The sequence below is a fragment of the Streptomyces sp. NPDC005402 genome (assembly GCF_040606575.1).
GTDB lineage: Bacteria > Actinomycetota > Actinomycetes > Streptomycetales > Streptomycetaceae > Streptomyces.
Genome location: NZ_JBEXFB010000016.1, coordinates 170,731 through 221,725, shown reverse-complemented (window position 1 = coordinate 221,725; position 50,995 = coordinate 170,731). Strand labels below are relative to the sequence as shown.

Sequence of the window (50,995 nt, the reverse complement as noted above, 5' to 3'; positions counted from 1 at the left end):
CGATGTAGAGGAGGTCGGGCTCGCCCTCGGCGCGCCGGACGACATGGTCGTCCCAGACCTTCTCCGCGAGTGTCCTACCCATCGCTTTCCCTCCGTGCGTATCGGTATTCGAGACGGATATCCCGCCTTGTGGGCAAGGCTAGGGCACCTAGGGCGGATGAGCAGGGCTGACTTTGTGGCATAAAATTCTTGAGTTAGGACATACGTGCCAATTTGTGCTTTCACTGTTTCTTTAGTCCCCTCTTAATGAAGCCGACCTACAGAGAACTCCTGCCCTTCTGAAAGGATGGGTCAGGCATGCATCCCGACCTGAGGGGTCCTAGGTTGCCTTCTTCGTGCAGGCATTGGGATTGCGCGCGTCGACAGCACCATGAATGCAGAGGCGAATCTTGTGACGCAGCAGAGTCAGATCTATTTGGTGGACACGTATCGGTACGGAATCGACACAGAGATCATCGGTGTCGATACGTCCACCGAGTGCACGCGAATCGCTCTTGCTGAGAACGTTTTCCACCCCCAGGGGGGTGGGCAGCCCGATGATCGGGGCACTGTGGCCGACGTAAGGGTCCTACCGACCAAGGATGCCGAATCCGGGTGGGTGTGGCTGACCTTGTTGTCTGAAACTGACGAACCTGTGCCGCTGTTCACCGAGAGCCTCCGGGTGTCCAGCCGCGTCGACCCCGAACTGCGCCGGCTGCATGCGGCACTGCACACCGCCGGCCACCTGGTGGACGCCCTTGCTCGGCCGCACGGCTTCTCTCACACTGGAAACAACCACTTTCCTGGCCAGGCACGCATCGAGTACGCAGTGAATAATGTGGTTTTCGACAAGGACGAACTGGTGGACACTCTTACCGCCGGACTTGAGAAGGCTATTGCCGAAGCACTGCCGGTGACCACGGGCGAGCAGGACGGTAAACGCACCATCACTATCGAAGGGCTTGCAAGCGAGTTCTGCGGCGGCACTCACGTCTCCCATCTTGGCCTGCTAACCGGCGTTGTTATTCGCTCCATCAAAACGAAGTCGGGCCGTTTGCGTATCGGATATACCGCGGCGCATGTGGATTTCAACGGGGAGAGCTAGCAATGCCGGATGTCGTCACTGGTGCACAGGCTGTCGTGGGTGCGCTGTTGAAGACGGGCGTGGACGCGGTGTTCAGTACTGCCCACGCTGCCCGGCTCCTGCTGCGGTCAGGTAACCCGGCTTCTGGGCCGGAAGTTCTCCTGCTTCCGCACGGACAGGACGCCGGGCACGCGGCGAGTGGGTACGCGACGGCCACGGGCAGGACCGGAGTATGCCTGGCCACGCCCGGAGCTGGGATAACCGAGCTGGTGACGCCGCTGTACGACGCGCACATGGACTCCGTGCCCGTGGTAGCACTGGCCTTCAGCGAGCACGATGACGACACCTGGGGAATGATGCTCCCCATTACCAAGCACAGCTTCCGCATCACCGAGTTCGAACGACTGGCAGCCGCTATCCAGGAGGCGTTTCACATAGCATCCACGGGCCGTCCCGGCCCGGTGCTCGTCGACATCGCTCCTTCCCTTCTGCAGATGCGCGGCGCTGTCCCGTCTCCCCAACCAGGGGTCGAGCTGCCGGGTTTTCGTCCGCCGGCCAAACCCTCGGCCCGCCGGCTAAAGGAGGCGGCGGAGCCCCTCATAGGCTCGAGCCGTCCGATCATGTACGTGGGCGGCGGTGTCATCAAGGCCGATGCCTCGCACGCCCTGCGGGAGCTCGCTGAGTTTGCCGGTATACCTGTAGTCACCACGCTGATGGGCCGCGGAGCTCTGCCCCACTCGCATCCGCTCAATATCGGGATGCCCGGCCTGCATGGCTCGGTCCCGGCCGTCGGCGCACTCCAGGAATCTGACCTCGTCATCGCGTTGGGCGCTCGCTTCGACGACCGGGTCACTGGCGATCCGGCCACGTTCGCCCCTTGTGCAAGGGTGGTTCACGCCGATGTTGATGCCGCGGAGATAGGCAAGAATCGCAGGGCGGATGTGCCCATCGTCGGCGACGCCAAGTGGGTCGCGCTGGGGCTGGTCGAGGCAGTCAAGCGGGCACTCGCCGAGGTCAGCCAGCCGTCCGCCGTACAACTGCACGAGCGGTACCTGCCCTGGCGGAACAGGCTGGCAAAGTGGGCGGAGCGCTATCCCCTCGGCTACAGACCTGCCGACGACGGTTCTCTCGTCCCGCAGGAGGTGATCGAGCGCATCGGCCGCATCGTGGGTCCGGAAGCCATCTACGTCGCAGGCGTTGGCCAACACCAGATGTGGGCGAGCCAGTTCCTACGCCTAGAGCATCCTCGTAGCCTGCTGAACTCCGGCGGCGCGGGCACCATGGGGTACGCCGTGCCGGCAGCGATCGGCGCCGCTACGGGTAGACCGGGAACCGCGGTTTGGGCCATTGACGGCGACGGCTGCTTCCAGATGACAGGCCGTTCCCTGATGACGGCCGCGGCGGCCAGAATCCCTCTGAAGGTCGCGGTGATCAACAACTCCACCCTCGGCATGGTGCGTCAGCTTCAAGCACTTCACTACGCCGAGCGCCATTTCGGTACCGACATCGGCCGGCACGGGATTCCTGACTATGTGGCGGTCGCCGAGTCATACGGGTGCCTCGGGCTGCGCTGCTCCCGGCAGTACGAGCTCGACTCCGTGATCCACAAGGCAGCCGGAGTCGACGATCGTCCCGTTGTCATAGATTTTGTGGTGGACGAGGTGGAAATGGTTTGGCCGATGGTTCCGCCCTCAGCTTCGAGCAGCGACATCCAGATCGCCCGCGACATGACTCCGGACTGGGACAGTGACGACTAGCCCTAGCCCTGGTCTGAGACTGTGTACTGCTCCCCCGGCGGGCGCGCGAAGGCCTTCTGGAGCATGCTCCGCGCCGTGCCCAGCAGCGGAGTGCTGTCCGTGGAACGCCACAGCAGGCTGATGGTGCGCTGCAGAGCCGGCGAAGCGAAGCGACGCATGCTGATGGGCGCAGGACTAGCCTCCGCTGCCATCTCTGGGACACAAGCGACGCCAACGCCGCTGCTGGCGAGCGCGCACGCCACCGAGTAGTTCGACGTTTCGAAAGCGACCAAGGGAGGAGCCATGGAGCTGCTCGCGAACAGAGCCTCCAGGGCTTCACGGTTCGCCAACCCTGCTCGTCCACTGATCAGCGGGATACCAGCCAGCGCAGTCCAGTGCAGAGGTGTCTTGTCGGCTGTCAGAGGGTGCCCGGCCTCCGCGATCAAAACCAGTTCCTCTTCCAGCAAGATCTCGGAATTTAGCCCGGTTGGGACAGGGCGCTGGTGACCGTGGCGGTAGGAGTGGGTCAAGAGCAGGTCGATCTCGCCTCGGCCAGGGGCTCATACCCTTCAGGCGGCTCGAACTCCTGCATAGAAATGGCGATTCCCGGATGCCTGCGCCGCAGCGCCGCGAGCACTGGCGGGAGCAGATGAATGCCCCCGGTGGTGAAGCTGCCGATGCGCAGATGCCCTCCCGACATGTCCAGGAACTGCATGAGCTCGAGCTCCGCGGTGCGCAAGATTTCCTCGATCTCACGACTGCGCTGAACCAGCAGCTCGCCTGCGGCTGTCAAACGCGCACCGCGCCGGTGCCGCACCAGCAGTGGCATGCGGACTTCCCGTTCAAGTTTGGCCATCTGCTGGCTCAGCGCAGGCGGCGTATACCCCAGCTTCGCCGCTGCTGCGGAGATCGAACCAGTTTCCGCCACCGCGACCAACGCGAGCAGGCGGTTCAAGTCCTGCATGATTTCCTCCACTCCTTAAGCCGCCGAAAAGTTCGCGATTCTGCTCCGCTCCCTGAGCGGCTGCGACCCGGCATGCCAGATCAATACATTCCCCACTGTGCGACCAGCCCATCGGGAGGCCGCCGAACCCCATACTCGGGACGCAACATTGCATTAAGCGCCGCATCCCATTCTCCCATCGATCTTTCCCCTCCCAGACGCGCCCTCAAATCTCGTTCATGGACGCAGGCCGGCTGGAAACCAAAGCCTTCGAGGTGGTCATGACAAGTGAAGTCCTCGCCTTTTCCGGGGTGGCCGCCGGCATCATCGTGATGCCGGGAGCTGATCTCGCCGTTGTGCTGCGCAACGCCCTCGGCTCACGACGGGCAGGACTAGCTACCGGAATAGGCATTGTGTGCGGGCTCGCACTCCACACGACCCTTGCCGCTGTGGGACTCGCAGCCCTGCTTGTAGCTTCTGATTTGTTGTTCCTCATCGTGAAGCTAATCGGCGCCGCCTACCTGCTTTACCTGGGAGGAAAGGCGCTGGCCACGTGTGCACGCGGACCACAGCACTCCACCGCGACGCCAGACGAAGGACTGGAGCGCTCGCCGAACCCGGCGGGCGGGGTCATCACTGTGACCACACAGCAAACCCGGCTGCGTCCGTTCGTGCTGCAAGGATTTATTACCAATGCGGCTAATCCTAAAGCGCCCATATTGTTCCTCAGCCTCATGCCACAGTTCATACCCCGCGACGCGCCATTCGTGCCCATGACGCTGGTTCTCAGCGGGATCGTCATTGTCTGCGGCCTGCTGTGGTTTCCCTTCATTGCGGTGCTCGCCTCGTCCGTCGGTCGGTTTCTCAGCTCGCCCCGTGTAGGTCGTCTCATAGAGGGAGTCATCGGCCTCGTGCTCGTATGTCTTGCCATCATCCTCCTCATGGAGTCCGCCGCCTAACGGTTGATCACTTGCGGCATGATCAGGCTTTGATGGGGCGTGCAACCACCGCAAGTATCCTCGTGATCACGATCATCGTGTGCAAGGTACCGCGTCTGACCTGCGACACTCGTTGGTATGGAATCAGCCAGAGCTGCCACCATGTGCCGTTCGCGCGGCTGTTGACAGCGGATGCATAGGTGAACGGCTTAAAAGAGCGCCCTGCGCGCCGGGTCGGACGCCGCGGCGCTGACCTGCCGTGGCGGGCGGCGGTGTTGTCGTGGGTGCGGCCGGGCCTGGCGGCTGATATCCAGATCAGGCGGCCTCTCTCGTCGGTCAGGGCGAGGAAGTGAAGGCCGTGATGGTGGTGCTTTCGGAGTAGTTGCGCCGGTCGGCCTTTCCGGTGGGGCGCTGGGTGGGGATGTGCCGTCGATCAGGACCACCTCCCCGCCCTGCTTGGCGACCTTCTTCAGGGCGCGGTCCAGGCGCGAGGCCTGGGCAGCGAGGAGGGTGATCAGCTCGTCGCGCCAGCGGCGGATGGTGGACTCGGAGACGTTGTTGCCGCCAGCCATGTCGGCCAGGCGCTGGTCGTGGCGGAGCACGGCCAGGACGATCACCGCGATCTTCCCGGGCGGCAGGATCCGCCACCGGGACCGTATCGCCTTCAGGTGGCGACGCAGGAGATCTGCGAGGTGGTCGACGGTGCGCGTGGACAGCGGCAGACGGCATTGGTAAATAAGCGGGCAGGTGTCCTCGGCGCGTTCCTTGGTTTTCGTCACACAAATCCAACGGCGGCCGGGGGCACCGTGGTAACGCCTACGGCGCGCCACTGGCGGCGATAGCGTCCCCGGTCAGAGGCAGGTGGTGAAGCGGCCATCGGGCAGTACGCGCAGCCAGCCGCGATCGACGAGTCTGACCAGTCTCCCGCGCAGCGGTTCCAGCTTGGCCCGCGCGGTGACGTCGACTCCCAGCATCTCGCCGACCTGGCGGGCCATGACCGGTCCGGCGGCCTGTCGCACGGCAGCGAGGATGCGCTGGTAGTCAGGCGGGAGCACGGTCTCCTCCACGTCCGGAGTGCGGTGCGGGATCAGCATCACCGCATGGCCGCCCACCTGCCCCGGCGCCTGGGCGGCCGAGGCGCGTTCGTCGGCGAGCTGCTCGCTCACCCGCTCAAGGACGCGTTCGGCGACGGCGAGTTCGTCCCGCTCGGCCCGCACCTCCTCCAACTGCTTGGCCAGCTGTTCTTCGAGTTCGTCCAGTTCCGCACGGCGCGCGGTGATCCGTTCCAGCAGTTCGGGATCCAGCATGCGTCGGATCGTAGAAGGCCGTCCGACCGTCACGTGAAGGAACCAGCGAACCGACCGCGGCCGTTACTCACGCGCTCACCGTACTGAGCGTTCCAATGCACCCCGGTGATCGGAAACCCACTGATAGGCCGCCCGAACTTGCCTCACCGCCCCTGCGTCACGGAGCCGGGCCATGGCGACGTCACCCGCATCAGCCTGGGACTCGATGCCCCGCCAGCACCGGTCCTGCCACCACAAGATCGTGGACACGAGACGTTGCCGGTCGGACAACTCGTAGCTGTCAACGATCAGCCGCATGCGCCGGGCTACCTCCTCGACATCCGTGACCGAATGGCCCAGTTCGAGGTACTGCCAGCAGACATGAGCGATGTCATGGATCCGCCCGCCCGGCGCAGCAAGGTCCCAGTCGATGAATGCCGCTGGCCGAAGCTCGCCACCACACAGGCGATAGACCGTGTTCTTGGGCGACAGGTCGTTGTGGCACACGACCTCTTGGTCGCCGGCCAGCGGGGTACCAGCCGTCAGGTCGTGGAACTCACGCACGAGCCGGGCGACCGTCACCAAACTCTCGTCGGATGAGACAGCGGCAGGCTGTCGCGGCTCCCATGCCACATGCCCCTCGAGGTAGCTGAGAACTTCACGACCCTCGTCGTCCACACCGAAATATCGCGGAGCACCACTCCAGCCACGGGCTTCAAACAGCCTCAGCAGATCACCCACGAACCTCGTGCGAGCCGAAACTGGACGGCGCACCGTGTCCCCGACACGAACGACCGCATTGACGAAACCTCCAGGCAAGGGCGACTCAGGCATCCGTCCACCCTGCCCGATCGTTAGCTCGAACTGCCATTGACTTGTCCTGACGCTTGATCCCCCCGAGACGACTCCGCCAGATGATCTACTCCGCAGACAGTCGCCCATGACCAGCGCGAGCACTGCCCGAGACGAGCACACCAGCCCTTTGAACTGCGGTTTTAGGTTGGCGGAGCCTCCTAGCAGCATGGCAGCTCGATCATCCTCGGGGCGAGGCGCTTCGGGGGCGGGGAATGCGCAGCTGCGGGCAGCGCGGGCCGACATGCCGCGCGTGGCGTAATGAGCCGTCCGGCGGCTTGGGCAGGTCACGTTGTGCGCAGGCAGTGACTGGTGCGAGTGGCGGGAAGGCGGTGGCGAACCGGGCCATGGGCGAGGAGATCGTGGACCGGTCGGAGGGTTTCGGCGAGCGGCTGCTCGGTGTGCTGCTGGACCGGGTGCGGTTGTTGCCGCCGCAGTTGATCGCCCCCCTGATCGCGGAGGGGGTGGCGGAGATGGGCGGCCGTGAGGTGTCCATCCTGCTCCAGGACTATGCGCAGGAGCTGCTGGTGCCGTTTCCGGGCAGGAAACTGCACGTGGGCCAGCCCGAGCCGGTGGTCGGCTCCCCGGCCGGCCGGGCCTTTCAGAGCGCGGACGTCGTCGAGGTATCACGGGCCGGTGGCGGCGTGCGGATGTATCTGCCCCTGCTGGACGGCAGTGATCAGGTGGGCGTCCTGGCCCTGACCATGGACACCGTCGATGACGATGACCGGCGTCTGCTGTGCCGGCTCGCCGGCTTGGTGGCCGACATGCTGGTCACCAAGAACGCCTACACCGACCAGTTCGTCCTGGCCCGGCGCCGGGAGCCGATGAGCGTGTCCGCGGAGATCCAGTGGGGCCTGCTGCCGCCGCTGACGATGACCGTGCCCCAGGTCGAGTTGGCCGGCATCCTGGAGCCTGCCTACCGCGTCGCCGGCGACAGCTTCGACTACGCCCTCAACGACAACGTCCTGCACATGGCCGTGATCGACGCGATGGGACACGACCTGGACGCCGCCGCGATGGCGACCGTCGCCATCGGCGCCTACCGCCATGCCCGGCGCGTGTTCGTCGGCCTGGCCGAGAAATACGCGTTCATGGACCAAGCCATCTCCCGGCAGTTCGGCGACGATCACTTCGTCACCGCGCAGCTCATGCACCTGAACATCGCCACCGGTGAGCTGGAACTGGTCAACGCCGGCCACCCCGCGCCCCTGCTGATCCGCGACGGCCAGGTCCTGCGGCAGCTGGAGAGTGCGACCACCCTGCCCGTCGGCTGCGGAGGCGAAACGCCCCGTGTCAGAGAACACACACTCCAGCGGGGCGACCGGGTGCTCTGCTACACCGACGGCATCATCGAGGAGCGCGTCGACGGCGGGCAGCCCTTCGGTGAGGAACGCCTCATCCACTGCGTCAACCGCCTGGGTCAGGAGCGGTCAGACGGAATGCGGGCGGATCTGCGCCGGCTCTCCCACACGCTGAAGAAGGAACGGGGAGGGCGCACCAGCGACGACGCCACCCTCTTCATGATCGAGTGGCGCGGAGGCGCCGCCGACCACCTCGCAGTCCTGCACTGAACACCCCCATCGGCTGAAGGGACCAGCCTGATTGTCCGCAAGGTCGTGCGCCAGGCCCAGCCCGGTTCGAACCAGCGCACACCCTGCCCGTGCTCCGACTCACGCGCGTACGGCTTCCGCGGCAGCGACCGGCGCGGAAGTCGAGCAGGTGCAACACGTCGTCCTTCTCCTGCGGGAAGCCGGCGGCACCGCCGTGCTACCGGGCCAGAAGTGCGCTCACAGTCTTCCCGTCGGCCCTTCGTGGGGTCACCGCGGTGGCGCGGGCGAGGCGGTTGACCATGGGCCGGCCGAATCCCCCCGTTTCGCCGGACAGGTCGGGGGTGCGCATGCGAGGCGTCCGCGGGCTGGTGTCGTCGACGGCCACCTCAATGGTGTCGGGATGGGTGGTCAGGCGGAGTGTGCAGGTTCCGCCGCCGAGACGCAGGGCGTTGGTGACGAGTTCGGAGACGACCAAGACGACGGAGTCGGCCTCTTCGGCTGCGATTTCCTGCTGTCCCAGGGCTTCCAGGAGTCCCGGGTGGCATCGCGGGCGTCGGCGACGGCGTTCGCGGAACACTCGGCTGGAGCGTTGACGCTCACCGTGTCCATCAGGTCACCTCGGTCTTGGATCGTCAATGCCCAGTCTGCCTTCACGGCACCCCTGCACGGTCCTGGATCCACCAACCGCGTTGGGCCGGGTCTTCAGGGGGCCGATCGCGAGTGGCACCGGATGGGGCGTTGCGATGCCCGGTGGGACGAAGGGCGCCGACCGGAGCCGCTCCCCAGCCGCAGGGGGCAGTGGTCGGCTGGGTTCGATGCCCCGTTCGTGGGCGACTATCTCGCAGCCGGGCCAACGAAAATCTGTGTTGGTCGGAGTAGACATTGGGAGACGGGCCGGTTATGGGTTCTCTCGTAGTCGAGATCAAGAAGGGTCCGGCAGAGACGAACTGCCGGGCAGCGGTACGCAGTTGCAGTGTGCAGGACGGTGCGGCGGTGGAGTTCCGAAGCCAGGGTTGTTGCAGGACGGGCGACGGGACTGACGGTCGGACCGGGTGGCCCGCAGTGATCAGGGGCTGCCATGAGCAGGACCGCAGTACCCGCAGTGCAGTGTTCGAGTGGTACCCCGGTAAAGGCGTTTGGCTGCGGGCGCGCGTACCGGGAAGTTCGGCAGTGGGGTTCCAAGCCAGAGCAGATGCAGGACGGGCGACGGGGCTGGCTGCCGAAGAGTGGCGCTGTTCCAGGCCACCAGCAGTACCGGTTTGGCAAGTGACAGATCAGAGGGAAGAACGGAGGAGCCGAGCGCCATCAGGATCGCCCGGGCGAGCAGTGGGTCCGGGTACCGCAGGACATCGATAGTGAGGTGGTCTCCGGTCACGCATCCGCGATCCCCGCACCCCCGGCAGCGTTCAGGCCGGACACGCGGAAACAGAAGGCCGGCGCATTACTGGGGCCGGCAGATGGTGTAGCAGTTCCTTCGGGGCCCTGGTGCGAGATGGCACCAGGGCCCCTCCGCGCGTTCCGCAGAGAGGTGAGATGACAGCAGACGATTCCTTCAGCCGTCTCGACGATGACGACTACCCCGCCTACACCATGGGCCGGGCCGCCGAAATGCTCGGCACCACCCAGAGCTTCCTGCGCGCCGTCGGCGAAGCCCGCCTCATCACCCCGCTGCGCTCCGCGGGCGGACACCGCCGCTACTCCCGCTACCAACTGCGCATCGCCGCCCGCGCTCGCGCACTCGTCGACCAGGGAACTCCCATCGAGGCTGCCTGCCGCATCGTCATCCTCGAAGACCAGCTCGAAGAAGCCCAGCGCCTCAACGAAACGCTGCGCCATTCCCAGCTCCGCGACCGGGCTACTGTCTGAACGGCCTTCCTGGCTTTACACCATCGTCATCGCCCGTCTGCGCTGGGACACCCGCACCCGTTCTTACGTGGAACGACGCGTCACCGAGGGCAAGACACGACGCGAAGCCATCCGATGCCTCACACGCTACGTGGCCCGCGAGATCTACCAAGTCCTCCTTACATCCAAGAGGCGATCCCCGGAACCAGCCCCTGTCGATTGACATCCATAGGGGCATCAAGCGCGCCTACGTCTTCCACGGCACCGTAACCGCCGCCGCAATCCGACTCTGGCTCCGCATCTGAACAAGCGGGCCGCCGGTGCGGTTTATCCGGTGTGCTCGGCGGCACGCGCTGCGGACATCCCTCGGATGACGTCCAGAGTGTTCTGCACGACCTGCAGGGTGCTGACACGCATGCGCTCGGCGGCCTCGCTGTCGTGGTCTGCCCCGGCTGCCTGGCCATGGAACAGGACCTCGTTGGCGAAGGTCAGGGTCAGGCCGCCGGACTCATCCTCACCAATCTCGTTGTGAATCACCCACGTAGCGCGGTCGTCCCGGCGGTGGAAACTGACACGCTGACCTTCCTGGAAGGAGACGTCCTCGCGGATCCGTTCACCGCGTACCACTACCTCGCGCACCAAGCCGTCCTGTCTGCGCTCCAGTACGGTGCACTCGGACATTCCGGCAACGAACGGGACAGCATTCTCCGCTTTGCTGCGAAGACCAGCCCACACCTCGTCACGGTCAAGCACGTACTGACCAGCCTGAGACTGATCGTTGACGGGCTGAGTGACCTCGACGTGAATCACGACGGCTCCCATGACGTGGTAGATCGAACAGCGACTATCGCATCAACTGCCGTGGAAGTAGAAGAAGATCCATCCCACCCGACCAATGGCAGAACGCGCCGGTTCTGCATGATCCGCCGGAAAAAGCCCTAGCCAGGATGACCAGCGAGAACGCCCTGAGTGTCGGTGGCAACCGGTTCGAGCTTCTCGGGTAGGTGTCACCCAAGATGGCCTCTTGGTGGGTGCCGACCATCGCGGCCAACCCGTACGGGGGGCGAGGACAGCCCGGGCACCTCCGTTGCGCCAGCCCGCCGGTGTCGGCCTGAGCCCCTGCAACCCTGGAGCGCAGTCGGCTCTTCGGTCAATCCTTTGGGCCGTCTGCCTGATTCGCCTCGCGGAGAGCCACCCAGGCGTCCGCTACGGGACCGACGTGCCCGAGCTTATCGGGGTTGTTCACCGTGTGGATCGTCTGGATCTGGCCGTCGAGTACGTCGAGCGCCCAGATGCTGAGGACCTGGCCGTCCCGGTCGCGGAAGATCGCGCCCGGCTGGCTGTTCACCTGCCGCGGCTCCACAACACCACCGCTCCTGATAACCAGCGGCACGAACGCCGCGAGCACCCGGCCCACGTGCCCGGCACCGAGGACGACCGGCTTGAACCGCGGGGCCTTGCCGCCACTGTCGCCGATCATCGACACGTCGGCGGCCAGCAGCTCGGCCAGCCCGTCGACATCCCCTTCCCGAAAGGCGTCAAAGAACCGGTCGGCGAGTTCCTCGCGCTCCTTTCGGTCCGCCTCGAACCGGGCCCGGCCCGCGTCCATGTGACGGCGCGCCCGCACCGCGAGCTGGTGGCACGCCGCTTCCGATCGCCCCACGGCCGATGCGATCTCCGGGAAGCCGAAGGCGAACACCTCCCGCAACACGAAGACCGCGCGTTCGAGAGGGGTGAGCCTCTCCAGCAGGAGCAGGGCCGCCATCGACAGCGAGTCCGCCAGCTCCGCCGACCGCGCCGGATCCTCGTACGGGTCGGTCAGCAGGGGTTCGGGGAGCCACGGTCCGACATACTCCTCCCGCCGGACGCGGGCTGAGCGCAGCACGTCGATCGAGATCCGGGTGACCACGGTCGACAGGAACGCCTTGGGCGACCCGGGCTGGGTGGAGGTGGCCTGGTAGCGCAGCCAGGTCTCCTGGACCGCGTCCTCGGCCTCGCTCACACTCCCCAGGATCCGGTAGGCGATCGAGAACAGCAGCGGCCGCAAATCCTGAAACTCTTCCGTCTTCGTCACGCCGGCTCCTCCTTGAATCTCTGCCGCCACGAGGGCGGCGCCGGCTCCCAGCTGGAGAAGCCGCGCCCCTCGGCCATCAATTACCATTGCCTGTCGTGTGGCTGGCAGCAGGGCCGGGCACCTGCGGACCGGCTATGGCGCCCGGCCCGTAGAAGGCCCCGCTGTCCAGGGCCACCATCACCAGGGCACCGGGCCCTCCTCGCTGAAGAATCCGGCGGTCGGGCCATCCGCGCCGAGCATGGCCAGGCGCACCACGCCTGCGGCACCCTGCGCGACCGTAAGGAATCCGGTGTGATTGTTGCTGTCCGTGGCGACGAAGCCGGGGGCGACTGCGTTGACAAGGATGCCGTCCTTCCGCAGCTCATTGGCGTACTGCACGGTCAGCGCGGTCAGTGCGCTCTTGGACGGCGAATACGCAGCCGACGGCAGTAGTGCCGCAAAGGGGCCGTCCGGATTGCTGGTGAGACTCAACGACGCGGCATGACTGCTGACGTTGACGACGCGTGGCGTCGGGGACCGCCGCAGCAGTGGCAGCATGGCGTTGGTCACCGCAATCACCCCGAAGACGTTGGTCTCGAACACCGCCCGGACCATGTCCAAGTCGACAGAGCTGGGGACTTGGTCGTGGGCCTCGTAGGGCGAGACCTGCCCGGAGCCGGTAATGCCGGCGTTGTTGATCAACACGTCGAGGTAGCCGAAGCGCTCCTCAACCTGCTTCGCGGCCTCCTGGACGGTGACCTGGTCGGTGACGTCCAACGTGACGGCGTGCGCGTCTCCGCCGGCCGCGCGCACCGCCGCAGCGGCTTCCTCGCCACGCCGCAGGTCCCTGGCGCCGATCAGGACCGCCACGCCCAGCGCAGCAAGTTGCTCGGCAACCCCACGACCGATCCCCTTGTTCGCCCCGGTAACCAGCGCGACCTTCTGATGTGCCGTCCGCTCGCTCATGCCCAGCTCCCTGTTATCGAGGTGGGTTCTTCTCAGAACCTGTCTTCGCAACCTGAGACGAGACAGCCCGGTCGTCTCTGACACGCGGACAGAATCAACTGTTCTCGGTCGACGCGATCTGGCCAGAGTCAGACAGGACGGTCTACTCGCCTTCGAGGTTCACGAAGCAGAAACCGGTGACAGAAAAGCTGCAAAATAACCGTTGGCCTCGATCTTGCATGAGGGTCCGTCAGCTTGCTGACGGACCCTTTCTGGCGAGTGTTGGTGCGGAATTCCGGAGTCTGCAGGTTGAGTGCCCGGCTGTCGCGTCGGGTGTGCGCCGGGTTCCACGGCTCCGGTGGGGCTGGTGCTGCTCGCAGGGGCGGGAATGTACTGGTCAGCCAGGGTTCGGTAGGGCCTGGAGCCGGTCCAGGGCATCGGTGATCACGTCAGTCCAGGGCCCGTGCCTGGCCAGGCGGAGGTAGCGGCGGCGGCCGGTGGTGACGAGCTGGGCGGCGGTGGAGAACAGCCGAAGCCGCAGGCGGCGGGGCTCCCGGAGTCGGGCTTGGCCGGTCAGGGCGAGTAGGGGCATCCAGGCCAGCAGGTCGAGGGCGATCTGGACGATCTCCAGCCAGATCTGGTTCTGCGCGGTGTCGTGGAGAGGGAGATTGCGCAGACCGGTGGCACGGGCGGCGCGGATGCGGTCCTCGGCGCGGGCCCGCTGCCGGTGGCGCAGTTCGAGGGCGGCGATCACCTCGCTGGCCGTGTTGGTGGCGAAGCAGGTCAACCGCATGCCGTCGGCGTCGGTGAAACGCAATGGGCACCGGGGTGCGGCCGCTCCTTGCGCACGATCAGCCGCAGGCCCTTCGGCCAGCCCGTCAGGCAGTCGCCGGCGAGTTCGCCACCCAGGTGCCGTCGCGGATGTCGCCGTCGGGTTCCACGGCCGGCGTCCAGGCCGAGGCCGGGACCTTCAGGACGGCCTGGTGGACGGCGTAGGTGATGGTCATCCCGACCGAGTACGACAGCCAGCGCCCGCGCCGGGTTCGCCGGTGATGCGGTTGCGGCGGATGAACAGCCGGTAGACGCCCGCGATGGCCTCCGGGAGCAGGTCGATGGCGGCCCAGTCGTAGTGGCGCGGCCCTTTCGCACCGCCTCCGGCGGACATTCGCTGCCAGGCGGTGCGCGGCACCTTGCGTACCAGTGAATCGACACGGAACTTCCCACCGGCCGTGCGGACTTCGGTGCGGCACGAGACGGCCATGACAGACCCGATCTGGCGCTCGGCCAGCATCTGGGCCAGAGCAAGGTTTCCTCCATAGACCTCGTCCCCGGTCACCCAGCCGACCGTGTGCCCGGCCTCGCAGAACCGCTCGATCATCACTGCGGCCAGCTGCGTCTTGGGCGCAAAGCGCGTGGTGTCGGGCTCCAGCCCGGCCGCCCGGCATCGCTGAGGGTCCTCGGCCCAGATGCGGGGCAGGTACAACTCCCGGCCCACAGCGGCGTGCCCACGCTCGGTGCCATACACCGGGTAGACCGCCACCTGCGCATCTTCGATCCTGCCCGCCGTGCCGGTGTACTGACGCTGCCCCCCGACCGTCGCCTGCCCCTTCTTCACATCGCCCGTCTCGTCGACGATGAGCACCGCCTGCTCGGTGCCCAGGTGGTCGACGACGTACTCACGCAGATCGTCACGGACTGCGTCCGCGTCCCACTTCGCCCGCTCCAGCAGATGCTGCATCCCATCCGGTGTGGCCTCACCGGCCCACTCCGCGATCGTCCAGCAGTTCTTCCGCGGCAGGTCCGCCAGCAGCCCTCGGACGAACTTCCCCACCCGACGCCGGGGTTCGGCACGCACGAACCGTCCGGCTATGCGCCGCATCACCCTGCGAAGTCATCGTCCCAACAGCCCGGGTCTACGCTGTGAGCAGCGGCCACCGCCTGATCTTCAGTCTTCACACACCGATGATCACCGGTGGCCGCAGGGCTGCCTCCATCCGGCGCTGTTAGCGGCGTACTTGGTGCTGACGGTCACCCTCTGGCGGCACCGGCTCCCGCCCCGGGGGCCTGCCGCCCAGCCCCGGGATCAGCACCGCCGCCACCGCCAGGTGCATCAGAGCGAGGGAGACCCGGGTGCCGCCGTCCAAGCCGTCGCCGATGAGCGGCATGAAGGACACGGCCAGTACGGCGACGGCCCCCCCCCCGGCCCAGATGGCGCGGGCACGCCGTACCCCTAACCGCTCCAGGGCGGCCAGGAGTCCCCAGCCGGAGAGCGACGCGAGCAGTGCGACAACCGCCACGGGCGCGGCGCCGATGCCGAGAGTCTGCTCGCCGTCGGCGATCCGCAGCCGGTGCCTCAACAGTGGGTCCGCGACCAGCCACACCAGGACGGAGGCCAGGACGGCCAGGGCCGTAACCCTCAGGCGCCTTCTCCGCGTGCTCACTTGGCGACCTCCGAGAGCGCCCCGTGCAGGAAGACCTCCACCAGTTCCTGCGAGGTCAGGTCGGGCTCGTCCTCCGTACGCGGCTGGGTGAAGAGCAGCCCGATGAAGAGGGTCGCGATCTGCTCCGGCGGCCGGCGCAGGGCGGCCTTGTCGGGCTCCAGCAGCTCCGTGAGAGCCGCGCGGATACGGGTCGTCGACTCGTCGCGGCCCGCGCCGCGCACCGTGCCGGGGTGCTTGCCCCCGCCGTGCCCCAGCGAGCCGATGATCGCGCCAAGCCGGTCCATCTGCGCCTGCAGCGCCTCGGCCGCCTCCGCGAGCCGGTCGGGCAGCGGCTGGGATACGTCGATCGCGCCCAGTTCGCGGATCGCGTGCTCAGGGGAGAGAGCCTCCGCAATGCAGGCTTGCAACAGCTCGTCCTTGTCGGCGAAGACGCGGAAGATCGTGCCCTCGCCGATGCCCGCGGCGCGGGCGATCTTGGCGGTCGTCACGGCGGAGCCGTACTCGGTGATCAGCGGGATCGCGGTCCGGATGATCATTTCGCGGCGCTGCTCCGGCGACATGCCGGGGGCGCGGCGGCGAGTGGTCTGGTTCTCCTTGGATGCTGTCATGACCACGAGGGTATGGAGTGAGTACTCACTCCGCCTGCTTGCCTCGGGAGCTTGCCGATGGCAGCCCACCAAGATCCACAACTACGACTGGAGTACTAGGCAGTCCCCGCCCAGCGCGAGGGCAAGCGCCACATCGAGCAGGATCTTTCCCGGATCGTGCACCGCCCGCGGCTTGCGCCACGGCTCAAGCGCCGCCGACGTCGCCGCATCCAGACCGGCCTTGCGGGCCGTCTCGACCAGCAGCACCGCACCGGCCTGCGAAACCACGCCGCGACCACCGCCCTCCGCGCGGACACGCGGACAGAATCCGATACGCTTCTTCACCTGGAAAGTGCCTCCGGCGGTGGCGGGAACAAGGGCCTCAGCAATCCTCATTCTCGCTGGTCAGAGGCACTTTCTACGTTCATCATCAACAGATGGACAGCCCACCTCGGAAAGCGCGACGTTAGGAAACGCCCTTGCGCAACGACGCGAGGAGGCGGTCGAGGTCCCCGCGTGCCGTGTACGTACGGATCGGGTCGATGTAGTCGCGAGACTCGATGATCTGACCGTCCCGCACACGCATGACGAAGACGCAGGGCACCTTGGACCTGGAGTCGTCCGGCAACGTGAACTCGTAGGCGAACTCGGCGACGATCACTTCAGGATCGGCGGTCTCGTGGACGACGACATCGACGACACTCCTCTGCGGCAAGGACTCCCGCATTTCCGGCGGCACCGTGAAGTGCTCCCGGAGCGCACGCCGACTCGTCAACGGCTCGGACTCCGGCGTCGCCATCGGATGCCGGACATCCGTAACCTCGCCGTACAGGTCAGGCAACTCGCTTGAGTTCCCGTCGGCGACCCCATGAACAAGGCGGAGAAACACCTCGCGCGGACTCAGACTCACAAGACCCCCCAAGTGATACGCACAGGCGGCTGATCATTATCGCCTGATGCGAGCCGGTGTTGCGGACTGTCTCGACCAGCAGCACCTCACCCGTCTGATCCCACGGCCGACGCGCTGGACGCGACCTGCAGATACAGGTCAGCACTCTTCATCTGAGAAGTGCGCTTCCGCAGCAACGTCCAGGACCCTCCACAGGTCCCATCTGTGCAGGTCATGAGCGCTCCTCGCATCTCTGATCAAGCGGTAGACGGCACTGCTCGTGAAAGCCCGGGGTTAGTGACAAGCGCAATGCCTGCCGCCGTCTCAGTGCGCGTCAATGTCAGCCGGCGGGCAAGCCACCGCTGCATGCTCACACTGACCTGCAGGACGACTCCTCACAATCCCCATGCACGCGAAGTCGGTCCGGTGGCCGAAGGCGCCGAAGGAGCGACGCGAAGCGTGGTTGCTGGAGAGGGCACTCCACGTCCGTGACGTGATCAGCCCTCGGCACCGGATATCCGTCGTACTCGGACTGGGGTGCGGACTTCGACAGGGTGAAGTCTTCGGGCTGAGCCCGGAGGACATCGACTACGGCCGAGGTGTCCTCCATGTTCGTCGCCAAGTTCAGGCGCTCAAGGGGAGGTTGTACTTCGCCTTGCCGAAGGGTGCCAAGACACGCATCGTCGACATGCCCCTCTCGGTGGCTGACGAGCTGAAGTGTCACGTCGAAGCGTTCCCGCCAGTGGAGGTGGAGCTTTTGTGGGGAAAGCCGGACGCGGACAAGCAGCGGAAGAAGTTCTCCCTCCTGCTCACCACGCGATTCGGCAACGCCGTGGCGGTCAACACGTGGAACACCTACACCTGGAAACCGGCCTTGGCCAGGGCCGGCATCATCCCGCCGCGTGCGGAGGGCGCGAAGGACTGGCAGGGGGAGGCTGCGCCGAAGGATGGCTTCCACGTGCTGCGGCACACCTATGCCTCGATCATGCTGGAGGCGGGGGAGTCCGTAGTGACGCTGGCGCGATGGCTCGGGCACTCCTCCCCGGCTGTCACGCTTGGTCACTATGCTCACTTCATGCCGGAGGCCGGAAGCAAGGGCCGCACCGCGATCGACGGACTGCTGGGGAGGCAGGGTGATGAGCATGCCGGCCGAAACTCCCCAGATTCTCCCCAGGGCTGATCGAGGAGGTTTTCCCGGATCGCGCCACGCTGGAGATCGCCGTGACATCTAAGGAAAACAAGACGCGGAGCCTTGGAAGATGCTGAGAGATGTTACCGCGACCCGCTACATCGAACCCCTGAGGTCCGGAGGTTCGGTCCCCGGCGTCGTCGAGGCCGATGACCTGGGCACCTACGTCGTGAAGTTCACCGGCTCCGCCCAGGGCCGCAAGGCGCTGGTCGCCGAGGTGATCGTCGGTGAGCTGGCGCGGGCACTGGGGCTGCGCTTCCCCGAGCTGGTCCTCGTGCACTTCGACCCGGCGATCGCCGACAGCGAGCCGCACCAGGAGGTGCGGGACCTCCACGCGGCGAGCACGGGCGTGAACCTCGGTATGGACTATCTGCCGGGCGCGCGTGACTTCACCCCCGAGATCGCCAGGACCTTCCCGGTGGATCCGCTGGAGGCGGGCCGAGTCGTCTGGCTCGACGCGCTGACCGTCAACGTCGACCGTACGGTCCACAGCTCGAACCTGATGGTCTGGCCGACGCTCGGCATCGCGCCCCCGCGGCTGTGGCTGATCGACCACGGTGCCGCCCTCGTCTTCCACCACCGCTGGGAGGGCACGGACCCGGCGAAGTCCTACGACTTCCGCCACCACGCCCTCGGCCACTACGGCCCCGACGTGCGCGCCGCCGACGCCGAGCTGGCGCCCGAAGTCACTCTCGACCTCCTGCGCGAGGTCACCGCGGCCGTCCCCGACGCCTGGCTCACCGACTTCGCGACCCCGGCCGACGCACGCGAGGCCTATGTGAGGTACCTCCACGCACGCGTGCGGACATCCCCGTCATGGCTGCCCACCGACTTCCCCTCCCGGGAGGAACTCGCCGCCGAGGAGGCCGAACGGGCGGAGAGAACACAGGAAGGCCGGCCCAAGTGGCTGAAGCGGGTCCCGGACCTGCACGGCAAACCGGCAGCGGAACAGGATTGGTCGGTGCACCTCGGATGACGGAGCTTTCCTCAAACTCCCGGCGGGTCGAGATCGAGTACTGCACCCGGTGCCGCTGGCTGCCGCGCGCGGCCTGGCTGGCGCAGGAGCTGCTCACGACCTTCGAGACCGAGCTGACGGAGCTGGCCCTGAAGCCCGGCACGGGCGGGATCTTCGTCGTGCGCGTCGGCGGCGAGGTGGTCTGGGACCGGCGGGAGCAGGGCTTCCCGGAGCCCACGGCGGTCAAGCAGGCCGTACGCGACCGAGTGGCCCCGGGGAAGTCCCTGGGCCACTCGGACACGTGAGCCTTTTGAGGATCAGCCGCGCAGCTGCTCGTACGCCGGCAGCGTGAGGAAGTCGGCGTAGTTCTCGTCCAGCGCGACTTCCAGCAGCAGGTCATGGGCCTGCTGCCAGTGACCGGCGGCGAACGCCTCCTCGCCGAGTTCGGCACGGATGGTCGCGAGCTCCTGGGCGGCGACCTCGCGGGCCAGCTCCGGGGTGGCCTTCACGGTGCTTCCCGCGTGCTCGAACTCGACGCCCGCGTTGATCCACTGCCAGATCTGCGAGCGGGAGATCTCGGCGGTGGCCGCGTCCTCCATGAGGTTGAAGATGGCCACCGCGCCGAGCCCGCGCAGCCAGGCCTCGATGTAACGGATGCCGACCTGGACGGCGTTGACCAGGCCGTCGTACGTCGGCCTGGCCTTCAGCGAGTCGATCGCGATGAGGTCGGCCGCCTCGACGTGGACGTCCTCGCGGAGCCGGTCCTTCTGGTGGGGCTTGTCGCCGAGGACCTTGTCGAAGGACTCCATGGCGATCGGCACCAGGTCGGGGTGGGCGACCCAGGAGCCGTCGAAACCGTCGCCGGCCTCGCGGTCCTTGTCGGCGCGCACCTTCTCGAAGGCCACCTTGTTGACCTCGGCGTCCCGGCGGGACGGGATGAAGGCCGCCATGCCGCCGATCGCGTGTGCGCCGCGCTTGTGGCAGGTGCGGACGAGGAGTTCGGTGTACGCGCGCATGAACGGGGCGGTCATCGTGACCGCGTTGCGGTCCGGCAGGACGAACTTGGCGCCGCCGTCACGGAAGTTCTTGACGATGGAGAACAGGTAGTCCCAGCGGCCCGCGTTCAACCCGGAGGCGTGGTCGCGGAGTTCGTAGAGAATCTCCTCCATCTCGTACGCCGCCGTGATCGTCTCGATCAGGACGGTCGCGCGGATGGTGCCCTGCGGGATGCCGACGTATTCCTGCGCGAAGACGAACACGTCGTTCCACAGGCGCGCTTCGAGGTGCGACTCGGTCTTCGGGAGATAGAAGTACGGGCCCTTGCCGAGGTCGAGCAACCGCTGGGCGTTGTGGAAGAAGTACAGGCCGAAGTCGACCAGGGCGCCCGGGACAGGGGTGCCGTTCGCGTCGACCAGGTGCCGTTCGCTCAGGTGCCAGCCGCGCGGGCGCATGACGACCGTGGCGAGGTCCTCGTCGGCCTTGAGCGCGTACGACTTGCCGGACCTCTCGTCCGTGAAGTCGATGTTCCGGGTGTACGCGTCGGCCAGGTTGACCTGCCCGAGGACGACGTTCTCCCACGTCGGCGCCGAGGCGTCCTCGAAGTCCGCGAGCCACACCTTCGCCCCGGAGTTCAGGGCGTTGATGGTCATCTTGCGGTCGGTGGGGCCGGTGATCTCGACCCGGCGGTCGTCCAGGGCCGCGGGAGAGGGGGCCACCTTCCAGGAGTCGTCCGCACGGATCGCGGCGGTCTCCGGGAGGAAGTCGAGCGTGGAGGTGCGGGCGATCTCGGCGCGGCGCTCGGCGCGGCGGGCGAGGAGCTCGTCACGCCGGGGCGTGAACCGGCGGTGCAGCTCGGCCACGAAGGCCAGGGCCGCCTCGGTGAGGACCTCCTCCTGCCGCGGCAGGGGCTCGGCGTCGACGATGGCCAGCGGGGACGGCGCTGGTGCGGACATGAGCGGTCACTTCCTTCAGCGGTGGCACCGGGTGCCAGTCGAACCGGGTACGCGAGCGACGCCCCTCACAAGGGCAGGGCGCTTCTGAGCAGTGGATACTAGTTTCCTCATCGTGGAAGTTCAATGGTTTGTTGATGTCGAGATTCTCCGGGTCGAGCAAGGGTGGCTCTGCGTGCCACCGCGTTCACTCAAGGTGCGCCAGATCCACCGGCGTGTCGATGTCGTAGGGCTCGGCCACGTCCCCGCACTCGACGAGCGTGAGGGCGCGCTGGTGCTCCTTCAGATAGGCGCGTGCCCCCCGGTCGCCGGTCGCAGTCGCCGAGATCCCCGTCCAGTGCGCGGCACCGAAGAGGACGGGATGGCCGCGCACGCCGTGGTACGCGGCCGAGACGAGCGAGGTCTCGCCCTCGTACGCGGCGAGCACGCGGCGCACGGCCCCCGCCCCGATGCCGGGCTGGTCGACGAGCGAGACCAGCGCGGCCCGCGCTCCCGTCCCGGCGAGCGAGTCGAGCCCGGCCCGCAGCGACGACCCCATGCCGTCGGCCCACTCCGGGTTCTCCACGAGCACGCAGCCACCGAGCTCGGCCCGCTCCCGTACGACCGCCGCGGCCGCCCCCAGGACCACGTGCACGCGGGTGCAGCCGGCCGCGCGCAGGACACCGACCGCGTGTTCGACGAGCGGGCGGCCCCGGTGTTCGAGCAGTGCCTTGGGCCGCCCGCCGAGCCGCCGCCCACCGCCGGCGGCCAGCAGCAGTGCGGCGACCTGCTGTTCGTTCTCCGTCATGCGTCCTGCATACCTGACGCGCCGGCGTGCGCCGGGGTTTCCACGGGCTGAATTTCGGTCCGTACGGTGGCGCGCGGCGCCTTGCGTGGCGTTTACTGACCCGCGTCCCTCGGGGCCTGACCGCCGCCGAAGGGGCTTCACGACGGTGGGGCGCACTGAGGAGTGCGAGGGGGAGAGCTGTGTTGCGGAGCTTGGGGCAGAGGCCGGTGACCGGCAGCGACAACGATCAGAGAGTGGCGGAACTGCGGACCGCGGTGTCCCGGCTGCGCCGCGAACTCGCCGCACACCCGGCCGAGTTCCCCGACCGGGGCATCGCCGAGGACGAACTCGCCGCGCTGGCCGCCATGACGATCGACGGCACGCCCGAAGTGCCGCGTCTGCGGCGGTCGTTACTGCTGATCGCCGGGGCGATCGGGTCGGTGAGCGCGCTGTCGCGGGGGCTGACCGACGTACGCAGGGCGGTGGAGCTGTTCGGGGAGCCGCGGCGCTAGGTCAAGAACCGGCCGCGGAACGGGAAGGGCCCCCGGTAGCCCCGGTCCGACGTCCGGTGCTCGAACCGCTCGCACAGCCAGGTCTCCTGGACGAACTCGGTGCGCCGGGACCAGATCGTGAGGATGCCGTGCGGTCCGTACTTGCCGTCGCACTGCCGGTAGACGTCCTTCGCGTCCCGGAAGCAGGCCAGCCCGGTCATCATGCCGTGGCCCACCGGGTGGTAGTCGGACCAGGCGCACGCGATGCACGCCTTGAGCCGCACGGAGCGGGGCAGGTCGCGGCCGATCTCGTGCAGCGCCTCCTCGAAGTCCGGGTGGGTGGCGCGGAACTCGTGCCCGTCCAGGCGCAGGGTGACGGTCAACTCCTCACCGTCCGTGGGGTGGCCGAGCCGCATCGCGCAGTGCACCGTCGCGACGCGCTCGCCCTGGCCCGCGACCTCGACCGGCATGGTCTGTCCCCACTCCAGGAGGCAGGCGAACAGGTCTCCCTCGACGAAGGTGAACCCCGGCTCGGGAAGCTCGCCGGGCAGCGCGCCGAGCGTGTCCATCGTCCCGCCTTCGAAGCGGACGCCCCTGATCGTCGTACGGATCAGCTCCCGGCCGTCCGACTCGAAGACGATCTCCTCCGTACCGTGGCGGTCGGTGTACCGACCCGGCCAGCGGTGCCGGACCGTCATGCCGGGTTCTGGCTGGCCAGTGCCTCCGACAGCTCCCCGGCCACCTGCTGGAGCACCGGCACGATCTTCTCGGTGGCCGCCTCGGTGACCCGGCCCGCCGGACCGGAGATCGAAATGGCGGCGGCGGTGGGGGAGTTGGGCACCGACACCGCGAGGCAGCGGACGCCGATCTCCTGCTCGTTGTCGTCGACCGCGTAGCCCTGGCCGCGCACGTCCTTCAGGGCCGCGAGGAACCCGTCCGGCGTGGTGATCGTCTTCTCCGTCGCGGCCGGCATGCCGGTCCGGGCCAGCAGGGCGCGCACCTCGTCGTCGGGCGTGTTGGCGAGCAGGGCCTTGCCGACGCCCGTGGAGTGCGGCAGGACGCGCCGGCCGACCTCGGTGAACATCCGCATCGAGTGCTTCGAGGGCACCTGGGCGACGTAGACGATCTCGTCCCCGTCGAGCAGCGCCATGTTGGCCGTCTCGCCGGTCTCCTCGACCAGACGGGCGAGGTAGGGGCGGGCCCAGGTGCCGAGCAGCCGGGCGGACGACTCGCCGAGGCGGATCAGACGCGGGCCGAGGGCGTACCGCCGGTTGGCCTGCTGGCGGACGTATCCGCAGGTCACGAGCGTCCGCATGAGGCGGTGGATGGTGGGCAGCGGCAGCCCGCTGCTCGCGGACAGTTCGCTCAGTCCGACTTCTCCGCCCGCGTCCGCCATCCGTTCCAGCAGATCGAAGGCGCGCTCGAGGGACTGGACCCCGCCACCGGCGGACTTGGCGGAGTCGGTGGTGCTGGCGCTGGACGTCGGCACGGCGCGTTCCTTTCGGGGCTGCCTTTCGGGTCTGGGCAGGAGGGCAGAAGCCTACCCGGCAGCCGGTTGACTCCCCGCTGGTGCGTAGCTACGTTCTGCTTGCTGGAATCGTAATTCCGCTTTATGGAAACGTCCAGAGTGTCGACGCGGGGTGCACTGTGAGGAGGTGAGCCCTTGACGGCGCTCAACCGGGAGTGAAGACTCCTTCAACAGAAAGTTGAATTCCGTTACGCGGAAGTTAACGGCGGTACGGAACTTCACGGCGGAAGAGAGGGGTCCGGGTGTCCGACACTGAACTGGTGCTGCGCTCGACGCGCGTCATCACGCCCGAGGGGACACGGCCCGCATCGGTCGCGGTCGTCGGCGGGCGGATCACGGCCGTACTGCCGTACGACGCTCCCGTGACCGGGAACGCCCAGCTGGAGGACCTCGGCGACCACGTCCTGCTGCCCGGCCTGGTCGACACCCATGTGCACGTCAACGACCCCGGCCGCACCGAGTGGGAGGGCTTCTGGACCGCCACGCGCGCGGCGGCGGCCGGCGGCATCACCACCCTCGTCGACATGCCGCTCAACTCCCTCCCGCCCACGACGACGGTCGACCACCTCCGTACGAAGCAGGAGGTCGCCGCCGACAAGGCCCACATCGACGTCGGATTCTGGGGCGGCGCCCTGCCCGACAACGTCAAGGACCTGCGCCCCCTGCACGAGTCGGGTGTCTTCGGCTTCAAGGCGTTCCTGTCACCGTCGGGTGTGGACGAGTTCCCGCATCTCGACCAGGACGGGCTCGCCCGGTCCCTGGCCGAGATCGCCTCCTTCGGCGGCCTGCTGATCGTGCACGCGGAGGACCCGCACCACCTGGAGGCGGCCCCGCAGCACAGCGGTCCCAGGTACGCCGACTTCCTCGCGTCCCGCCCGCGCGACGCCGAGGACACGGCGATCGCCCAACTCATCGCCCACGCGAAGCGGTTGGACGCGCGCGTGCATGTGCTGCATCTGTCGTCGAGCGACGCGCTCCCGCTGATCGCCCAGGCCAAGGCGGACGGTGTCCGCATCACCGTCGAGACCTGCCCGCACTACCTCACCCTCACCGCCGAGGAAGTCCCGGACGGCGCCAGCGAGTTCAAGTGCTGTCCGCCCATCCGCGAGTCCGCCAACCAGGACCTGCTGTGGCGGGCGCTGGCCGACGGCACCATCGACTGCGTGGTCACCGACCACTCCCCGTCCACGGCCGACCTCAAGACGGACGACTTCGCCACGGCGTGGGGCGGCATCTCCGGCCTCCAGCTGAGCCTGGCGGCGGTCTGGACGGAGGCCCGCAAGCGCGGTCACTCGCTGGAGGACGTGGTCCGCTGGATGTCCACGCGGACGTCCCAACTGGTGGGCCTGGACCGGAAGGGCGCCATCGAGGCCGGCCGCGACGCCGACTTCGCGGTCCTCGCGCCCGACGAGACCTTCACCGTGGACCCGGCGGCCCTCCAGCACCGCAACCGCGTCACGGCGTACGCGGGCAAGACCCTGTACGGCGTGGTGAAGTCGACCTGGCTGCGCGGCGAACGCATCGTGGCGGACGGCGAGTTCACGGCTCCCAAGGGCCGACTGCTCACCCGTACGTCCTGATCCACCCGCACCGGCAACTCCAGAAAGGCACATGGACGTGACGGCGATTCCCAGCTTCACCGGCGACGCGAACCCGTACGGCGGCGGTGACCCCTACGCGGACTACCGCACCGCCGACTTCCCCTTCACCCAGTACGCCAACCTCGCCGCACGGACCCTCGGTGCCTCGGTCGTCGCCGCCAACGACGAGTTCTTCGCCCAGCGCGAGAACCTGCTGATGCCCGAGCGGGCCGAGTTCGACCCCGAGCACTTCGGGCACAAGGGCAAGATCATGGACGGCTGGGAGACGCGGCGCCGCCGGGGTGCCTCGGCCGAGCACCCCTGGCCGACGGCCGAGGACCACGACTGGGCACTGGTGCGGCTGGGCGCGCCCGGGGTGATCCGGGGGATCGTGGTCGACACGGCGCACTTCCGCGGGAACTACCCGCAGGCGGTGTCGGTCGAAGCCACCGCCATGGCCGGCTCCCCCTCCCCGGAGGAACTGCTGGGCGACGACGTGAAGTGGACGACGCTCGTCCCGCGGACGCCGGTCGGCGGCCACGCGGCGAACGGCTTCTCCGTGTCGCTGGAACAGCGCTTCACACACCTGCGGGTCAACCAGCACCCCGACGGCGGCATCGCCCGCCTGCGTGTGTACGGCGAGGTCGTCCCGGACCCGGCATGGCTGGAGGTGCTCGGCACCTTCGACGTGGTCGCCCTGGAGAACGGCGGCCAGGCGGAGGACGCGTCGAACCTCTTCTACTCGCCGGCCTCGAACACCATCCAGCCGGGGCGCTCCCGCAAGATGGACGACGGCTGGGAGACCCGCCGCCGTCGTGACCAGGGCAACGACTGGATCCGCTACCGCCTCGTGGCCCAGTCCCGGATCCGGGCCATCGAGATCGACACGGCGTATCTGAAGGGGAACAGCGCCGGCTGGGCGTCGGTGTCGGTCCGCGACGGCGAGGACGGCGACTGGCGGGAAGTCCTCCCGCGCACCCGTCTCCAGCCCGACACGAACCACCGTTTCGTGCTGCCGACCCCGGCGGTGGGCACGCACGCGCGCGTGGACATCTTCCCGGACGGGGGGATCTCGCGCCTTCGGCTGTTCGGTTCGCTGACGGAGGGCGGCGCTGCGGCGCTGTCGGCGAGGCACCAGGAGCTGGGCGGCTGAGATCAATCAGCCCCTGCGGCCTTCGAGAAGCGGGCCCCTGCTCCTCGAACGCCGCAGGGGGCGATGCGCCTACCTCACGCCGCATGCCCCCCGTCCACCGAGAACTCCGCACCCGTGACGTACTCCGCGCCCGCCAGATACGCCACCATCGAGGCGACTTCCTCCGCCGTCCCGAACCGCCCCGCCGCGGTCATCGCGGCCTGCCCCGCCGCGAACGGCCCGTCCGCCGGATTCATGTCCGTGTCGACGGGGCCGGGATGCACGATGTTCGCCGTGATGCCCCGCGGCCCCAGCTCACGCGCGAGGGCCTTCGTCAGCCCGATCAGGGCCGACTTGCTCGTGGTGTACAGGCTTCCGCCGGGACCGGGCACCCGCTGGGTCATGCAGCTGCCGATCGTGATGATCCGGCCCCCGTCCCGCATCCGGGCGGCCGCCGCCTGAGAGGTCAGGAACACCCCGCGCACGTTGACCGCCAGCACCCGGTCGATCTCCGCGAGGGACAGCTCGCCCAACGGGCCGAGCACCCCCACGCCCGCGTTGTTCACCAGCACGTCCAGCCCACCGAGCGCCTCCGCCGTGCGCGGGACCGCCCCCGCCGCCTCCTGCGAGTCCGCGGAGTCCGCCCGCAGGGCTACGGCCCGCCGCCCCAGCGCCTCGACCCGCCGCACGACGTCCGAGGCCGCCTCCTTGCCGTCCACGTACGTCACGGCCACGTCCGCGCCCTCCCGCGCCAGCCGCACCGCCGTGGCCGCACCGATCCCCCGGCTGCCCCCGGTGACGAGCGCGACCTTGCCGTTCAGAGTTCCGTAAGTCGTTGTCATGCCACCCATCCCACCGGCCTGGCCCCCGAACCGCTGGCGGCGAACGGACACACACCTCGGCCCGGCCGCAGCCCGGTGTTCGTGAAGGGCCCGGGCGGCAGGTTAACTCCCTGAAAACTCATCGGACTTGCCGGGAAAATCTCCGAAGTTGTCATTGACATGCCACTGTCTACGCGCGTCATCATGAGGGCATGAGATTCCCCCCACGGATCACTCGCATCGGCGCCGCGGCCGCCGTCCTGTCCGCCCTCCTCGTCGGCGGCACCGTCACCACCGCACCCCCGGCGGCGGCCGCGGTCGGCAGCATCTGCTACACCAAGCTGCCGTCCCAGGCGCACGACACCCTGGACCTGATCGAGCAGGGTGGCCCCTACCCCTACTCGCAGGACGGGGTCGTCTTCCAGAACCGGGAAGGCGTCCTGCCCAGCCGGTCGACCGGCTACTACCACGAGTACACGGTGATCACGCCGGGCTCCTCCACGCGCGGCGCGCGCCGGATCGTCACCGGTGAGAAGAGCCAGGAGGACTACTACACGGCGGACCACTACGCCACGTTCAACCTGGTCAACTACGGCTGCTGACAGGGCCGTGGCGGCCGGGAGAACGGTGCCCGGCCGGAGGTCCCCTCCGCGTTCAGCCGGACGTCCGGTTCTCCGCGGCGGCGAACAGCGCGAACCCCAGCACGATCAAGGCGATGCTGGCGTAGACCTCGTAGCCGTGGAGGAAACCGATCCGCTGCACGAGGCCGATCCGCCAGTCGGTGAACTCGTGCAGCAGGCCCATCCCGCCCTGCACCAGGGCGAGGAAACCGAGCAGTTCCAGCAGTTGCTTCATGGGTAGACCCTCGCCCCGCGGCCCCCCCACGAACATCGGCCGCGGGGCGAGACCCGTTCCGCCGAAGCATCGGGCCTGCGGGGCCGTTCGCGCCGAAAGTCTGCGGTGCCGCGACTTTGGTCGCCGATCCCGGTCGCAGGGAGGTGGGCCCGGGCCGCACTGCGTAGATTTGTCGACCGTGAGCAGTGACGAGACGGTTCCCGAGCCTCCGGCCTTTCCCGGCCGGCGCTGGCTGCTGCCGTCCGCCGTGATCCACGAGTTCGACCCGGCCGGCGTGCGGCCCGGACGGCGTCCCCGGCGCACCGCGCGCGACTGGCTCGTCGACTTCTCCTGCTTCCTCCTGGCCGTCTTCATCGGCCTGGTCGCGGCGGACGCGGTGGGCGACAACCCGCACGTGTCGCAGGCCGCGGCCGATGTCGACCAGCTGCTCGGCGCGCTCGCCTGCGCGGCCGTGTGGTTGCGCCGCCGCTGGCCGCTCGGTCTCGCCCTGGCCACCATCCCGCTCGGCGTGCTCTCGGACACCGCCGGCGGCGCCTGCATGATCGCCGTCTTCACCCTCGCCGTGCACCGCCCCCTCAGGTACGTCGCCTGGGTGGCCGGCATCAACATCGCCGTCGTCCCCCTCACCTTCCGGCTGCGGCCGGACGCCGATCTGCCGTACGTCGTCTCGGTCATCCTCACCGTGGTGCTGGTCGCCGCGGTCGTCGGCTGGGGTCTGCTCGTGCGGGCCAGACGGCAGCTCATGTTCAGCCTGCGCGACCGCGCCCGGCGCGCCGAGACCGAGGCGCGGCTGCGGGCCGAGCAGGCGCAGCGGCTCGCCCGCGAGGCCATCGCACGCGAGATGCACGACGTCCTCGCGCACCGGCTGACCCTGCTCAGCGTCCACGCGGGCGCCCTGGAGTTCCGGCCGGACGCGCCCCAGGAGGAGGTCGCGCGAGCGGCCGGCGTCATCCGGGAGAGCGCGCACGAGGCGCTCCAGGATCTGCGGGAGATCATCGGTGTGCTCCGGGCCGCGGACCACGACGACACCGGCCGCCCCCAGCCGACCCTCGCCGCGCTCGACACCCTGGTCGCCGAGTCCCGTGAGGCCGACATGAAGGTCATCCTCGACAGCCGGGTCGCCGAGGCCGCCGCCGTGCCCGCCTCCGTGGGCCGCACCGCCTACCGCATCGTCCAGGAGGGCCTCACCAACGCCCGCAAGCACGCCCCCGGCACGGAGGTCACGGTCACCGTCACCGGCGGCCCGGGCGAGGGCCTTGTCGTGACCGTCCGGAACCCCCCGCCCGAAGGTGAGGTGCCGCACGTCCCCGGCTCGGGCCAGGGCCTGATCGGCCTCACCGAGCGCGCCACGCTCGCCGGTGGCCGGCTGGAGCACGGGGTGGAGGAGGACGGCGCGTTCGGGGTACGGGCGTGGCTGCCGTGGGGATGACGGTCCTTGGCGCCGCCCGTCGTGCAACTCGCCCGCCCGCAAGGGTGATTGCGCCCTGCCGTCGCGTGATTACGTAGGGCCCATGACTGTGATCAGACTCCTCCTCGTCGATGACGACCCCCTGGTGCGGGCCGGTCTGTCCCTGATGATGGGCGGGGCCGAGGACATCGAGATCGTGGGGGAGGCGGCGGACGGCACCGAGGTCGAGGCCGCCGTCGACCGGACCCGCCCGGACGTCGTCCTCATGGACATCAGGATGCCCTCGGTGGACGGCCTCACGGCCACGGAGCGGCTACGCGGCCGCCCCGACGCCCCGCAGGTCGTCGTCCTGACCACCTTCCACGCCGACGAACAGGTTCTGCGTGCCCTGCGCGCGGGTGCCGCCGGATTCGTCCTCAAGGACACCCCGCCCGCCGAGATCCTCGCCGCCGTCCGCCGGGTCGCGGCCGGCGACCCGGTCCTGTCGCCCACCGTCACCCGCCAGTTGATGGACCACGCGGCCGGCACCGCCGCCGACACCCGACGGGCACGCGCGCGTGAGCGCGTCACCGCCCTCAACGACCGCGAACGCGAAGTCGCCGTCGCGGTCGGCCAAGGCCTGTCCAACGCCGAGATCGCCACCGCCCTCTACATGAGCGTCGCCACCGTCAAGACCCATGTGTCCCGCGTCCTGGCCAAGCTCGCCCTCAACAACCGGGTGCAGATCGCGTTGTTGGCGTACGACGCGGGACTGCTGGAGCAGTCCGAGGAACCCGAGCCGGACGGGCACTAGGCACGGCTGCCGGGCGTTGACGGTGTGAAGGGGGAGCTCATGACCGAAGCAGTGATCGACCTGGGGGAGTACGGCGACGCGTTCCGTGTCGATCCGCACCCCGTGTACGCGGAGTTGCGCGGCCTCGGCCCCGTGCACCGGGTGCGGCCGCCCGGCTCCGACGCCGACTACGAGACCTGGCTCGTCGTCGGGCACGAGGAGGCGCGCGCGGCACTCGCCGATCCGAGACTGTCCAAGGACGGCCGCCGAATCGGCATGATCTTCGACGACGAGGCGCTGATCGGCCGCCATCTGCTGAACAGCGACCCGCCCGAGCACACAAGGCTGCGCGGCCTGGTCTCCCGCGCCTTCACCCTGCGCCGGGTCGAGCGACTGCGGCCCAGGATCCAGGAGATCACCGACGACCTCCTCGACGCGATGCTGCCGCACGGCCGCGCGGACCTGGTGCAGTCCCTCGCCTACCCGTTGCCGATCACCGTGATCTGCGAGCTCCTCGGCGTACCCGAGATGGACCGCACCGAGTTCCGGAAGCTGTCCACGGAGGTCGTGGCACCCACCAGCCCGGAGAGTGCGTACGACGCCGTCCTGCGCCTGGGCGAGTACCTGACGGAGCTCGTCGAGGACAAGCGGGGCGCCGGCCCGAGCGACGACCTGCTCGGCGACCTCATCCGCACCACCGCCGAGGACGGCGACCGGCTCTCCGCGTCCGAGCTGCGCGGCATGGCCTTCCTGCTGCTGATCGCGGGCCACGAGACCACGGTCAACCTCATCACCAACGGCGTGCACGCCCTGCTCACCCACCCTGACCAACTCGCCGCCCTGCGCGCCGACATGAGTCTCATCGACGGCGCGGTCGAGGAGACGCTGCGCTACGAGGGCCCGGTGGAGAACGCGACGTTCCGGTACGCCGCCGAGCCCCTGGAGATAGCGGGACGGGCCATAGCCGAGGGCGACCCGGTGATGATCTGCCTGAGCGCGGCCGACCGCGACGACTCCCGCTACCCGGCCCCGGACCGCTTCGACATCCGCCGCGCCCCCCGCGGCCACCTCGCGTTCGGCCACGGCATCCACTACTGCCTCGGCGCCCCGCTGGCCCGCCTGGAGGCCCGCACGGCGATCGGGACCTTGCTGGACCGCGCCCCCGCCCTCACGCTCGACGGGCCCACGGGGGAGTGGCTCCCGGGGATGCTGATCAGAGGCGTGCGGAGCCTGCCGGTGCGGTGGCAGGGCTCGTCGGGCTGAGCTCGGTGGGGGTGACCGGGGTGTGATCGGGTGGACGTGACGGGACGTGCGCGATGGGCGTGACGGAGGGCGATCGCGTGGGATTGCCGGATCCGGTCAGCAGGGCGTGACGGACCGCGGTCGCTACGGGGCCGACTGCGGTCGGTACGGTGCGCCGGGCTGCGGCTCGGCCGGCGCGACATGCTCAGAACGCGGTCGAGCTCGTGCCGCCCGGGAGTTCGGCCAGCCGCACGGCTCTGCGCTCGCGTCGCGAGATCTCGCACGCCTCGGCGACCCTTAGCGCCTGCAATGCCTCGCGCCCGTCGCAGGGGTTCGCCCTCTCGCCCCGGACCACCTCGATGAACGCGGCCAGTTCGGCCTCGTAGGCCGGACCGAACCGCTCCAGGAACCCCGTCCACGGCTTGTCCGCCGCGGGCGGCCCGGTGGGTTCCGTGGACGCGATCGGCGTGCGGTCGTCCAGGCCCACCACGACCTGGTCCAGCTCCCCGGCGAGCTCCATGCGCACGTCGTACCCGGCCCCGTTCAACCGCGTGGCCGTGGCCGTCGCGAGGGTTCCGTCGTCGAGGGTGAGCACGGCCGCCGCGGTGTCGACGTCCCCCGCCGCCCGGAACATCGGGGGACCGGCGTCGGACCCGGCCGCGTACACGTCGACGATCTCGTGCCCGGTCACCCAGCGCAGGATGTCGAAGTCATGGATCAGGGTGTCCCGGTACAGGCCCCCGGACAGCGGCAGCCACTCCGCGGGCGGCGGCGCCTGGTCGGAGGTGAGCGCCCGCACGGTGTGCAGCCGTCCGAGCCGCCCCGAGCGCACCGCCTCCCGGGCGCCGGTGTAGCCCGCGTCGAAGCGGCGCTGGAAGCCCATCTGGAGAATCGTCCCGGCGGTCTCCACCTCGGCGATGGCCTGCTGCGTGCCGGGCAGGTCGAGCGCGATGGGTTTCTCGCAGAACACCGGCAGCCCCGAGCGCGCCGCCCGGCCGATCAGCTCGGCGTGGGCCGAGGTCGCCGTAGTGATCACCACGGCGTCCACGCCCCATTTGAAGATCTCGTCGACGCCCGGGGCAGCGGTCTCCCCCAGGCGGTGCGCGAGCTCCTGGGCCCGTGCGCCGTCCGCGTCCGTGAGGATTAAGGACCCGACCTCCCGATGGCGGCTGAGCGTGTTCGCATGAATGGTGCCGATGCGGCCCGTCCCTATGACCCCGATGCGCATGTGAACAAAGTGTGGTCGGGAACCCCCTGCTGTCAATCTGTATGTCCGGACAATCTGACTACACGACTTCCCGTCAACAACGCACGGAGCTACGCTCGGGCCGTGCCGAAACCAGGAGTGGACCCGACCGTGACGCTCGAGCTCAGTGTGGACCGCAGCAGCCCGGTGCCGTTGTACTTCCAGCTCTCCCAGCAGCTGGAGGCCGCGATCGAGCACGGAACGCTCACCCCTGGCAGCCTGCTGGGCAACGAGATCGAGCTCGCGGCCCGGCTCGGCCTGTCCCGGCCCACCGTCCGCCAGGCCATTCAGTCGCTCGTCGACAAGGGCCTGCTCGTGCGCCGCCGCGGAGTCGGCACCCAGGTCGTGCACAGCCAGGTCAAACGGCCGCTGGAGCTCAGCAGCCTCTACGACGACCTGGAGGCGGCCGGCCAGCGCCCCGCCACGAAGGTCCTCGTCAACACCGTCGTCGCCGCCACCGCAGAGATCGCCGCCGCGCTCGGCGTCGCCGAGGGCAGTGACGTGCACCAGGTGGAACGCCTGCGCCTGGCCCACGGCGAGCCGATGGCGCACCTCTGCAACTACCTGCCCCCGGCCCTCCTCGACCTGGACACCGCCCAGCTGGAGGCCACCGGCCTGTACCGCATGATGCGCGCCGCGGGCATCACCCTGCACAGCGCCCGCCAGTCCATCGGCGCCAGAGCGGCCACGGCGGCGGAGGCGGAGCGCCTGACCGAGGAGGCGGGCGCGCCCCTCCTCACCATGCAACGCGTCACCTTCGACGACACGGGCAGAGCGGTCGAATACGGCACCCACACCTATCGCCCCACTCGCTACTCATTCGAATTCCAGCTCCTGGTCCGGCCTTAGGGGGCGCGGGGAACTGCGCGATCAGCCACGTACGAGCCGCACCCGGCATGACTCGCGCACCCTCCCTTTGCTCCCCCGTTCGGCACCCAGCGTGAGCGTGCGGCACAATCGGGGCCGATGAGCACCTACGGCAACTTCAGCGCCCCCATAGGCTCCCGCCGCGCCCCCGCCCTGCGGACCGTCGGCACGCGGGAACGCCGCTCACACCTGACCGCACCCCGCGTGCCGACGGTGGGCATCGACATCGGCGGGACCAAGGTCATGGCGGGTGTCGTCGACGCCGACGGCAACATCCTGGAAAAGGTCCGCACGGAGACCCCGGACAAGTCCAAGAGTCCCAAGGTCGTCGAGGACACCATCGTCGAACTGGTCCTGGACCTGTCCGACCGCCACGACGTCCACGCGGTCGGCATCGGTGCGGCGGGCTGGGTCGACGCCGACCGCAACCGCGTGCTGTTCGCCCCCCACCTGTCCTGGCGCAACGAACCGCTGCGCGACCGCATCGCAGGCCGCCTCGCGGTCCCCGTCCTGGTGGACAACGACGCCAACACCGCCGCCTGGGCCGAGTGGCGCTTCGGAGCGGGCCGCGGCGAGGACCACCTCGTCATGATCACGCTCGGCACCGGCATCGGCGGCGCGATCCTGGAGGACGGCCAGGTCAAGCGCGGCAAGTACGGTGTCGCCGGCGAGTTCGGCCACATGCAGGTCGTCCCCGGCGGCCACCGCTGCCCGTGCGGCAACCGCGGCTGCTGGGAGCAGTACAGCTCCGGCAACGCGCTGGTCAGGGAGGCCCGGGAGCTGGCCGCCGCCGACTCTCCGGTGGCGTACGGGATCATCGAGCACGTCAAGGGCAACATCGGCGACATCACCGGCCCGATGATCACCGAGCTGGCCCGCGACGGCGACGCGATGTGCATCGAGCTGCTCCAGGACATCGGCCAGTGGCTCGGCGTCGGCATCGCCAACCTCGCCGCCGCCCTGGACCCGTCCTGCTTCGTCATCGGCGGCGGCGTCAGCGCGGCCGACGACCTGCTGATCGGCCCCGCGCGGGACGCCTTCAAGCGCCAGCTCACCGGCCGCGGCTACCGCCCCGAGGCCCGCATCGCCCGCGCCCAGCTCGGCCCCGAGGCCGGCATGGTCGGCGCCGCCGACCTCGCCCGCCTGGTCGCCCGCCGCTTCCGCCGTGCCAACCGGCGCCGGGTGGAGCGGCACGAGCGCTACGAACGGTACGTGGAGGCCCGTCGTACGTCCCAGGACACCGCATGACGGCATCCCTGCCGCGCCAGGCCTCGGCGCCGCCCGGGGAGCCGGAGCGTCCCACCGAGGACCGCCGCCACATGATCCGCCGCAGGGCGATCACGCTGCTCATCATCGGCCTGCTCATCGGCGTCCCGGCCGGCTATCTGGTGATCTCCGCCAACCAGAGCCGTGACAGCGGCAAGGACAAGGAGGCTAAGTACTCGGCGACGGGCCTCACACCCGGCTGGCCGTCCAAGGTCCAGCGCCGCCTCTACCAGGTGCCCGTCCCGCACCCCGCGGACCTGGTCGCCTCCTACGAGACCAACAACTGGAAGACCAGCCGGCTCTACGTACAGTTCCGGACGACCGACGCGGGCCTGGCCGCCTTCCTCACCGGCATGGGTGTCAGCCGCGCCCAGCTGGAGAAGAACGAGACTTCCATCAGCGAGCGGGACCAGAAGGTCAGCGGCTGGAACTTCGACACCCCGCGCTCCTGGTGGGGCCTGACCCACGCGCAGAAGGACCCGGCACCCACCCAGGACGTCATGGTCAACCTGACCGTCCCGAACGCCCCGAAGGTGTACGTCGTCTCGCGCACGGTCCCCTGACCCGCCCGGCCCGGCGAGCCGCTCCGGCCGGGCGCCGGAGCCGATTGTCAGACCCCGCCCGTAGAGTCGAAGACGAGTGATCCGACAGGCGGGCGGGAGGTGACAGGACGTATGAGCGACAGGACCGTGGTGGCCGAGCGCAGGGGCGCGGAGCAGGGGGCGGCCGTCCCCGTCCGGCTCGCGGCCGTCTTCCTGCCCGCACCCCTTCCCCGGGAGGGCCGGCTCGCCTTCTGGGACCCGGAGGGCGCCCCCTTGCCCACCGTGGACACCGAGGCCGGGGCAGCGCTGCCCGATCTCACCGAGCTCACCGTCGTACGACCGCACGGAACCGGAGTCCGACGCCGGACCGCTCCCGCCCTCTCGCTCCCGATCGGTGAGGCACTGCCGCTGCTGGTCCGGGCCCGGCGCGATCCCGCCGCCCACCCCGCCACCGCCTGCTGGGGCGCGGCCGCCCTGCACGCGCTGCGGCTCACCGCCCGCGGCCGCCTGCTGCCCGGCCTCACCGCCGCAGGCCACGACGCCTGGCGGGCCGGCCCCCTGGACCCGGACGACATCGCCCACCTCCGCGCGGTCGCGGCCGCCCTGCCCCACGAGGGTCACGCGGTCCCGCTGCCCGGCCCCGGCCCGCTCCGGCTGCCGGAACCGGAAGCCCTGATGCGCTCCTTCCTGGACGCGGTCGCCGACACCCTGCCCCGTACCCCCGCAGCCCCCCACGCCTGCGGCAAGCCCTTCGCGGCCCGCGCACCGCAGCGGCTGCCGCACGCCCAGGACTGGGCCGCCGAAGTAGCCGCCGGCATGGACGCGGGCGTGCGGATCTCACTCCGCCTGGACCTGTCGGCCCACAACCTGTTCAACGCCGACGCCGACGGTGTGCGCAGCGCGGGGGCCGCGATCGTCCAGGTGCACAGCCTCGCCGACCCGACGCTGGTGACTGACGCGGCGACCCTGTGGGCGGGGGACGCCGACGCCGTCTTCGGGCCACGGGCACGCGTGGACGCGGCCCTCGCAGTGCGGCGCGCCGCCCGGGTCTGGCAGCCCCTGGACCGGCTCTCCGAGCAGGACGTGCCCGACGTACTGGCCCTGTCCGACGAGGAGTTGGGCGACCTGCTCGGCGTGGCCGCGACCCGGCTCGCGGCGGCCGGGGTGGCGGTGCACTGGCCGCGGGATCTGGCGCAGGACCTCACCGCGGCGGCGGTGGTCCGCCCCGCGCCGGGCTCGGCGACCGACGGCACCGGGTTCTTCGAGGGCGAGGAACTCCTGCAGTTCCGCTGGCAGTTGGCGCTGGGCGGCGACCCGCTCAGCGAGGCCGAGATGGACGCGCTGGCCGAGGCCCACCGCCCGGTCGTACGCCTCAGGGACCAGTGGGTACTGGTCGACCCCGCCCTCGTGCGCAAGGCCCGCAAACGCGAACTGGGCCTGCTAGACCCGGTCGACGCGCTCTCCGTGGCCCTGACGGGCAGCGCGGAGGTCGACGGCGAGACGGTGGAGGCGGTGCCGGTCGGCGCGCTCGCCGCCCTCCGTGACCGGCTGACGGCCGGAGTGCACCCCGCCGAACCGCCCGCGGGCCTGCACGCCACCCTCCGCGACTACCAACTCCGTGGCCTGGCCTGGCTGGACCTCATGACCTCCCTGGGCCTCGGCGGCTGCCTCGCCGACGACATGGGGCTCGGCAAGACGATCACCGTCATCGCCCTGCACCTGCGCCGGGCGCGCCGCGAACCGACCCTCGTCGTCTGCCCCGCCTCGCTGCTGGGCAACTGGCAGCGGGAGATCACCAGGTTCGCGCCCGGTGTCCCCGTCCGCCGCTTCCACGGCACGGAACGCAGCCTGGACGACCTCGACGGCGGCTTCGTCCTCACCACGTACGGCACCATGCGGGCGGCGGCGGCGAGGCTCGCCGAACAGCGCTGGGGCATGGTCGTCGCGGACGAGGCCCAGCACGTGAAGAACCCCTACTCGGCGACCGCGAAGGCCCTGCGCACGATCCCGTCGCCCGCGCGCGTGGCCCTGACCGGCACCCCGGTCGAGAACAACCTCTCCGAGCTGTGGGCCCTGCTCGACTGGACGACCCCCGGACTCCTCGGCCCGTTGAAGTCCTTCCGCGCCCGGCACGCGCGCGCGGTGGAGAACGGCGAGGACGAGGAGGCGGTGACCAGGCTGGCGAGGCTGGTGCGGCCCTTTCTCCTGCGCCGCAAGAAGTCCGACCCGGGCATCGTCCCCGAGCTGCCGCCCAAGACGGAGACGGACCATCCGGTCCCGCTCACCCGCGAGCAGGCCTCGTTGTACGAGGCGGTGGTGCGCGAGTCGCTGCTGGCGATCGAGACGGCGCAGGGCATCGCGCGCAGGGGCCTGGTGCTGAAGCTGCTGGGCGCGCTGAAGCAGATCTGCGACCACCCCGCGCTGTACCTGAAGGAGGAGGTCCCGGCGACGGCAGGTGAGCGCCTGGTCGCCCGCTCCGGCAAACTGGCCCTGCTGGACGAGCTGTTGGACACCTTGCTGGCCGAGGACGGCTCGGCCCTCGTCTTCACCCAGTACGTGGGGATGGCCCGTCTGATCACCGCCCACCTCGCCGCCCGCGCGGTCCCGGTAAACCTGCTGCATGGCGGGACGCCGGTGCCGGAGCGCGAGCGCATGGTGGACCGCTTCCAGAGCGGCGCGATCCCGGTGCTCGTCCTGTCGTTGAAGGCGGCGGGCACCGGCCTCAACCTCACCCGCGCGGGCCATGTCGTTCACTTCGACCGCTGGTGGAACCCGGCCGTCGAGGAACAGGCCACCGACCGCGCCTACCGCATCGGCCAGACCCAGCCCGTCCAGGTCCACCGCCTCATCACCGAGGGCACCGTGGAGGACCGCATCGCCGAGATGCTCGAATCCAAGCGCGCCCTCGCCGACGCGATCCTCGGCTCCGGCGAGTCCGCCCTCACGGAACTCACCGACCGCGAACTGACCGACCTGGTCTCCCTCCGGAGGCCGTCATGACCCCGGGCCCCGCCGACGAGGCCCGCCGAGCCCTACGGGCGGCCCGGGAGCGGCCGGGCCGGGAGACGCGGGGGGACGCGGACGGGGAGACGGCCACGGGGACGCGCAGCGGGGAAGCGCACGAGGGCGATGCTTCGGCGTCGGGTGCGGGGAGCTGCGCGGGCGAGGAGGGCGGTGGCCCGCGGGTGCGAGGAGCCGGGGGTTATGTGGCGTCCGCTGCCGGGAGCTTCGCGGCCGGGGAGGGCGGTGACGCGGCGGGGCAGGGGATGGGTCGTGACGCGGCGCGGGGTTCGGAGAGTCGAGCGGACCGGGGGAGTGGGGGCTCTGCGGCGTCGGGTGCGGGGAGCCGTGCGGGCGAGGGGGGCGGTGGTCCGGCGGTGCGGGAGGCCGGTGACCCTTCGGTGTCGGGTGCGGGGACCTTCGCTGGAGAAGAGGGCGGTGGCCCGGTGGTGCGGGAGGCCGGGAGTTCTGCGGCGTCCGCTGCCGGGAGCTTCGCGGGCGAGGGGATCCGTAGCGCGGCGCAGGCGTCCGGCCATGATGCGGCGTGGGATGCCGAGAGCCGAGCGGACCGGGGGAGTGGGGGCTCTGCGGCGTCGGGTGCGGTGCCGGGTGCGGGGCGCCTTGCCGTCGAGGGAGGCGGCAGCCTCGCTGGGCAGGAAGAGGGGGGCACCTCCGCGGTGCAGGGCGCAGAGAGCCCGGGGGTCACGGGGGCGGACCGCCCAACGGCTGAGAGTGCGGCGCGCCGGGTCGAGGCAGAGGCCGATGAGGCGGGTGCCGCCGGTGAAGAGGACACGGAGGGCACGGCGTCCGAGAACACCGTGACCGATCCCGCCCCGGCCGAGCCCCGGCCAGGTGACGTGGCCCGCGCGGCACTGCGGGAAGCTGTCGCGGCGCGGCGTGCCGCGCTCGTGGACGGTGTCAAAAACCAGTCCGGGACGGGCGCCAGTGACGCTGATTCCGTCGGCCCCACGCAGTCCCGCGCACCCCACCCCGAAGCAGCCGCGGCGGACGCGGCCGGGGCCACAGGTCCGTCCGACGCGGGCGCGGCCTCCACCGCCTCTGCCGACTGCACGGCTGGAAACACGGATCGCGTCACCGAGGCAGCTCCGCCCGCTGCGGATGCCCCCGATGCCGCACCGGCGGGCCACGCACGCCCCGCGGATGCCGCCCGCGAAGCGCTGCGTGCGGCACGCAGGAGGCGGGCGGAAGCCGAGGCCGCGGAGGCGGAGGCAGCCCTCACGCGTCGGTCGCGCAGGACCACCCCGACCGCGTCCGGGAACCGAGGCCGTACGCCGCCGAGTCCAGCCGCCGGCGTCCGCGCGCGTGACGTACGGGAGTTGCTGGCCGACGCCTTCCGGATGCCCGACGACGTGGCCCAGCCGCAGGAGGAGCACGAGGACCAGGACGAGGACAACAGCCGTGCGCGTAAAGGCAGTTCCCTCCAGGAGACCCCCGCTCCCGACGACGGCCCCCTGAACCCCGGCACCGCCGCCCACATCGACAACACCACACCGCCCCCGGCCGCCGAAACCCCCACGCCCACCGGCACGGGCGACTCGGTCCCACCGGGCGAAGCCCCCACGGCCGCCGCCTCCGACAGGCACTCGCCCCCTCCGACACCCGCCGCCGTCCCGTCCACCCCCCGCCGCCCCCACTCCATGGCCGCCCCCAACCGGGACAACGACCTGCGTCGCACCTTCCCCGCCTTCCCTCCCCACGCCTCCGAGGACGCCCGGTTCGCCGCCACATGGTGGGGCAATGCCTGGGTCGCCGCGCTCGAGGGGGGCGCGCTGGACGCCAAGCGCCTTGCGCGGGGCCGTGGTTACGCCGAGCAGGGGCACGTCGACGCGATCACCGTGACGCCCGGGCTCGTGCTCGCCTATGTGCAGGGGAGCCGCGCCCGGCCGTACCGCGTGCAGGTGCGGTTGCGGACGCTGGGGGACGTCGACTGGGACCGGTTCCTGGACCTCGCGGCCGACCGGACCGGACACATCGCCGCACTGCTCGACAAGGAGATGCCCGAGGCGCTGGCCGAGTGCGGAGTGCCGTTGCTTCCCGGCCCCGGCGATCTCGAACCGCAGTGCAGCTGCCCCGACCGAGGCCACCCCTGCAAACACGCCGCCGCCCTCTGCTACCAGACGGCACGCCTGCTCGACGCCGACCCCTTCGTCCTGCTCCTGCTGCGCGGCCGGGGCGAGCGTGAGCTGCTCGATGCCCTGTCCCGCCTCAGCGCCGCCCGCGCGGCCCGTGCCGCCCAGGATCAGGAGCCAGCGTCGCTGCCCGGCGTACGGGCGAGTGAAGCCCTCGCACCGCGCCGACTCCCGCCGCTCCCGGCCTCGTTGCCCGTCCCTCCGCACCCCGAGCAGCCCCCGGCGTACCCCGCGTCCCCGGGCGGCCCCGACCCCTTCGCCCTGGACCAGCTGGCCACCGACGCCGCCGCCCGCGCCCATGCCCTGCTCGGCACCGGCCGCGACCCGGTCGGCGAACTCACCCTCTGGCAGGACGCGGTCCGCCTCGCCGCAGCCCGCCCCGGTTCCGGCCTCACCGCCGGCACCCGCGCCCTCTACGCCTCCCTCGCCGCAGCCACCGACCGCACCCCGGCCGACCTGGCCCGCGCGGTCGCCGCCTGGAGGCAGGGCGGGATCGAAGGACTCGCCGTCCTCGAAGAGCCCTGGGATCCACCGGCCGGCCGCTTCGACCGCGCCCGCCCTCTCCTCCTCGCCGCCGACCTTCCCGCTTTCAGGCCTTGGCGCAACCACCTCACCCACCCCCGTGGGCACATCCAGCTCCGCTTCGGCCGCGACGGCCTGTGGTACGCCTACGAGTCCGAACCGGGCCACGACGACTGGTGGCCACGCGGCACTCCCGACCTGGACCCGGTCGGCGCCCTCACGGGCCTGGGCACACCGACCGATTTCTGACCAGACCGACCTCTGACCCGACCGACCTCCACCCCCGCCCCCCGACCCCCACCCCCCTGTCTCGCGGCACCGACCTGACCCGAGAAGTCTGCAGGCCGACGCGCCCTCGTCGACGAAGACCTCCGCGATCACGCGGCCCTGCCCGGCGATGATGTCGTCGTCGGTGACCCGGTGGGCCACCCGCCCGGTCCGCCACCCGCCCCTCCCCGAATCCACAGCCCGCGGCCACCCCGCCGCCCCCCCCGCGACACCCAGACCCATGTCGCCCGCGCCGCAGCCCCGCCCCGGTGAAGGCCGTGTGAGAGTTCGCCGGTGATGTTCGGGAGCCAGGGGTGAGGAGTAGGGACTCCGGGTCCGGACCGTGAGAAAAGGCGGTTGGCGTGGGGGCCGTGAGTGAGACGAGGACCCCCGCCCTCCAGTACCGCTTCGACGGCCCGGAAGACGCCCCGGTACTCATCCTGGGGCCGTCGCCCGGGACCACGTGGCACAGGTGGGCGAAGGCGTCTTACGGGGTCCAGCCGGTCCGATTCAGAAGCGTATGCGTAAGTCTCGGCTCTGTGGTTCAGGGGCGTCGACTCTGTTGGTGATTTGCGTGTGACACGCACTGGGTAGACGCGCTGATCGGCCAGCCGACGCTGCGCCACATTCGAACGAAGTCGCCTGAGGTCGAGGGCCGAAGGCCGAAAGCTGCTGAGGCGGATCTGGCTTGGCAGGCGGTTCCCGCCCTACAAGCTCCGCCTTAGACTGCCACCGCTCCGAAACCTGGCGATCTTCGGGAGGGTGTGCAGGATGAACCGAGCACTCATGACCGCATTGGCGGCAGTAGCGTTGGTCGCGTCCGGGGGCAGCACCGCCGCCGCTTCCGACTCCCCGCCGCGAACCACACATGGCCCCTGCCAGTACACCCGGACCCCGGACGAGCCGGCGGCGCGTCCGGTTCCCCTGCCGCCCGACCCGCGACACACCCCCAGTCACGGCGCAGTCGATATGGCTGTCCCGACCAGCCAGGGCCCGCTCCCGTTGCGCCTGGACCGGGCGATGGCGCCGTGCACGGTTCAGAGCTTCGTGCACCTGGCGCAGCACCACTTTTATGACCGTACGGTGTGCCATCGGCTGACGGCGTATCCGACGCTGAAGGTCCTGCAGTGTGGTGATCCGAGCGGCACCGGCGAGGGTGGTCCGGGGTACAAGTACAAGGACGAGCTGCCGGTGGACCTGCCGCCGGCGCCGAGCGACCCGACCGGTGTCCGTCGCCTCTACGGGCGAGGCCTGCTGGCGATGGCCAACGCCGGGCCGAACACGAACGGTTCGCAGTTCTTCGTCGTCTACGGCGATTCCGCGCTGCGACCGGACTACACGGTGTTCGGCACGGTCGGCGCCACCGGTCTGGAGACGCTCGACAAGATCGCCGCCGGCGGTATCGAGCCAACCGCGCAGGACCCGGCGCCTGTCGACGGCACACCCGTGCTGCGGACCGAACTGCGCAGCGTTCGGCCGTCCTGCCGGCCTTGACGAACTGTGGCGCGGTCAGTGCGGTCCAGCTACGTGACTGGCCGTCCCACGGTGATGCCGGACACGGCGATGAGGGTGTCGGCGGTGTCGGGGCAATGGGCCGCGGAGGATGGAGCGATCGCCGAAACCACTCCCGGACCCGTCCTGCGCTCGCTGTACCTCGGCCCGCTCGAAGCCCACACGCTGTCCAGGCGAGACCACGGCACGTGAGGCACAACTTCAACGCGCCGGGTCGGGTGGCGTTCCGGGGCGGTGGGCCTGATGATTCCGGACTCTCAGACCGAGCTCTCAGTCGGCATCCTCTCCGGCGCCGGTGCTGACCGCGTCCCGGAGCGGGGCGGTCACCGCGTGGGGACAGGGGGCGAAAGTCCTTGCGCCGCGCGCGTGCACCCATCGCGCGAAGGCGCTCTCGAAGGCGACCGTAGTGATCACTACCCGTTGCGCTGGAGCGGCAGGGCCTGTCCACATCCATCCCGACCGGTCCCAGATCGGCCGCGCGAGGTTCATCACCGGACGTGGTAGTCGACGCTGACCCCGGCACGCGGTTGCTGCAGCAGCGTCCCGGTCCTGGACGCGCGCGGCGGTGACCAGCACCATCAGCGGCAATCCCCGGCACTCCACGACCTGCCCTTTGCGGCCCGCCACCTTCTTCCCTCGTCCCGGCCGACACCGTCGGCGCGGACGGTGTACGCCGCCCGCAGGGACCGCGAGTCGATCATCCCCGCCGTCGGCGGACGCTCAAGAGCTTACACTTCTGAGAAAATCGTAGTTTAGACTGCCTTAACCTTTCAATTCTGGCAGGAGTGTAGCCAGGAGCGTCGGATCCGACCTCCGTTCTGACCGAAGCTCCGCAGCGATTGGCCCTCGGCAGCCTTGGGAGGGCGCGCGCGGATGAGATAGGCGCCAGGAGGAAGATTTCTCGATGACCCGGCCCGATGACCCGCGCACCGCGGCGGCCCGGATGTTCGCCGAGGCCGGTGCGTTCGGCGAGCTTCTGGCCGGGATCGATTGGGCGGCGACGCCGCTCGGGCCCCCCGAGTCCTGGCCGGGGCCCCTGGTGGACACCCTGCGCCTCATGCTCACCTCTGAGCACGGGATGGCTCTGTACTGGGGCGCCGAATTCGCCACGCTCTACAACCTGGGCTCCTCACCCATTGTCGGCGCCAAGCATCCCTGGGCGCTCGGCAGGCCCTATAAGGATGTGTTTCCCGAGGTCTGGGCCCACCCTGTGAGTGCCCACTTCCACTATGTGACCGACACCCGCAAGTCACTGCTGATCCCCGATGAGCCGCTCATCATGGAGCGCCACGGCTTTTTGGAGCAGTGCTACTTCGACTCCTCCTTCCAGCCCGTGCTGCTGGACGACGGCACCGCCGGCGGCGTGCTGCAGATCATCACCGAGACCACCCGTCGGGTACTGGGCGAGCGTCGGCTGCGCCTGCTGAGCGAGACCGGCGCCCGCACCGCCGGGCTGCCCACCCCGGGCGGGGTCGCCCGCGTCGTCGCGGAGGTGCTGGGCTCCTATCCCGAAGAGATCCCGCTCCTCGACCTGTACCTGACCTCCGGGCCGGGGATGCTGCGGCCGGCGGCCTCCGCCGGACTGCGGTCGGCGCCCGAGGCCGTCTTGCCGAGTGCGGCCGGCGGGTCGGACATCGCGACCCGGCTGGCGCAGGTCGTCGCCGACGGTGCCCCTGCCACGCTGCCGGCCGCCGCGCTCACCGGCCACACGGCCGGGCAGCACGCCGCGGCCTCCCGGCTCCCAGTCGAGCAGGCGCTGGCTCTGCCGCTGGACTGTGCGGGGCAGGTGGGAGGCGTCCTGGTGGTGGGCGTCAACCCCTGCTTCCCGCCGGCCGGGGCCTACCGGGACTTTCTGGAGGTGCTCGCCGCCGGCGTGGCCGGGGCGCTCACGGCCGCACTCGCCCACGACGAACAGCGCCGGCGGGCGGAGGCACTGGCCGAACTGGACCGGGCCAAGACCACCTTCTTCGCCAACGTCAGCCATGAACTGCGCACCCCGCTCACCCTGCTCCTGGGTCCACTCCAGCAGGTTCTGGCCGAAGAGGACCGGCCCGAGCGGCGCGCGCAGCTGGAGCTGGCCGAGCGGGGCGCCCTGCGCCTGCTGAAGCAGGTCAACACTCTCCTGGACGTCGCCAGGGCCGAGGCCGGGCAGATGCGCCCGGCCCTTGAACCGGTCGACCTCGCCGGTGCCACGGCCGAGCTGGCCGGGGTGTTCCGCTCCGCCTTCGAGGCGGCCGGGCTGACGCTGGAGGTGGACTGCCCGCCGCTGCCCCGGCCAGTGTCCCTGGACCGGGAGATGTGGGAGAAGATCATCCTCAACCTGCTCAGCAACGCCCTGAAGTTCACCTTCACCGACGGCGCCCGGGTACAGGTGGCCGCGGCCGGCGGCCGGGCCCGGCTGACCGTGACCGACACTGGCACCGGCATTTCCGCGGACGAGCTGCCGCGCCTGTTCGAGCGCTTCCACCGGGTCCGTGGCGCCCGCTCCCGCTCCCACGAGGGCAGTGGCCTCGGCCTGGTGCTGGTGAAGGACCTGGTGGAAGCGCACGGCGGCACCGTCGGCGTGGAAAGCCGGCTCGGCGAGGGCACCACCGTCACCGTGGACCTCCCCTTCGCCGCCGCCCACCCGCCCCGCCCGGCCCCGCCCGCGGCCGGCGCCGAATCTCCCGGGGAATCCCCCGGAGAAGGCGGGGGCGGCCGGCCCGGCCGCGCCGCGGCCTATGTGGACGAAGCGCTGGGCTGGCTGGCGGCTGACCCCGTCCCCGCTGCGGTCACCCCCACGGCGCGCACCCCGCACGCCCCCGCGACCCACGATGCCCCCCAGGGCCCCGGCCCGCACGAAACCGACCGCCCCCGCCCGGCCCGCCTGCTGGTCGTCGACGACAACGCCGACATGCGCGCCTATCTCACCCAGCTCCTGCAGCCCGACTACGACGTGCTGGTCGCCGCCGACGGCCGGGCCGCCCTGGAGATGGCCCTGGCGCAGCCGGTGGAGATGGTGCTCAGCGACGTGATGATGCCCCGCATGGACGGCTTCGAGCTGGTCCGGGCGCTGCGCGCCGACCCGCGCACCGCCCGCCTGCCCATCGTCTTGCTCACCGCCCGCGCCGGCGAGGAGGAATCAGTGCAGGGCCGGCACGCCGGCGCCGACGACTACCTGACCAAACCCTTCTCCGCGCGCCAGCTGCTGGCGCGCGTCCGCACCGGGTTGGAACTGTCCCAGCTGCGTGAACAGGTCCTGACCGAGACCCGCAACCAGCTGGCCGTGCTGGCCTCCCTGGCCGACGCGGGCCTGCGGCTGTCCGCCACCCTCGACCCGGACCAGATTCTGCAGACTGCCGGCCAGGTCCTGCTGCCCGACTTCGCCGACCAGATCAGCATCCACCTCACCGCCGCGGCACCCGCCCCGGCGCAGTCGCCCCCGGCGTACATCGCCGGCACCCCCCTTCTTGCCCGCGAGGCCCTGGCCACCGCCGCCACCCACGCGATCAACGGCACCGCCCCAGCCCCGGCCGGCCCGCACCCGGCGTCTGGCGTCGTGCTGGCCCTGCCGCTGCACGCCCACGATCAGACACTGGGGGCCTTGGTACTGGTCCGGCACACCGACTACTCAGCGGTCGAACGCAAGTACCTGGAGAACCTCGCCCACCGCCTGGCCTTGGCCTACGACAACGCCACCCGGTACCACAACGAGCGCCGCCTGGCCCTGACCCTGCAGCGCGCCCTGCTGCCCCACCGCCTGCCCCAGGTGCCCGGGGTGCGCCTGGCCACCCACTACCGGGCCAGCAACCGCGGCGCCGAGGTCGGCGGCGACTGGTACGACGTGCTCGCACTGCCCGACGGTGACGTGGGGCTGGCCATCGGCGACGTCATGGGCCACGACGTGGAAGCCGCCACCGTGATGGGCCAACTCCGCTCCGTCCTGCACAGCCTGGCGATGGAGGGCGCCGGCCCGGCCCAGGTGCTGGCCAGGCTGGACGCCTACCTGCAGTCGCTCGCCACCGAACGCTTCGCCACCTGCCTGTACGCGGTCTACAACCCACACCGCCACCGCCTGCGCTACGCCGCCAGCGGGCACCTGCCGCCCTTGCTGGTAGCCGCCGACACCGCCTACCTGGAGCTGCCCCCGGCGCTGCCGCTGGGCCTGGGCAGCACCCCAGTCGACCGCGAGGTGGCGTTCCCGCCCGGCACCAGCCTGCTGATGTACACCGACGGCTTGGTGGAAAACCGGGCACTGTCCATGGACGACCGCCTGGCGGCCCTGCGCCAGACCTGCGGCGCGCTGCCCGCCGCCGCCCGCACCGACCCCCAGCAGATCACCGAACGGGCCCTGGAGCTGCTGGACACCCCCGACCGGGTCGACGACGACACCGCCCTGCTCGCTGCCACCGCCGAACCATGATGTCGAACCGGCGCCCCGCAGGCTGACGGGAATGCCGTACAACCGACCGCTACTGCTCGTAGCCATTGCTGACGAAGCTGCGGATTTGCTAATCCACTGCTAACGAACTGTCTTCATTGCCAACAAAGTTGCGGATCCGGAATGGCCTGACCGCGTGCTCGTCGGGTGGGCTGGAGGGCATGAGCAACGGGGCGATTCTGGTGACCGGCGCCACCCGGGGGTGTGGGCGGCGTCCCGTTCCGGCAACGTGCGCTGAGCCGAGCGACTTGCGCGCCGTATGGCCTGCCGGATTGGGGCGAGGGGGCTTCGGAGTCCGCTTGCTGGTTTTGGACCGGTGGTTGTAACTGAGAGCATCCGGCTACGGCCAAGCCTTTTACCGAGCGTTCACCGTGTGGTGTTCAAGCTGCTGTTGGGGGGATTTCGGAAGGTTTCCAGGTGGATCAGGCCGAGCCTCGTTCGTGCCACCACACTCGATGCTGCTTCCTGAACCGCCTGGAGGCCGTGATCAAAGAGGAAAGCGTTGCTCGTAGCGACTGAAGGAGGGCACGCGCCCGGAGGGCCACTGCCGACACCGCCACGAGTACATGCCGGAGAATGTATACCTGGGTTCTCGTTGGCAGGACCGGAGCGGGGCAAGGCCCGCTCGGTCGACCCCGGCGATGTGACATCTCGTGACAGATGAGAGGCTCAGACGGGTGAGCGAGACACAACCGAACACCCTGCAATACCGTTTTGACGGGCCTGAAGACGCACCTGTCCTGATCCTGGGCCCCTCCCTGGGTACCACCTGGCACATGTGGGACCGCCAGGTCCCCGAACTGGTCAAGCAGTGGCGCGTCTTCCGGTTCGACCTGCCGGGACACGGCGGCGCGCCCGCATACCCGGTGGGTTCGGTCGGTGACCTCACCGACCGGCTGCTCGCCACGCTCGACCAGTTCGGGGTGCAGCGCTTCGGCTACGCGGGCTGCGCGCTCGGCGGCGCGGTCGGCATGGAGCTGGCCTTGCGCCACCCCGAGCGACTCGCCTCGCTCGCGCTGATCGCCGCCTCGCCCCGTTTCGGCACGGCCGACGAGTTCCGCCAGCGCGGGGTGATCGTACGGACGAACGGGCTCGATCCCATTGCCCGCACGTCGCCCGACCGCTGGTTCACCTCCGGGTTCGCGGCCGCCCAGCCCGCGATCACCGAGTGGGCCGTGCAGATGGTGCGCACCACCGACCCCGGCTGCTACATCGCTGCCTGCGAGGCGCTCGCCTCCTTCGATGTGCGGGCCGACCTGGCGAGCGTCGGTGTGCCGACGCTGGTCCTCGTCGGCTCCGACGACCAGGTCACCGGCCCGGCCGAGGCCCGCACCCTGGTCGCGGGCATCCCGGACGCCCGGCTCGCCGTCGTACCCGGCGCCTCCCATCTGGTGCCGGTCGAGCAGCCGGCCGCCGTCACCGACCTGCTCGTCAGACACTTCTCCACCGCCTGGCAGCCCGCCTTCGACTCCAGCACCGGCCAGACGGCGATCCCGACCGCCCCGGTCACGCCGGTCCTCATGTCCGCGCCGCCGCACCCCGTGCCGATCGCCGAGATCGCCCCGGTCGCCCCCGACCCCCGGACGACGGGCCGTGCGGACCCGTACGACGCCGGCCTCAAGGTGCGCCGCGAGGTGCTCGGCGATGCGCACGTCGACCGGGTACTGGCGCAGGCCGACGACTTCTCCGGCGACTTCCAGGAGCTCATCACCCGTTATGCCTGGGGCGAGATCTGGGACAGGCCAGGGCTCGACCGCCGTTCCCGCAGTGTCGCCACCCTCAGCGCGCTGGTCGCGGGCGGGCACGTGGACGAGCTGGCCGTCCACACCCGGGCCGCCCTGCGCAACGGCCTGACCCCCTCCGAGATCAAGGAAGTGCTGCTCCAGGCGGCCGTCCACTGCGGTGTCCCGGCGGCCAACAGCGCGTTCAGGGTGGCCCAGCAGGTCATCCGGGACGAGACCACCCCTACCGAGTGATCGTCTGAGGCGGGTGGCCAGAGCACCTGCCTGTGCTGCCCGTTCGCGCGGGACGGGAGGCAGGATGGACCCATGAAGCTCACGAAGATGTCGCACGCCTGTGTCCGTCTTGAGAAGGACGGACAGACGCTCGTCCTGGACCCCGGGGCCTTCAGCGAGGAGGACGCCGCCCTCGGCGCCGACGCGATCCTCGTCACGCACGAGCACCTCGACCACTTCAGCGAGGACCGGCTCCGCACGGCCCTGGACGCCAACCCGGCTGCCGAGATCTGGACGCTGAAGTCGGTCGCCGAGAAGATCCGGGCGGCCTTCCCGGGCCGCGTGCACACCGTCGGCCACGGCGACTCCTTCACCGCCGCCGGCTTCGACGTCCAGGTCCACGGCGAACTGCACGCCGTGATCCACCCGGACATCCCGCGCATCACCAACGTCGGCTACCTGATCGACGGCGGCACCGTCTTCCACCCCGGCGACGCCCTCACCGTCCCCGACCACACCGTCGAGACGCTGATGCTCCCCGTCATGGCCCCCTGGAGCAAGATCTCCGAGGTCATCGACTACGTCCGTGAGGTCAAGCCCCAGCGCGCCTACGACATCCACGACGCCCTCCTCACGGACCTCGCCCGCCCGATCTACGACAACCAGATCGGCGCCCTCGGCGGCGCGGAGCACCTGCGGCTGAAGCCGGGGGAGAGCACGGCTCTCTGAGTGTCAGTGCCGCCCGGTAGGTTGTCAGGCATGCGCATCGCGACCTGGAACGTCAACTCGATCACCGCCCGCCTCCCGAGGCTGCTGGCCTGGCTGGAGAGCACCGGCACCGATGTGCTGTGCCTCCAGGAGGCCAAGATCGCCGAGGAGCAGTTCCCGTTCGACCAGCTGCGCGAGGCGGGCTACGAGGCGGCGGTCCACGCGACGGGGCGGTGGAACGGCGTGGCGGTGATCTCCCGGGTGGGCCTCGAGGACGTCGTCAAGGGCCTGCCCGGCGACCCCGGCTACGACGGCGTCACGGAGCCCCGCGCGATCTCCGCGACCTGCGGCCCGGTCCGCGTCTGGTCGGTGTACGTGCCCAACGGCCGCGAGGTCGACCACCCGCACTACGCCTACAAGCTCCAGTGGTTCGAGGCCCTCAAGGCCGCCGTCGCCGGTGACGCGGCGGGCACCCGCCCCTTTGCGGTCCTGGGCGACTACAACGTGGCGCCGACGGACGACGACGTCCACGACGTGGCCGCCTTCGAGGGCCTCACCCACGTCACCCCGGCCGAGCGCGCCGCCCTCGCCTCCCTGCGCGAGGCGGGCCTGTCGGACGTGGTCCCGAGGCCCCTCAAGTACGACCACCCGTTCACGTACTGGGACTACCGCCAGCTCTGCTTCCCCAAGAACCGCGGCATGCGCATCGACCTCGTGTACG

Annotated in this window: 43 protein-coding genes and 5 pseudogenes (1 of these 48 cut by a window edge); 25 read left to right on the top strand and 23 right to left on the bottom strand. The window is 70.0% G+C overall.

The window, feature by feature from the left end; all coding sequences use genetic code 11:
- The first annotated feature begins 391 nt into the window (after positions 1-391).
- Both ABZT02_RS29230 and ABZT02_RS29225 read left to right on the top strand, forming a co-directional pair.
- Entirely contained in the window at positions 392-1,084 is a 693-nt protein-coding gene (locus ABZT02_RS29230) for an alanyl-tRNA synthetase (protein WP_356022528.1), read from the top strand.
- Positions 1,085-1,086: 2 nt separating this feature from the next.
- Positions 1,087-2,820, top strand: coding sequence for a thiamine pyrophosphate-dependent enzyme (locus tag ABZT02_RS29225; RefSeq protein ID WP_356022525.1), 1,734 nt, complete (start codon positions 1,087-1,089; stop codon positions 2,818-2,820).
- 2 nt (positions 2,821-2,822) lie between these two features.
- On the opposite strand, the gene ABZT02_RS29220 is transcribed toward ABZT02_RS29225, so the two are convergent.
- On the bottom strand, positions 2,823-3,329 hold the full coding sequence (locus ABZT02_RS29220; protein ID WP_356022523.1) for a LysR family transcriptional regulator substrate-binding protein: 507 nt from the start codon (positions 3,327-3,329) through the stop codon (positions 2,823-2,825).
- Complete coding sequence (locus tag ABZT02_RS29215) at positions 3,326-3,763, bottom strand: LysR family transcriptional regulator (protein WP_356022520.1); 438 nt, start codon at positions 3,761-3,763, stop codon at positions 3,326-3,328. Before ABZT02_RS29215 ends, ABZT02_RS29220 begins: the two co-directional genes overlap by 4 nt.
- A gap of 218 nt (positions 3,764-3,981) precedes the next feature.
- Between ABZT02_RS29215 and ABZT02_RS29210 the strand changes: the two genes are divergently transcribed.
- Positions 3,982-4,701 carry a LysE family translocator gene (locus ABZT02_RS29210; protein ID WP_356022518.1) on the top strand — a complete coding sequence of 240 codons (720 nt, stop codon included), beginning with the start codon at positions 3,982-3,984 and terminating at the stop codon, positions 4,699-4,701.
- 22 nt (positions 4,702-4,723) lie between these two features.
- Here the strand turns inward: ABZT02_RS29210 and ABZT02_RS29205 are convergent.
- From ABZT02_RS29205 to ABZT02_RS29190, 4 genes and pseudogenes are all read right to left on the bottom strand, one after another.
- Positions 4,724-5,002: pseudogene (locus ABZT02_RS29205) on the bottom strand (hypothetical protein); the annotation flags it as partial.
- Complete coding sequence (locus ABZT02_RS29200; protein WP_356022515.1) at positions 4,890-5,459, bottom strand: hypothetical protein; 570 nt, start codon at positions 5,457-5,459, stop codon at positions 4,890-4,892. The gene ABZT02_RS29200 and the pseudogene ABZT02_RS29205, both read right to left, overlap by 113 nt.
- A gap of 72 nt (positions 5,460-5,531) precedes the next feature.
- Positions 5,532-5,987: a hypothetical protein gene (locus ABZT02_RS29195; protein ID WP_356022513.1), complete on the bottom strand. Its 456-nt coding sequence runs from the start codon at positions 5,985-5,987 to the stop codon at positions 5,532-5,534.
- Positions 5,988-6,062: 75 nt separating this feature from the next.
- Positions 6,063-6,707: a phosphotransferase gene (locus tag ABZT02_RS29190; RefSeq protein WP_356022510.1), complete on the bottom strand. Its 645-nt coding sequence runs from the start codon at positions 6,705-6,707 to the stop codon at positions 6,063-6,065.
- A gap of 458 nt (positions 6,708-7,165) precedes the next feature.
- On the opposite strand from ABZT02_RS29190, the gene ABZT02_RS29185 reads away from it, so the two are divergent.
- Positions 7,166-8,392 carry a PP2C family protein-serine/threonine phosphatase gene (locus ABZT02_RS29185; protein ID WP_356022551.1) on the top strand — a complete coding sequence of 409 codons (1,227 nt, stop codon included), beginning with the start codon at positions 7,166-7,168 and terminating at the stop codon, positions 8,390-8,392.
- 196 nt (positions 8,393-8,588) lie between these two features.
- Here the strand turns inward: ABZT02_RS29185 and ABZT02_RS29180 are convergent.
- Positions 8,589-8,980 (bottom strand): annotated as a pseudogene (locus ABZT02_RS29180) (ATP-binding protein).
- Between the two features lie 924 nt (positions 8,981-9,904).
- Here ABZT02_RS29180 and ABZT02_RS29175 point away from each other — a divergent pair.
- Positions 9,905-10,237 (top strand): MerR family transcriptional regulator, encoded by a 333-nt coding sequence (locus ABZT02_RS29175; RefSeq protein ID WP_356022508.1) that lies wholly within the window; start codon positions 9,905-9,907, stop codon positions 10,235-10,237.
- A 306-nt stretch (positions 10,238-10,543) separates the two neighbouring features.
- On the opposite strand, the gene ABZT02_RS29170 is transcribed toward ABZT02_RS29175, so the two are convergent.
- The 9 genes and pseudogenes from ABZT02_RS29170 to ABZT02_RS29130 all read right to left on the bottom strand — a co-directional run bounded on the left by ABZT02_RS29170 (position 10,544) and on the right by ABZT02_RS29130 (position 17,131).
- Entirely contained in the window at positions 10,544-11,026 is a 483-nt protein-coding gene (locus ABZT02_RS29170; protein ID WP_356022505.1) for an SRPBCC family protein, read from the bottom strand.
- A gap of 340 nt (positions 11,027-11,366) precedes the next feature.
- Positions 11,367-12,290: an RNA polymerase sigma-70 factor gene (locus ABZT02_RS29165; protein WP_356022548.1), complete on the bottom strand. Its 924-nt coding sequence runs from the start codon at positions 12,288-12,290 to the stop codon at positions 11,367-11,369.
- 177 nt (positions 12,291-12,467) lie between these two features.
- Entirely contained in the window at positions 12,468-13,235 is a 768-nt protein-coding gene (locus ABZT02_RS29160; protein ID WP_356022502.1) for an SDR family NAD(P)-dependent oxidoreductase, read from the bottom strand.
- Between the two features lie 376 nt (positions 13,236-13,611).
- A pseudogene (locus ABZT02_RS29155) lies at positions 13,612-14,254 on the bottom strand (transposase); the annotation flags it as partial.
- Between the two features lie 2 nt (positions 14,255-14,256).
- A pseudogene (locus tag ABZT02_RS29150) lies at positions 14,257-15,093 on the bottom strand (IS701 family transposase); the annotation flags it as partial.
- 124 nt (positions 15,094-15,217) lie between these two features.
- Positions 15,218-15,655 carry a DUF6069 family protein gene (locus ABZT02_RS29145; protein WP_356022500.1) on the bottom strand — a complete coding sequence of 146 codons (438 nt, stop codon included), beginning with the start codon at positions 15,653-15,655 and terminating at the stop codon, positions 15,218-15,220.
- Complete coding sequence (locus tag ABZT02_RS29140) at positions 15,652-16,263, bottom strand: TetR/AcrR family transcriptional regulator (protein ID WP_356022498.1); 612 nt, start codon at positions 16,261-16,263, stop codon at positions 15,652-15,654. Before ABZT02_RS29140 ends, ABZT02_RS29145 begins: the two co-directional genes overlap by 4 nt.
- A gap of 96 nt (positions 16,264-16,359) precedes the next feature.
- A pseudogene (locus ABZT02_RS29135) lies at positions 16,360-16,587 on the bottom strand (transposase); the annotation flags it as partial.
- 121 nt (positions 16,588-16,708) lie between these two features.
- Complete coding sequence (locus tag ABZT02_RS29130) at positions 16,709-17,131, bottom strand: nuclear transport factor 2 family protein (RefSeq protein WP_356022495.1); 423 nt, start codon at positions 17,129-17,131, stop codon at positions 16,709-16,711.
- A 406-nt stretch (positions 17,132-17,537) separates the two neighbouring features.
- Here ABZT02_RS29130 and ABZT02_RS29125 point away from each other — a divergent pair, with 406 nt between their 5' ends.
- The 3 genes from ABZT02_RS29125 (at position 17,538) to ABZT02_RS29115 (ending at position 19,580) form a co-directional block, all read left to right on the top strand.
- Positions 17,538-18,311 carry a site-specific integrase gene (locus ABZT02_RS29125; RefSeq protein WP_356022493.1) on the top strand — a complete coding sequence of 258 codons (774 nt, stop codon included), beginning with the start codon at positions 17,538-17,540 and terminating at the stop codon, positions 18,309-18,311.
- A gap of 79 nt (positions 18,312-18,390) precedes the next feature.
- On the top strand, positions 18,391-19,296 hold the full coding sequence (locus ABZT02_RS29120) for a HipA family kinase (protein ID WP_356022491.1): 906 nt from the start codon (positions 18,391-18,393) through the stop codon (positions 19,294-19,296).
- Positions 19,293-19,580 carry an Rdx family protein gene (locus ABZT02_RS29115; protein WP_356022488.1) on the top strand — a complete coding sequence of 96 codons (288 nt, stop codon included), beginning with the start codon at positions 19,293-19,295 and terminating at the stop codon, positions 19,578-19,580. The genes ABZT02_RS29120 and ABZT02_RS29115 overlap by 4 nt, the downstream gene beginning before the upstream one ends.
- Before the next feature lie 12 nt (positions 19,581-19,592).
- Here ABZT02_RS29115 and aceB read toward each other — a convergent pair whose 3' ends face one another.
- Positions 19,593-21,227 carry a malate synthase A gene (gene aceB, locus ABZT02_RS29110; protein WP_356022486.1) on the bottom strand — a complete coding sequence of 545 codons (1,635 nt, stop codon included), beginning with the start codon at positions 21,225-21,227 and terminating at the stop codon, positions 19,593-19,595.
- 184 nt (positions 21,228-21,411) lie between these two features.
- Positions 21,412-22,011: a nucleotidyltransferase family protein gene (locus ABZT02_RS29105; protein WP_356022484.1), complete on the bottom strand. Its 600-nt coding sequence runs from the start codon at positions 22,009-22,011 to the stop codon at positions 21,412-21,414.
- Positions 22,012-22,217: 206 nt separating this feature from the next.
- Here ABZT02_RS29105 and ABZT02_RS29100 point away from each other — a divergent pair, with 206 nt between their 5' ends.
- Entirely contained in the window at positions 22,218-22,502 is a 285-nt protein-coding gene (locus ABZT02_RS29100) for a DUF5955 family protein (RefSeq protein ID WP_356022480.1), read from the top strand.
- On the opposite strand, the gene ABZT02_RS29095 is transcribed toward ABZT02_RS29100, so the two are convergent.
- Together ABZT02_RS29095 and ABZT02_RS29090 are read right to left on the bottom strand one after the other, a co-directional pair.
- Positions 22,499-23,179: a DUF6304 family protein gene (locus tag ABZT02_RS29095; RefSeq protein WP_356022478.1), complete on the bottom strand. Its 681-nt coding sequence runs from the start codon at positions 23,177-23,179 to the stop codon at positions 22,499-22,501. The genes ABZT02_RS29100 and ABZT02_RS29095 overlap by 4 nt on opposite strands.
- On the bottom strand, positions 23,176-23,970 hold the full coding sequence (locus ABZT02_RS29090; RefSeq protein WP_356022476.1) for an IclR family transcriptional regulator: 795 nt from the start codon (positions 23,968-23,970) through the stop codon (positions 23,176-23,178). The genes ABZT02_RS29095 and ABZT02_RS29090 overlap by 4 nt, the downstream gene beginning before the upstream one ends.
- A gap of 281 nt (positions 23,971-24,251) precedes the next feature.
- On the opposite strand from ABZT02_RS29090, the gene allB reads away from it, so the two are divergent.
- Both allB and alc read left to right on the top strand, forming a co-directional pair.
- Positions 24,252-25,589 (top strand): allantoinase AllB, encoded by a 1,338-nt coding sequence (gene allB, locus ABZT02_RS29085; RefSeq protein ID WP_356022474.1) that lies wholly within the window; start codon positions 24,252-24,254, stop codon positions 25,587-25,589.
- A gap of 31 nt (positions 25,590-25,620) precedes the next feature.
- Entirely contained in the window at positions 25,621-26,742 is a 1,122-nt protein-coding gene (gene alc, locus ABZT02_RS29080; RefSeq protein WP_356022472.1) for an allantoicase, read from the top strand.
- A 74-nt stretch (positions 26,743-26,816) separates the two neighbouring features.
- Here alc and ABZT02_RS29075 read toward each other — a convergent pair whose 3' ends face one another.
- Positions 26,817-27,572 carry an SDR family oxidoreductase gene (locus tag ABZT02_RS29075; RefSeq protein ID WP_356022470.1) on the bottom strand — a complete coding sequence of 252 codons (756 nt, stop codon included), beginning with the start codon at positions 27,570-27,572 and terminating at the stop codon, positions 26,817-26,819.
- A gap of 182 nt (positions 27,573-27,754) precedes the next feature.
- Here ABZT02_RS29075 and ABZT02_RS29070 point away from each other — a divergent pair, with 182 nt between their 5' ends.
- Positions 27,755-28,144, top strand: a complete 390-nt coding sequence (locus tag ABZT02_RS29070; protein WP_356022468.1) for a ribonuclease domain-containing protein — start codon at positions 27,755-27,757, stop codon at positions 28,142-28,144.
- Positions 28,145-28,196: 52 nt separating this feature from the next.
- Here ABZT02_RS29070 and ABZT02_RS29065 read toward each other — a convergent pair whose 3' ends face one another.
- Positions 28,197-28,397, bottom strand: coding sequence for a hypothetical protein (locus ABZT02_RS29065; RefSeq protein ID WP_356022466.1), 201 nt, complete (start codon positions 28,395-28,397; stop codon positions 28,197-28,199).
- Positions 28,398-28,566: 169 nt separating this feature from the next.
- Between ABZT02_RS29065 and ABZT02_RS29060 the strand changes: the two genes are divergently transcribed.
- The 3 genes from ABZT02_RS29060 to ABZT02_RS29050 all read left to right on the top strand — a co-directional run bounded on the left by ABZT02_RS29060 (position 28,567) and on the right by ABZT02_RS29050 (position 31,840).
- The gene (locus tag ABZT02_RS29060; RefSeq protein WP_356022464.1) at positions 28,567-29,826 is read left to right on the top strand and encodes a histidine kinase; all 1,260 of its coding nucleotides are present in this window, start codon (positions 28,567-28,569) and stop codon (positions 29,824-29,826) included.
- Positions 29,827-29,908: 82 nt separating this feature from the next.
- Positions 29,909-30,598: a response regulator transcription factor gene (locus ABZT02_RS29055; protein WP_356022462.1), complete on the top strand. Its 690-nt coding sequence runs from the start codon at positions 29,909-29,911 to the stop codon at positions 30,596-30,598.
- A gap of 39 nt (positions 30,599-30,637) precedes the next feature.
- The gene (locus ABZT02_RS29050) at positions 30,638-31,840 is read left to right on the top strand and encodes a cytochrome P450 (RefSeq protein ID WP_356022460.1); all 1,203 of its coding nucleotides are present in this window, start codon (positions 30,638-30,640) and stop codon (positions 31,838-31,840) included.
- A 184-nt stretch (positions 31,841-32,024) separates the two neighbouring features.
- Here the strand turns inward: ABZT02_RS29050 and ABZT02_RS29045 are convergent, their stop codons facing one another.
- Positions 32,025-33,047 carry a Gfo/Idh/MocA family oxidoreductase gene (locus ABZT02_RS29045; protein WP_356022456.1) on the bottom strand — a complete coding sequence of 341 codons (1,023 nt, stop codon included), beginning with the start codon at positions 33,045-33,047 and terminating at the stop codon, positions 32,025-32,027.
- A 129-nt stretch (positions 33,048-33,176) separates the two neighbouring features.
- Between ABZT02_RS29045 and ABZT02_RS29040 the strand changes: the two genes are divergently transcribed.
- From ABZT02_RS29040 to ABZT02_RS28995, 10 genes are all read left to right on the top strand, one after another.
- Positions 33,177-33,914 carry a GntR family transcriptional regulator gene (locus ABZT02_RS29040; RefSeq protein WP_356022454.1) on the top strand — a complete coding sequence of 246 codons (738 nt, stop codon included), beginning with the start codon at positions 33,177-33,179 and terminating at the stop codon, positions 33,912-33,914.
- 117 nt (positions 33,915-34,031) lie between these two features.
- Positions 34,032-35,180, top strand: coding sequence for an ROK family glucokinase (locus ABZT02_RS29035; protein ID WP_356022451.1), 1,149 nt, complete (start codon positions 34,032-34,034; stop codon positions 35,178-35,180).
- Complete coding sequence (locus tag ABZT02_RS29030) at positions 35,177-35,761, top strand: sugar kinase (protein ID WP_356022448.1); 585 nt, start codon at positions 35,177-35,179, stop codon at positions 35,759-35,761. The genes ABZT02_RS29035 and ABZT02_RS29030 overlap by 4 nt, the downstream gene beginning before the upstream one ends.
- A 111-nt stretch (positions 35,762-35,872) precedes the next feature.
- Positions 35,873-38,740 carry a DEAD/DEAH box helicase gene (locus ABZT02_RS29025; protein WP_356022446.1) on the top strand — a complete coding sequence of 956 codons (2,868 nt, stop codon included), beginning with the start codon at positions 35,873-35,875 and terminating at the stop codon, positions 38,738-38,740.
- Between the two features lie 818 nt (positions 38,741-39,558).
- Positions 39,559-41,661 (top strand): SWIM zinc finger family protein, encoded by a 2,103-nt coding sequence (locus ABZT02_RS29020; RefSeq protein WP_356022443.1) that lies wholly within the window; start codon positions 39,559-39,561, stop codon positions 41,659-41,661.
- Between the two features lie 987 nt (positions 41,662-42,648).
- Positions 42,649-43,173 (top strand): peptidylprolyl isomerase, encoded by a 525-nt coding sequence (locus tag ABZT02_RS29015; RefSeq protein WP_356022545.1) that lies wholly within the window; start codon positions 42,649-42,651, stop codon positions 43,171-43,173.
- A 922-nt stretch (positions 43,174-44,095) separates the two neighbouring features.
- Positions 44,096-47,593: a SpoIIE family protein phosphatase gene (locus ABZT02_RS29010; protein WP_356022440.1), complete on the top strand. Its 3,498-nt coding sequence runs from the start codon at positions 44,096-44,098 to the stop codon at positions 47,591-47,593.
- Positions 47,594-48,288: 695 nt separating this feature from the next.
- Positions 48,289-49,587, top strand: a complete 1,299-nt coding sequence (pcaC, locus tag ABZT02_RS29005; RefSeq protein ID WP_356022438.1) for a 4-carboxymuconolactone decarboxylase — start codon at positions 48,289-48,291, stop codon at positions 49,585-49,587.
- Between the two features lie 72 nt (positions 49,588-49,659).
- Positions 49,660-50,295 carry an MBL fold metallo-hydrolase gene (locus ABZT02_RS29000; RefSeq protein WP_356022435.1) on the top strand — a complete coding sequence of 212 codons (636 nt, stop codon included), beginning with the start codon at positions 49,660-49,662 and terminating at the stop codon, positions 50,293-50,295.
- A gap of 30 nt (positions 50,296-50,325) precedes the next feature.
- On the top strand, positions 50,326-50,995 hold the 5' portion of the coding sequence (locus ABZT02_RS28995) for an exodeoxyribonuclease III (RefSeq protein WP_356022433.1). Its footprint extends 110 nt past the window's final position; the window shows 670 of its 780 coding nt (coding positions 1-670); its start codon is at positions 50,326-50,328; its stop codon lies beyond the right edge, outside the window.

Bases quoted from the DNA above. Each gene is read 5' to 3' on its own strand.
- ABZT02_RS29225 (WP_356022525.1), top strand. From the start codon at position 1,087: ATGCCGGATGTCGTCACTGGTGCACAGGCTGTCGTGGGTGCGCTGTTG.
- ABZT02_RS29215 (WP_356022520.1), bottom strand. From the start codon at position 3,763: ATGCAGGACTTGAACCGCCTGCTCGCGTTGGTCGCGGTGGCGGAAACT.
- ABZT02_RS29210 (WP_356022518.1), top strand. From the start codon at position 3,982: ATGGACGCAGGCCGGCTGGAAACCAAAGCCTTCGAGGTGGTCATGACA.
- ABZT02_RS29195 (WP_356022513.1), bottom strand. From the start codon at position 5,987: ATGCTGGATCCCGAACTGCTGGAACGGATCACCGCGCGCCGTGCGGAA.
- ABZT02_RS29185 (WP_356022551.1), top strand. From the start codon at position 7,166: ATGGGCGAGGAGATCGTGGACCGGTCGGAGGGTTTCGGCGAGCGGCTG.
- ABZT02_RS29175 (WP_356022508.1), top strand. From the start codon at position 9,905: ATGACAGCAGACGATTCCTTCAGCCGTCTCGACGATGACGACTACCCC.
- ABZT02_RS29160 (WP_356022502.1), bottom strand. From the start codon at position 13,235: ATGAGCGAGCGGACGGCACATCAGAAGGTCGCGCTGGTTACCGGGGCG.
- ABZT02_RS29140 (WP_356022498.1), bottom strand. From the start codon at position 16,263: ATGACAGCATCCAAGGAGAACCAGACCACTCGCCGCCGCGCCCCCGGC.
- ABZT02_RS29125 (WP_356022493.1), top strand. From the start codon at position 17,538: ATGCACGCGAAGTCGGTCCGGTGGCCGAAGGCGCCGAAGGAGCGACGC.
- ABZT02_RS29120 (WP_356022491.1), top strand. From the start codon at position 18,391: ATGCTGAGAGATGTTACCGCGACCCGCTACATCGAACCCCTGAGGTCC.
- ABZT02_RS29115 (WP_356022488.1), top strand. From the start codon at position 19,293: ATGACGGAGCTTTCCTCAAACTCCCGGCGGGTCGAGATCGAGTACTGC.
- aceB (WP_356022486.1), bottom strand. From the start codon at position 21,227: ATGTCCGCACCAGCGCCGTCCCCGCTGGCCATCGTCGACGCCGAGCCC.
- ABZT02_RS29105 (WP_356022484.1), bottom strand. From the start codon at position 22,011: ATGACGGAGAACGAACAGCAGGTCGCCGCACTGCTGCTGGCCGCCGGC.
- ABZT02_RS29095 (WP_356022478.1), bottom strand. From the start codon at position 23,179: ATGACGGTCCGGCACCGCTGGCCGGGTCGGTACACCGACCGCCACGGT.
- alc (WP_356022472.1), top strand. From the start codon at position 25,621: ATGGACGTGACGGCGATTCCCAGCTTCACCGGCGACGCGAACCCGTAC.
- ABZT02_RS29075 (WP_356022470.1), bottom strand. From the start codon at position 27,572: ATGGGTGGCATGACAACGACTTACGGAACTCTGAACGGCAAGGTCGCG.
- ABZT02_RS29070 (WP_356022468.1), top strand. From the start codon at position 27,755: ATGAGATTCCCCCCACGGATCACTCGCATCGGCGCCGCGGCCGCCGTC.
- ABZT02_RS29065 (WP_356022466.1), bottom strand. From the start codon at position 28,397: ATGAAGCAACTGCTGGAACTGCTCGGTTTCCTCGCCCTGGTGCAGGGC.
- ABZT02_RS29055 (WP_356022462.1), top strand. From the start codon at position 29,909: ATGACTGTGATCAGACTCCTCCTCGTCGATGACGACCCCCTGGTGCGG.
- ABZT02_RS29050 (WP_356022460.1), top strand. From the start codon at position 30,638: ATGACCGAAGCAGTGATCGACCTGGGGGAGTACGGCGACGCGTTCCGT.
- ABZT02_RS29045 (WP_356022456.1), bottom strand. From the start codon at position 33,047: ATGCGCATCGGGGTCATAGGGACGGGCCGCATCGGCACCATTCATGCG.
- ABZT02_RS29035 (WP_356022451.1), top strand. From the start codon at position 34,032: ATGAGCACCTACGGCAACTTCAGCGCCCCCATAGGCTCCCGCCGCGCC.
- ABZT02_RS29030 (WP_356022448.1), top strand. From the start codon at position 35,177: ATGACGGCATCCCTGCCGCGCCAGGCCTCGGCGCCGCCCGGGGAGCCG.
- ABZT02_RS29025 (WP_356022446.1), top strand. From the start codon at position 35,873: ATGAGCGACAGGACCGTGGTGGCCGAGCGCAGGGGCGCGGAGCAGGGG.
- ABZT02_RS29015 (WP_356022545.1), top strand. From the start codon at position 42,649: ATGGCTGTCCCGACCAGCCAGGGCCCGCTCCCGTTGCGCCTGGACCGG.
- ABZT02_RS29010 (WP_356022440.1), top strand. From the start codon at position 44,096: ATGACCCGGCCCGATGACCCGCGCACCGCGGCGGCCCGGATGTTCGCC.
- ABZT02_RS29000 (WP_356022435.1), top strand. From the start codon at position 49,660: ATGAAGCTCACGAAGATGTCGCACGCCTGTGTCCGTCTTGAGAAGGAC.